The organism is Oceanobacillus senegalensis (genome assembly GCF_900176885.1).
Classification (GTDB): domain Bacteria; phylum Bacillota; class Bacilli; order Bacillales; family Amphibacillaceae; genus Oceanobacillus; species Oceanobacillus senegalensis.
Map to the genome: position 1 here is coordinate 1,610,484 of NZ_LT839648.1, position 57,671 is coordinate 1,668,154.

General features: G+C 37.1%; 48 protein-coding genes, 1 pseudogene, 2 riboswitches and 1 other annotated feature (2 of these 52 cut by a window edge). Of the genes and pseudogenes, 14 read left to right on the forward strand and 35 right to left on the reverse strand.

What is annotated here, in order from left to right; genetic code table 11:
- Nucleotides 1–530: the start of a beta-glucuronidase gene (gene uidA, locus CAO17_RS07710; protein WP_085992253.1), read on the reverse strand. Its footprint begins 1,282 nt before the window's first position; the window shows 530 of its 1,812 coding nt (coding positions 1–530); it begins with the start codon at nt 528–530; its stop codon lies beyond the left edge, outside the window.
- 245 nt (nt 531–775) lie between these two features.
- Between uidA and CAO17_RS07715 the strand changes: the two genes are divergently transcribed.
- From CAO17_RS07715 to CAO17_RS07730, 4 genes are all read left to right on the forward strand, one after another.
- On the forward strand, nt 776–1,993 hold the full coding sequence (locus CAO17_RS07715) for a helix-turn-helix transcriptional regulator (RefSeq protein ID WP_085992254.1): 1,218 nt from the start codon (nt 776–778) through the stop codon (nt 1,991–1,993).
- A gap of 176 nt (nt 1,994–2,169) precedes the next feature.
- Nucleotides 2,170–2,919 carry a methionine ABC transporter ATP-binding protein gene (locus tag CAO17_RS07720; RefSeq protein WP_085992255.1) on the forward strand — a complete coding sequence of 250 codons (750 nt, stop codon included), beginning with the start codon at nt 2,170–2,172 and terminating at the stop codon, nt 2,917–2,919.
- The gene (locus tag CAO17_RS07725) at nt 2,912–3,574 is read left to right on the forward strand and encodes a methionine ABC transporter permease (protein WP_085994434.1); all 663 of its coding nucleotides are present in this window, start codon (nt 2,912–2,914) and stop codon (nt 3,572–3,574) included. The genes CAO17_RS07720 and CAO17_RS07725 overlap by 8 nt, the downstream gene beginning before the upstream one ends.
- Before the next feature lie 13 nt (nt 3,575–3,587).
- The gene (locus CAO17_RS07730; protein WP_085992256.1) at nt 3,588–4,430 is read left to right on the forward strand and encodes a MetQ/NlpA family ABC transporter substrate-binding protein; all 843 of its coding nucleotides are present in this window, start codon (nt 3,588–3,590) and stop codon (nt 4,428–4,430) included.
- Between the two features lie 312 nt (nt 4,431–4,742).
- On the opposite strand, the gene brnQ is transcribed toward CAO17_RS07730, so the two are convergent.
- From brnQ to CAO17_RS07745, 3 genes are all read right to left on the reverse strand, one after another.
- On the reverse strand, nt 4,743–6,065 hold the full coding sequence (gene brnQ / locus CAO17_RS07735) for a branched-chain amino acid transport system II carrier protein (RefSeq protein ID WP_085992257.1): 1,323 nt from the start codon (nt 6,063–6,065) through the stop codon (nt 4,743–4,745).
- A gap of 139 nt (nt 6,066–6,204) precedes the next feature.
- Nucleotides 6,205–6,446: a binding site (T-box leader), on the reverse strand.
- Nucleotides 6,447–6,642: 196 nt separating this feature from the next.
- Nucleotides 6,643–7,626: a fumarylacetoacetate hydrolase family protein gene (locus CAO17_RS07740; RefSeq protein WP_085992258.1), complete on the reverse strand. Its 984-nt coding sequence runs from the start codon at nt 7,624–7,626 to the stop codon at nt 6,643–6,645.
- A gap of 20 nt (nt 7,627–7,646) precedes the next feature.
- Complete coding sequence (locus tag CAO17_RS07745) at nt 7,647–8,375, reverse strand: FadR/GntR family transcriptional regulator (RefSeq protein WP_085992259.1); 729 nt, start codon at nt 8,373–8,375, stop codon at nt 7,647–7,649.
- Between the two features lie 406 nt (nt 8,376–8,781).
- On the opposite strand from CAO17_RS07745, the gene CAO17_RS07750 reads away from it, so the two are divergent.
- Nucleotides 8,782–10,023: a DUF438 domain-containing protein gene (locus tag CAO17_RS07750; protein ID WP_085992260.1), complete on the forward strand. Its 1,242-nt coding sequence runs from the start codon at nt 8,782–8,784 to the stop codon at nt 10,021–10,023.
- Between the two features lie 298 nt (nt 10,024–10,321).
- On the opposite strand, the gene CAO17_RS07755 is transcribed toward CAO17_RS07750, so the two are convergent.
- Both CAO17_RS07755 and CAO17_RS07760 read right to left on the reverse strand, forming a co-directional pair.
- Nucleotides 10,322–12,250 (reverse strand): FUSC family protein, encoded by a 1,929-nt coding sequence (locus CAO17_RS07755; protein ID WP_085992261.1) that lies wholly within the window; start codon nt 12,248–12,250, stop codon nt 10,322–10,324.
- 441 nt (nt 12,251–12,691) lie between these two features.
- The gene (locus tag CAO17_RS07760; RefSeq protein ID WP_085992262.1) at nt 12,692–13,126 is read right to left on the reverse strand and encodes an Ohr family peroxiredoxin; all 435 of its coding nucleotides are present in this window, start codon (nt 13,124–13,126) and stop codon (nt 12,692–12,694) included.
- Nucleotides 13,127–13,408: 282 nt separating this feature from the next.
- Here CAO17_RS07760 and CAO17_RS07765 point away from each other — a divergent pair, with 282 nt between their 5' ends.
- Nucleotides 13,409–13,612 (forward strand): hypothetical protein, encoded by a 204-nt coding sequence (locus tag CAO17_RS07765; RefSeq protein ID WP_085992263.1) that lies wholly within the window; start codon nt 13,409–13,411, stop codon nt 13,610–13,612.
- A gap of 275 nt (nt 13,613–13,887) precedes the next feature.
- Here CAO17_RS07765 and CAO17_RS21365 read toward each other — a convergent pair whose 3' ends face one another.
- Nucleotides 13,888–14,058, reverse strand: coding sequence for a hypothetical protein (locus tag CAO17_RS21365; protein ID WP_218775545.1), 171 nt, complete (start codon nt 14,056–14,058; stop codon nt 13,888–13,890).
- A gap of 181 nt (nt 14,059–14,239) precedes the next feature.
- Nucleotides 14,240–14,425 (reverse strand): type Z 30S ribosomal protein S14, encoded by a 186-nt coding sequence (locus CAO17_RS07770; protein ID WP_085992264.1) that lies wholly within the window; start codon nt 14,423–14,425, stop codon nt 14,240–14,242.
- Between the two features lie 169 nt (nt 14,426–14,594).
- Here CAO17_RS07770 and CAO17_RS07775 point away from each other — a divergent pair, with 169 nt between their 5' ends.
- Nucleotides 14,595–15,026 carry a YndM family protein gene (locus CAO17_RS07775; protein ID WP_085992265.1) on the forward strand — a complete coding sequence of 144 codons (432 nt, stop codon included), beginning with the start codon at nt 14,595–14,597 and terminating at the stop codon, nt 15,024–15,026.
- A gap of 273 nt (nt 15,027–15,299) precedes the next feature.
- On the opposite strand, the gene CAO17_RS07780 is transcribed toward CAO17_RS07775, so the two are convergent.
- The 4 genes from CAO17_RS07780 to CAO17_RS07795 are packed head-to-tail and all read right to left on the reverse strand — an operon-like array spanning nt 15,300 to nt 23,376.
- Nucleotides 15,300–16,613 (reverse strand): TIGR02679 family protein, encoded by a 1,314-nt coding sequence (locus CAO17_RS07780; RefSeq protein ID WP_085992266.1) that lies wholly within the window; start codon nt 16,611–16,613, stop codon nt 15,300–15,302.
- On the reverse strand, nt 16,597–20,730 hold the full coding sequence (locus tag CAO17_RS07785; RefSeq protein ID WP_085992267.1) for a TIGR02680 family protein: 4,134 nt from the start codon (nt 20,728–20,730) through the stop codon (nt 16,597–16,599). Before CAO17_RS07785 ends, CAO17_RS07780 begins: the two co-directional genes overlap by 17 nt.
- Entirely contained in the window at nt 20,723–21,892 is a 1,170-nt protein-coding gene (locus CAO17_RS07790) for a TIGR02678 family protein (RefSeq protein ID WP_085992268.1), read from the reverse strand. Before CAO17_RS07790 ends, CAO17_RS07785 begins: the two co-directional genes overlap by 8 nt.
- Before the next feature lie 17 nt (nt 21,893–21,909).
- On the reverse strand, nt 21,910–23,376 hold the full coding sequence (locus CAO17_RS07795; RefSeq protein ID WP_085992269.1) for a TIGR02677 family protein: 1,467 nt from the start codon (nt 23,374–23,376) through the stop codon (nt 21,910–21,912).
- A 492-nt stretch (nt 23,377–23,868) separates the two neighbouring features.
- Here CAO17_RS07795 and CAO17_RS07800 point away from each other — a divergent pair, with 492 nt between their 5' ends.
- Nucleotides 23,869–25,149 carry a Na+/H+ antiporter NhaC family protein gene (locus CAO17_RS07800; protein ID WP_085992270.1) on the forward strand — a complete coding sequence of 427 codons (1,281 nt, stop codon included), beginning with the start codon at nt 23,869–23,871 and terminating at the stop codon, nt 25,147–25,149.
- A 169-nt stretch (nt 25,150–25,318) separates the two neighbouring features.
- Here CAO17_RS07800 and CAO17_RS07805 read toward each other — a convergent pair whose 3' ends face one another.
- The 10 genes from CAO17_RS07805 to CAO17_RS07850 form a co-directional block, all read right to left on the reverse strand.
- Entirely contained in the window at nt 25,319–26,578 is a 1,260-nt protein-coding gene (locus CAO17_RS07805; RefSeq protein WP_085992271.1) for a cation:dicarboxylate symporter family transporter, read from the reverse strand.
- A 141-nt stretch (nt 26,579–26,719) separates the two neighbouring features.
- A riboswitch (cyclic di-AMP (ydaO/yuaA leader) is annotated at nt 26,720–26,868 on the reverse strand.
- Nucleotides 26,869–27,328: 460 nt separating this feature from the next.
- On the reverse strand, nt 27,329–27,760 hold the full coding sequence (locus tag CAO17_RS07810) for a hypothetical protein (protein WP_085992272.1): 432 nt from the start codon (nt 27,758–27,760) through the stop codon (nt 27,329–27,331).
- A gap of 223 nt (nt 27,761–27,983) precedes the next feature.
- Nucleotides 27,984–28,358, reverse strand: coding sequence for a MaoC/PaaZ C-terminal domain-containing protein (locus CAO17_RS07815; protein WP_085992273.1), 375 nt, complete (start codon nt 28,356–28,358; stop codon nt 27,984–27,986).
- Entirely contained in the window at nt 28,325–28,666 is a 342-nt protein-coding gene (locus tag CAO17_RS07820) for a hypothetical protein (protein WP_085992274.1), read from the reverse strand. Before CAO17_RS07820 ends, CAO17_RS07815 begins: the two co-directional genes overlap by 34 nt.
- Nucleotides 28,663–29,757, reverse strand: a complete 1,095-nt coding sequence (locus tag CAO17_RS07825; RefSeq protein WP_085992275.1) for an acetyl-CoA C-acyltransferase — start codon at nt 29,755–29,757, stop codon at nt 28,663–28,665. Before CAO17_RS07825 ends, CAO17_RS07820 begins: the two co-directional genes overlap by 4 nt.
- Entirely contained in the window at nt 29,754–31,205 is a 1,452-nt protein-coding gene (locus CAO17_RS07830; protein ID WP_085992276.1) for an AMP-binding protein, read from the reverse strand. The genes CAO17_RS07825 and CAO17_RS07830 overlap by 4 nt, the downstream gene beginning before the upstream one ends.
- Nucleotides 31,202–31,768, reverse strand: a complete 567-nt coding sequence (locus CAO17_RS07835; protein ID WP_085992277.1) for a biotin transporter BioY — start codon at nt 31,766–31,768, stop codon at nt 31,202–31,204. The genes CAO17_RS07830 and CAO17_RS07835 overlap by 4 nt, the downstream gene beginning before the upstream one ends.
- 202 nt (nt 31,769–31,970) lie before the next feature.
- A complete protein-coding gene (locus CAO17_RS07840) occupies nt 31,971–33,323 on the reverse strand; it encodes an FAD-binding oxidoreductase (RefSeq protein WP_085992278.1) in 1,353 nt (450 codons plus the stop codon).
- Nucleotides 33,324–33,371: 48 nt separating this feature from the next.
- Nucleotides 33,372–34,754, reverse strand: a complete 1,383-nt coding sequence (locus CAO17_RS07845) for a YjiH family protein (protein ID WP_342744194.1) — start codon at nt 34,752–34,754, stop codon at nt 33,372–33,374.
- A 62-nt stretch (nt 34,755–34,816) separates the two neighbouring features.
- On the reverse strand, nt 34,817–36,124 hold the full coding sequence (locus CAO17_RS07850; protein ID WP_085992279.1) for an aspartate aminotransferase family protein: 1,308 nt from the start codon (nt 36,122–36,124) through the stop codon (nt 34,817–34,819).
- A gap of 256 nt (nt 36,125–36,380) precedes the next feature.
- On the opposite strand from CAO17_RS07850, the pseudogene CAO17_RS07855 reads away from it, so the two are divergent.
- Nucleotides 36,381–36,820 (forward strand): annotated as a pseudogene (locus CAO17_RS07855) (cell wall hydrolase).
- 323 nt (nt 36,821–37,143) lie between these two features.
- Here CAO17_RS07855 and CAO17_RS07860 read toward each other — a convergent pair.
- From CAO17_RS07860 to CAO17_RS07875, 4 genes are all read right to left on the reverse strand, one after another.
- Nucleotides 37,144–37,602 carry an SRPBCC family protein gene (locus tag CAO17_RS07860; RefSeq protein WP_085992280.1) on the reverse strand — a complete coding sequence of 153 codons (459 nt, stop codon included), beginning with the start codon at nt 37,600–37,602 and terminating at the stop codon, nt 37,144–37,146.
- A gap of 273 nt (nt 37,603–37,875) precedes the next feature.
- Nucleotides 37,876–39,303 carry an aldehyde dehydrogenase family protein gene (locus CAO17_RS07865; RefSeq protein WP_085992281.1) on the reverse strand — a complete coding sequence of 476 codons (1,428 nt, stop codon included), beginning with the start codon at nt 39,301–39,303 and terminating at the stop codon, nt 37,876–37,878.
- Nucleotides 39,304–39,714: 411 nt separating this feature from the next.
- Nucleotides 39,715–40,695 (reverse strand): NADPH:quinone oxidoreductase family protein, encoded by a 981-nt coding sequence (locus tag CAO17_RS07870; RefSeq protein ID WP_085992282.1) that lies wholly within the window; start codon nt 40,693–40,695, stop codon nt 39,715–39,717.
- A 9-nt stretch (nt 40,696–40,704) separates the two neighbouring features.
- Nucleotides 40,705–41,937, reverse strand: coding sequence for an acyl-CoA dehydrogenase family protein (locus CAO17_RS07875; RefSeq protein WP_085992283.1), 1,233 nt, complete (start codon nt 41,935–41,937; stop codon nt 40,705–40,707).
- A gap of 332 nt (nt 41,938–42,269) precedes the next feature.
- Between CAO17_RS07875 and CAO17_RS07880 the strand changes: the two genes are divergently transcribed.
- Nucleotides 42,270–43,247, forward strand: coding sequence for an NAD(P)H-quinone oxidoreductase (locus CAO17_RS07880; RefSeq protein WP_085992284.1), 978 nt, complete (start codon nt 42,270–42,272; stop codon nt 43,245–43,247).
- Between the two features lie 162 nt (nt 43,248–43,409).
- Here the strand turns inward: CAO17_RS07880 and CAO17_RS07885 are convergent, their stop codons facing one another.
- Nucleotides 43,410–44,192: a DUF4097 family beta strand repeat-containing protein gene (locus tag CAO17_RS07885; RefSeq protein ID WP_179151918.1), complete on the reverse strand. Its 783-nt coding sequence runs from the start codon at nt 44,190–44,192 to the stop codon at nt 43,410–43,412.
- Between the two features lie 298 nt (nt 44,193–44,490).
- On the opposite strand from CAO17_RS07885, the gene CAO17_RS21875 reads away from it, so the two are divergent.
- The gene (locus CAO17_RS21875) at nt 44,491–44,622 is read left to right on the forward strand and encodes a hypothetical protein (RefSeq protein WP_281252930.1); all 132 of its coding nucleotides are present in this window, start codon (nt 44,491–44,493) and stop codon (nt 44,620–44,622) included.
- A gap of 237 nt (nt 44,623–44,859) precedes the next feature.
- On the opposite strand, the gene CAO17_RS07890 is transcribed toward CAO17_RS21875, so the two are convergent.
- Both CAO17_RS07890 and CAO17_RS07895 read right to left on the reverse strand, forming a co-directional pair.
- On the reverse strand, nt 44,860–49,194 hold the full coding sequence (locus CAO17_RS07890) for an AAA domain-containing protein (protein WP_218775546.1): 4,335 nt from the start codon (nt 49,192–49,194) through the stop codon (nt 44,860–44,862).
- Nucleotides 49,195–49,598: 404 nt separating this feature from the next.
- Complete coding sequence (locus CAO17_RS07895; RefSeq protein WP_085992287.1) at nt 49,599–49,844, reverse strand: hypothetical protein; 246 nt, start codon at nt 49,842–49,844, stop codon at nt 49,599–49,601.
- 542 nt (nt 49,845–50,386) lie between these two features.
- Here CAO17_RS07895 and CAO17_RS07900 point away from each other — a divergent pair.
- On the forward strand, nt 50,387–50,818 hold the full coding sequence (locus CAO17_RS07900; RefSeq protein WP_085992288.1) for a hypothetical protein: 432 nt from the start codon (nt 50,387–50,389) through the stop codon (nt 50,816–50,818).
- A 179-nt stretch (nt 50,819–50,997) separates the two neighbouring features.
- Here the strand turns inward: CAO17_RS07900 and CAO17_RS07905 are convergent, their stop codons facing one another.
- Nucleotides 50,998–52,422: an MFS transporter gene (locus CAO17_RS07905; RefSeq protein WP_085992289.1), complete on the reverse strand. Its 1,425-nt coding sequence runs from the start codon at nt 52,420–52,422 to the stop codon at nt 50,998–51,000.
- Between the two features lie 203 nt (nt 52,423–52,625).
- Nucleotides 52,626–52,725, reverse strand: a riboswitch (glycine riboswitch).
- Nucleotides 52,726–52,930: 205 nt separating this feature from the next.
- On the opposite strand from CAO17_RS07905, the gene CAO17_RS21035 reads away from it, so the two are divergent.
- The gene (locus CAO17_RS21035; RefSeq protein ID WP_179151919.1) at nt 52,931–53,086 is read left to right on the forward strand and encodes a hypothetical protein; all 156 of its coding nucleotides are present in this window, start codon (nt 52,931–52,933) and stop codon (nt 53,084–53,086) included.
- Here the strand turns inward: CAO17_RS21035 and CAO17_RS07910 are convergent, their stop codons facing one another.
- From CAO17_RS07910 to CAO17_RS07920, 3 genes are all read right to left on the reverse strand, one after another.
- Nucleotides 53,087–53,278 carry a hypothetical protein gene (locus CAO17_RS07910; RefSeq protein WP_085992290.1) on the reverse strand — a complete coding sequence of 64 codons (192 nt, stop codon included), beginning with the start codon at nt 53,276–53,278 and terminating at the stop codon, nt 53,087–53,089. It abuts the gene before it with no gap.
- On the reverse strand, nt 53,256–54,359 hold the full coding sequence (locus CAO17_RS07915) for a hypothetical protein (RefSeq protein ID WP_085992291.1): 1,104 nt from the start codon (nt 54,357–54,359) through the stop codon (nt 53,256–53,258). The genes CAO17_RS07910 and CAO17_RS07915 overlap by 23 nt, the downstream gene beginning before the upstream one ends.
- 324 nt (nt 54,360–54,683) lie before the next feature.
- Nucleotides 54,684–55,928 carry an aminopeptidase gene (locus CAO17_RS07920; RefSeq protein ID WP_085992292.1) on the reverse strand — a complete coding sequence of 415 codons (1,245 nt, stop codon included), beginning with the start codon at nt 55,926–55,928 and terminating at the stop codon, nt 54,684–54,686.
- A gap of 289 nt (nt 55,929–56,217) precedes the next feature.
- Between CAO17_RS07920 and CAO17_RS07925 the strand changes: the two genes are divergently transcribed.
- Nucleotides 56,218–56,736 carry a gamma carbonic anhydrase family protein gene (locus tag CAO17_RS07925; protein WP_085992293.1) on the forward strand — a complete coding sequence of 173 codons (519 nt, stop codon included), beginning with the start codon at nt 56,218–56,220 and terminating at the stop codon, nt 56,734–56,736.
- A gap of 51 nt (nt 56,737–56,787) precedes the next feature.
- Here CAO17_RS07925 and CAO17_RS07930 read toward each other — a convergent pair whose 3' ends face one another.
- Both CAO17_RS07930 and CAO17_RS07935 read right to left on the reverse strand, forming a co-directional pair.
- Entirely contained in the window at nt 56,788–57,234 is a 447-nt protein-coding gene (locus tag CAO17_RS07930) for a hotdog fold thioesterase (RefSeq protein ID WP_085992294.1), read from the reverse strand.
- 43 nt (nt 57,235–57,277) lie between these two features.
- A protein-coding gene (locus CAO17_RS07935; protein WP_085992295.1) for an NAD(P)H-dependent flavin oxidoreductase crosses the window boundary here: on the reverse strand, nt 57,278–57,671 show its end. It continues 557 nt past the right edge of the window; 394 of the gene's 951 nt are visible here — the last part of the coding sequence; its start codon lies beyond the right edge, outside the window — the gene reads right to left on this strand; its stop codon occupies nt 57,278–57,280.

Here is a 57,671-nt window from a genome sequence, read left to right on the forward strand (position 1 = left end):
TAGATTTTTACCGGACGATGTAAACCAGCATAGTTAAAGAAGTCAAAGTTCTCATCAACTTTACGTACTAGTTTTCCGTTTTCATCCGTTGTTTCACTATAATTACCAACTGGCAATGTCGTATAATCTAAAATATTACTCAATTTTACGGTTAAGCGGTTCGTACCCTGTACTAAATAATCATTAATTTCTGCTTCAAATGGCATAAATCCACCTTTATGATGAACGACAAACTCTCCATTAACATAAACCCATGCCTCGTGTGTAGCAGAACCAAAACGTAATACTAGTCTTTCATTTTGTAAAGCTTTCGCAATTGTAAATTCCTTTTCATAATAGAAAAAACCACTATGTTCACGAACTTCTTGTCTAACTGCTTGATCATTAAACGAAGCAGGAACCGCCATCGATTCACTTGTTGGTAGCGGCTGAGTCACATCCACTTCCTTTACTTCGTCATCTATCATAAAATTCCAAACTCCGCTTAAATCCATTACGACACGGCTATTTGTAGCTACTGGATATAACATAATTTTTCCTCCATTCATGTATCATACAAAGTTGCAAATGAATCCTAATCTTTTTATTGAATGAGAATCCATTCATAATCGTATCCAAATTCATGAAATAGATACTTTCTTTTTAAGCTTGTTTGTGTTTACATTTTGTATTATAGTAAATTTCGCGATATAATCATCGTATCATTTTTACTATTATAGTAATTTTATTGCTGTTTTTCATTTTTCTAGTCAAATTTAGTAGAAAGGTAGATTTTATGGAGGAAAAATTAGAAAGAATATCCCAAATGATACACTCTATCACAAAAATTGATATCCGTTGGTATGATTATGATGGAAATATGATATACCCATTAATCAATCATTCCATCCCTAGCGTTTTAAACCAACCAGATAATGAGTGTTTCCATATAAATGAGGTCCTAAGAAAGAACCAACGCAATCATTACTACCATTATATCAATACATACGGACTTGAATACATTACAGTAGGTATCTGGAGAAGTAATTCATTTCATGGTAGTATCGTCATCGGTCCAATCATTACAAGTATTTCCGTAATGGATCTGATAAGTGATATTATTTCTAAAAACAATCTCCCTATCGGTAAGCGGAAGCAATTGGAAGAATTTTATCAGTCGTTACCAGTTTTAAGTCAGACGGAATGTAAACATATCGGAGAACTGCTTGTAAATATGAGTCATCATGATTTTATGAATGCTCAGAAAATATCATCTCCTACCCTGAAACCAGCACCTAACCAACATATCAGAAAGATGGATATGGAAGGAGATAAACAGATTATCGAAAATAGATATGAATATCAGAATAAGCTAATGAATGCTATAACAAAAGGAAATAAAGTAGAAGTAAATCACTTACTCCATTCCATGTCCGAACTCGTGGCGTTTTCGGATCGAGTTCCGGGAAAACCTATTCGGTCTTTTAAAAATATTGCATTTGTCATGAACACATTGTCTCGTGTCGCTGCAGAAAGAAGTGGCGTCCACCCCATTTATCTGCATAATATTTCGGAAAGATTTGCGATTTTGATTGAACGTACTACGAATATTCCAAAATTAAAAAAACTAATGGTTCTTATGGCGAATGATTACTGTGATCTTGTAATAACTTTCTCTTCGGGACATTATAGCCCAATGATAAAAAAGGCTGTGGATTATATCCAACTAAATTTAGGAGAGGAATCACTAAGTCTTCATTATATAGCGAAACAAATACACGTTAATCCTTCCCATCTTTCACGAAAATTTAAAGAAGATACCGGAATGACCTTAACAGAATTTATTCAACGAAAAAGAGTAGACGAAGCAAAATTATATTTACAAAAAGGCAATTTATCGGTTACAGATATTGCTTATATGGTAGGTTTTAATGACCTCAATTACTTTAGCAAAGTATTTAAAAAATTAAACAACCAAACGCCATCACAGTATGCGAAAGAGAGAAAGATGTAGGTTACGTTTGGATTGGAAGGGTTAGGTAAAAAAGTGCAACTAGCTAATATTTCATTGGTTGTGCCTTAATCTAATGACCCTTATCGTCAAAATCTGACAATGAATGACAACGACGTGAGGATAAGGTATAATAAATATGTTTTGAATCACCTTTCATTTGAGGAAGGGGTTTTTTTATGATTACCTTACATAATGTCAGCAAACGGTTCGGTTCATTTGAAGCCATTCAGTCGGTATCATTACGTATAAAGTCAGGCGAAATTCATGGGGTTATTGGCGCGAGTGGTGCAGGGAAATCAACATTGCTGCGTATGATGAACTTCATCGAACAGCCTGACGAAGGAGAAGTGATCATCGATGGAGATACACTAAACCATTTAAAAGGGAAGCGAATTCGTCAGATACGTCAATCGTTGGCTATGATTTTCCAAGGGTACCATTTGGTCGGAAATAAAACGGTTTTCGATAATGTCGTTGTACCATTAGAATTAGCTAAAGTTCCGAAAAAAAGACGGACAGAACAAGTAATGGAGAGTTTGCGGTTTGTTGGCCTCGAGAGGTTAAAAGATCAGTATCCGGGGCAGCTTAGTGGAGGTCAAAAACAACGTGTCGCTATTGCACGAGCAATTGTCAACCAACCTAAGGTGCTGTTATGTGATGAACCCACGTCATCACTCGACCCGAATACGACGGCAGAAGTGCTCGAAGTGTTAGAGCGGATCAATCAAGAATTTGGTGTCACCATTGTCATCGTTAGTCACGAAATGGAAGTAATTAAAAGCATCTGTGAACGAGTGACGGTTATGGCAGATGGCCGAGTTTATGAAGAAATGGAGATTAATCCTACCGGTGTACATAAAATGGAACACAGCGCTGAAGGGTTTATCAAACGATTGAAATCAAGTGGTGACGATAATGATGCCTGATATATTAGTTGAATATCAAACGGAGATTTGGGTGTCGATTGGTGAAACATTTATTATGGTTGGTTTTTCCATACTAGCAGCATTGTTAGTCGGGCTTCCAGTTGGGACCTTCCTATTCTTGTGTCGAAAAGGGCAATTACTTGAAAATAAATTTGTTTTTTCATCATTGAACTTAATTGTAAATATTATTCGTTCGTTTCCATTCTTGTTACTCGTTATCTTTTTGATTCCGTTCACCCGTTTTATTATTGGAACAGCGATTGGTACAGCAGCAGCAACGGTTCCTATGACGGTTATCGCAATCGCACACTACTCTCGTCTTGTAGAGCAATCCCTTCTCGATGTCCCTAAAGGCGTGATGGAAGCGGCTGTTTCGATGGGCGCGTCGGTTAAAGATATTATTTTTAAATTTTTGTACGTGGAAGCACGCTCAGCGCTCGTCTTAAGTATGACGACATCCACGATTAGTTTTATTTCCTACTCGACGATCATGGGTGTCGTCGGCGGTGGGGGTATCGGTGATTTCGCCATCCGTTATGGTTACCAACAATTTCGAACCGATTTGATGATTTATATTATCATTATTATGGTAATATTTGTTCAACTCATTCAATTTGCCGGCATTACATTAGCAAGAAAAATAGACAAACGATAAGGAGAGATCATGGATGAAAAAATGGCTCATGACCATGATGGTGGTCCTAGCATCTGTGCTAGTCGCGTGTAGCGGCAGCAACGACAGTGAGAATACTGAAAAGTCAAGTGAAGACAATACTAATGACGAAAATAAAGAGCAAACCATAAGAGTTGCAGTCGTTGAATCCCCTATGTTAGACATTGTTGAAATTGCAAAGGAAAATCTCGCTGAAGAAAATATTGAAGTAGAGATCGTTGAAATGGGTGACTATATTCAACCAAATGCAGCGTTAGCAAACAAAGAGGTTGATGCAAACTTCTCACAACATGTCCCATTCATGGAGCAGTTCAACGAAAACTCAGATGCTAGTTTAACAGAGGTTCAGCCTATTTATTATGCTAATTTCGGGCTTTATGCACAAGAATACGATAGCGTGGAAGAGTTTCCTGAAGATGCAACCATTGGTATTGCAAATGACCCATCCAACGTCGATCGTTCCCTACGCCTGTTAGCTTCACATCATTTAATAGAATTGAACGAAATTGATGACGGACAGTACGGATTAGATGATATTAAAGAAGGCTCACACAACTTTAGTTTTGAGCAAGCGGGTATTACTGCATTAACTCGTTTATATGAGGATTTTGATGGCATTATCGTTAACCCTACCCACGCGGATAACTTAGGTTTAACTCCGGCTGACGATGCCCTCATTACGGAAAAAGAAGATAATAAATTCGCGATTACATTAGTTGCACGTGAAGATAATGCTGATTCAGAATTGATCCAACAATTAGCGGACGCGATGACGAGCGAAGACGTTCGCGAGTTTTTAAATTCCCGTGAAGGAAAAGCATCTATTCCTGCCTTCTAAAATTAAATCGTCCATCATTTCTCTGACATATTAGTATAAGCGTCAGAGCTAGTATTTCTGTCAAGTAGATCAAAAAGGCTAAAGATCCATTACGCATTAATTTTTTGCTTATATTAAGTTGGTGCTAGTGATCTTTAGCCTTTTTTATGTTTGTGTACATCCATATATCTACCAGTTGATAGACATCTTTTATGGTACAGGGTTTCTGGGGAACGATACTAAAAAGGCTACCCCCTTGATGGAAGAGAGTGCCCTTTTATTTTGGATGTTCTTCCTTTTAGAGAACAGCCTTAATAATATAGTTTTAAAAATCTATTTTAATGTAATAGCCTCTTGACCGCGCCCGTGTAACACAAACCGATCAATCACGTACCCCGAAGTTGCACCGACTACCGCAGGAACAATCCATCCTAATCCTAAATCAAAGAATGGGACAAAACCAATCACTTGTGCAAAACCATCTACATTAACTCCAAGATTTGCTAACACATCATAGAGCGCATAAACAAAGGTCAAGGCAATCGACGCACGATACATTGTTTTTCCTTTTCCAATAAAAGGAGTTAGTAGGGATAGCATCATCAGGACAATCGCAATCGGATAGATAAATACTAAGATGGGAACAGCAATATCTAAGATTGCATTTAGTCCAAGACTAGAAATCGCAAATCCGACGAAAGTTAGAACTCTAACATATGTTTTATAACTAAATTTCGGATATAAACCTTGGAAAAAGCTTGCACTTGCATTGATGAGACCTACACATGTCGTTAAACACGCAAGGATAACAATGATACTAAACAGCAAACTACCCGTATTTCCAAACAATAACTGAGAAGCTGTCGTTAAGATTTCCGCACCATTCGTGAATTGTCCTGCTTGTGGCAAAACAGCTCCAATCCATCCTAAACAAATGTAAACCGCTGCAAGTCCCAATACGGCAACAATACCGGCACCGACACTTCCTTTAATCTTTTCATTTTTCGATTGGATCCCATAGTCTTTAAACGCATTGATGACAACAATTCCAAAGGCCAGCGCTGCCACTGCATCCATCGTGAAATACCCTTCAATGAACCCCGTGACAAACGGATTGGCCTCATATTTTGCGGTTACTGGACCTGTTACATTTTGTAATAAATAAAAAGCACGGATGAACAGGATTGCAAGCGCAATAAGTAGAATTGGTGTAAGCCATTGGCCTATACGTTCCACTAATTTTTGTGGATTTAGACAAATATAATATGCCGCAGCGAAAAATAAAACGGTAAAAAGAATAAGTGGTCCTCCCCCATTATTATCAAAATACGGCTGGAAACCTAATTCGAAAGCCACGTTTGCCGCACGTGGGATGGCATAAAATGCACCGATGGAAAGATAAATGATTACAGCAAACACCACACCGAATACTTTATGGACACGACTACCGATTGTAACTAATCCTCCATCAACCGTAACAACAGCAAGTACCGCAATAAAGGGAAGCAATACACCAGTTGCAAGGAAACCAGCCATTGCTGGTGTAAAATTACCGCCTGACTCTAAGCCCAATAGTGGCGGAAAAATTAAATTTCCAGCACCAAAGAATAACGAAAATAGCATTAAACCTGTAAATAACACTTGCTTATTACTCATTTTTTCCACTCCTAATCCTGTTGAAAGTAAATTTCTCAGATGATTGGAACAGAGAGTAACTAGTAACCTTAAGCAGTTTAAACCTAGTTACCGGCGCCTGGAAACTAGTATTTTAAAAGACAAAAAACTCGCCCCTATAAAAAGGGACGAGTTTGTGCTCGCGTTACCACCCATATTTCATATGCGTTAATTTGCATACGACTCTCTGCCACGTACAATCATACATGCTCCCAGTAACGGGGGATACCGTCAATACTTACTTTGTTCAGCATTGCACCTCAGGGATGATTTTCAGAAATAAGTTGTTCATCGACTCCCACCAAACGCCGACTCTCTGAAGAACAAGGGTTATAACCTACTCTTTCCCATCATTGATTTTGAATGTTTGAAAATAGTTTAACTAAATAATTACTTTTCGTCAATAGGTTTTTTGAATAAAAATAAATTAGAATGTTCAAACGTTTAAGGGAACAGGTTAAGAACCAACCATTTGACTTTAGCTCTTAGACGATGAAGCGAAATTGTAAACGCATATTTCTTGCAATAAAAATAGGTGCTTTAAGAAGCACCACGAAAATTATTCTGCTGTCACTAAGGAGTGAGAAATAACAACATTTCTTTGTTCTCCTAAATTGATTTTACCATCCTTACTCTTGATTGAAGCACGAACGACATCGCCCTCTTTTAGGTATTTGTTACCGTTTTTCAGCTGATTTTCTACTAATGTTTTTCGTTTACTCTCCACAGACTGAGTGGGGTCTGACACTTGTTTTAATAAATCAGGAGTTAAATTCATCGCAACTCCACCCGTCGTTCCAGATAGAACCATATCTCCTTTCGATAAATCCATGACTTGAGACACATCTGTCAAAGTTTCTGCCGGTTTATAGAGTAACTGATTCGTACTTGCAGATTGACGTAACTCATCATTGACCCAAAGATTTAATTCAAGATCATGGATGCGAGGGACCTCCTCTTTGTCTAGTAAGTATAGAATTGGCCCTGTAGGACAAAACGTACGATAGCTTTTTCCTCTAAGCCACTGACCTTGAACGAACTGTACGTCACGTGCTGAAACATCATTTGTTAAAACAATCCCAGCTAAATATTCATGCAAGTTATCATCTGTTACTTCTATAGCTTCATTAATATTCGAACCGATAACCAACCCTAATTCAATCTCATAATCTAGCAATTCAACATTAGAAGGACGAATTATTTCGGAATACGCACCACTAAGAGAGCTATCTGCTTTACTAAATAGCAAATTAAATGGTGGACGATTCGCTTCCATACCAGACTCTGTACGATGACTAGAATAATTAGCCCCCTGGCAAATAATCCTTGCCGGTTTCGTCACGGGACTTAATAAGGTAACATCATCAAATGAAACGCTCTCAGCACTTGTATCCTCTAATATTCTTTGTGCTTCCTCCTGTCCTTTCTCTAAAAAGTCTGCTAGAGTTGGATAATTCCCTTTTACTAGTTTGATTCGATTTTCTTCCACTACTCCCCATTTCTCTGTGTGATTTTTTTCAAATCGAACAACTTGCATCCCCATCATGCCTCTCCTCCTACTTTTTACTTGTTTTGATCTAGTAGCGTTTTTTCAAATAATAATTGAACCCTTAAAATCATATCGGTCATAACCGTTTTAGCTCTCTCTTCATCACCGGACATAATAGCATCGTATAAATCATGATGCCTATTTAATACCTCTAAGGTTGGTTTTTTCTGTTGTAATTCAGGATGTTCATGTAGAGCTTCCATACTTTTTTCTCTGCTGATAATGAGCCCTTTATGTAATAATTTAAGCAAGCTGATCATCAAGGAATTATGCGAGGCTTCGATAATTCGTAAATGAAAGTTATAATCTGCTTTAGCCCATTTTTTCGTATCGTTTATCGTATCTTTTAGTTGTTGAAAGCAGATAGTGATTCCTTCTTTATCCTCTTCTGAAGCGTTTCTTGCTGCTAACCTAGCCGCTACTGGCTCAATCCCCAGGCGTATATTGGTCAAATCAAGAAAGAACGCTCCATCTCCTCCTTGGTTGTCACCAATCCATGTCATGACATCCAAATCCCACCATTGCCAATCACTCGTTGGCAGGACTACTGTTCCTGAACGTTTAGTGGATCGAACCATTTTCCGAGTGGATAATCCTTGAAGGGCTTCTCGTACCACCGTCCGACTTACCCCATAATCCTCACTTAAATCTTCTACTTTTGGTAGTTTTTCACCTGGTTTTATTGCACCATTAACTATTTTTCTACCAATTATGCTTACAATCTCATCGCTTCTATTTCTCATTCATCCATCTCCTTTTCGATTAGGAAAAATCCCCCCCTTATACCTGTTTTCCTAATAAATAATATTTATCAATATTTTCAGATAAATATTATTTGTTCACATCTTACTTGCATCCTTGTTATTTGTCAATTATTTTTTTCAGAAAAATATTTAAGTTTAGAACGTAAGGACATCGCTTTAATCTCAAATATTTTCTTACCAACTAATACAGAAAAGTAAAAGTCCGGGGATCAGTGACTCATATCACAGAGTTATCCCGTAATGATGCGATATAATAAATATGGTTCCATCTATAAGTGTTGAAGACATAATAGGAATCGTGTTTTTTAAAGGCAGTTACTAAGAAATTGTTCCCTATTGCTCCGCTTAACAGCCCTTAAAAAGAGCATCATATGGAGGCTAAAAAATGGTTCAAGCACACTTAGATATCAAACAAATAAATAAGGTAAAAGATTTATTACTCCGATTACTTCATGGGGAGTCCGAAAAGAACGTTCAAGAGGATGTTGATCAGCATATTCAGTACTCAGATACTGTAGACATTTTATTGATTTTGCAAGAATTAAAAGCTGCAGATAATGGCATTACAATGAAAGAGATTAAGAAGTTTTTTGACATCTATCATTCCCTATACGGTCAATCGTTACAAAACATCCTTGTTACAAAATCGCAACATCCAAGTCATCCTATTCAAATCTTTAATGAGGAAAACCGGGTATTTGAGCGTCTATTAACACGAATAAATTGCCTACTCAAAGCTATTGAAAAAGATTCACAACACCCGACAGATCCACTTATTGATGACATGAACCAATTAGGGCAAATGTACAGTCATTACAATCGTAAAGAAAAACTCTTTTTCCCTATACTAGAGCGTTATCGTATTTATACCCCGACTCGTACGATGTGGGCTGATGATGATCGCATTCGCACGTTATATAAAGGGGCCAAAAGAATAATGGAGAAAATTCCGCACATCGATTTTCCATACGTCAAACAAGCTTATCAAGATTTAGAAAAGGCATGTCATGACATGATTCAGCAAGAAGAATACTTCTTATTACCTATCGCCCAGTCCATTTTTAAAGAAGCTGACTGGAGTGCCATCGCAAAGGAAAGTAAAGCATTTGGATTTGCCATTAATGAACCTGATGAAGATTGGATCCCTGAAAACAAGTTATCTACGGATGATCAAGTAAAGACAACGAACACAACGAATAAAGAACATTTGCGATTTGGTGGGGGTTACTTAACCCTTAAAGAAGCCAACCATATTCTGAACAACCTGCCACTTGAAATAACGTTCGTGGATAAAAATGGGATCTTCAAATATTTCAATGAAATCGTGGAATCATCAAAGATGATGTTTATACGTACACCCATTTCGATTGGCCGAAATGTCGCAAATTGTCATCCTCCTAAGAGTTTGCAGAAAGTTATGCAAGTCATCCGTGACCTTAAGACAAAGAAGCGGTCATCAGAAACGATGTGGTTTAAAAAGAAAGATCAATATATTCATGTTACGTATAAAGGTGTGTTCGATGAAGACGGAGAGTACTTAGGAATCTTAGAATATGTACAAGATATTCAACCATTTCTGGACTTACCCTGTGAGGTTAAAAGAGGATTAAGCGTGGACAAACAATGAAGGTCAAAGGCAGCAACAACTAGTTCCACGGATTGGCGCATTGAAATCAGTTGAATACTCAGTTTCCTAGTCTACTTACGCGGGTTTTTAATAAGTAATTACGGATAAATGTAGCAATTACATAAAGTGGATACCCTTGTTAGAAAGAATATCCACTTTATGTTTACAATGAAACTATAACGCTTCTACAACTAAATGGCCTATATTTTCTGTTAACGAATCTTTCTCAAAATGTCTCTTGTTGCTTTATAACATTTAAACAGAGTCGTTGAACTGGACGACGATTCGCTTTTGTACATTACATACGCGATTTCCCAAGTTCTTTTTGAAGAGATTGAATTTCCTTCTGTATACTAGGATAGTCGTCTATTTCTGGTATTACTCGCTGCTTTGATGTAACATTTCGTGTTGTAGCATTTGCCATTGTTTCAAATGCAAATAAGAGTTGTGCTAATTTTTCATCGGAAAGGGTCGGCCTATTCGATTCCTTTGAGCATTTTTCTAATAAATATCCTAATTGAACCACCCGAAATAACACAGGCCAGTAATAATCTAGTACCTTACGATTAGCCGGAATTTCTCCAGAGGCAGTATTATATAAGGTTTGTAAATTATTTAAATTTGTCCTCATCTTAATTCTCTCTTGACTTTTCCTTGCATTAAACCCTTCTCCCTGATCTGAAAAAAGCACCATGAGAAACTGGGCTTGGCTTCGTAGTGTTTTGCTCAGTAAATGCGGAACCCTACTAGAAGCAGATTTTCTTCCAACCACATAAACCCCTAATAAACCAATCGCACTTCCGATTACGATGTCAATGAAGCGTGCTTGTGCAAAATAAGAGAAACTAAACACACCCTGGCTTGTACTTTCAGCCATTAACAATGCATTTGGCGTAAAGAAAAGTGCTGCCAAACCATAATTTTTCACAATGAACAACTCGGTTATAAAGGTCAAAAGTAAAATAAACAACGCAATTACAAAACCAGATGGATTTAATAACAGAATGAAGCTCGCAATAACTATACCAATGATTGTACCTAAAAACCGTTGAATCGCGCGATGAAATGTTGCCACAATCGTCGCCCCCGACATCACCGCTACACAGGATAACGGTACCCAATAGGAACGAGCAAATTCAAATTGATAGGCAATAATCGCAGCAATAATCGTGACCACTCCAAAGCGTATGGAGGAAATAAGCACAATTGAATTTTTATCAAATGCTCCCATGAAGATGGTCTTTAGGGAAACCTTATCAAATTGAATGGAATTTTTCACTTTACTAATTGGTTCATTAAGGATGGCATCTGCATGGTAGATGGTGGAAAACAGCTTACTTACCCGGCTATCCATCGCTTCAGGCTGTAATATTCTTGTCCCTTCCCGCTTATCACGGTTGCTTAAGGAATTTGCAAGCTTTCGAGTAGTCTCTCCTAATTCTTTCGGCAGTGTAGCATCTTCATATGAAAAGTTTTCTACAATCATCACAAACAACTCATTTGCATACATATTCAATCGATATAATCGATTGAACGTGTCGGTTGTTCGCCACGAAATATATCCCGCTGAAAGAGTCTCTTCTGATTCATTTAAAACTTCCATCACTTTATGCTTGGCTTCCGTGAATCGATTGGTCCCAACAGAATCCAGTAGTTCTGCTAATTGCAAATAAACTCTTGTCACAACACCAGTTTCTGGACCATGTGGATCAAAAAACCACCCAATCATGGAAATGACCCATGATAAACAACCACTAAGAAATACTAATCCTGCTCTTAAAAAGGCTTCATCCGGATTGATTGGCATTCCTGTTGACATGGAAAAAACCAATACAAAAAAGATGGCAGAAGGACCGGCTATTTTTAAAGCTCCGAAAACAAAAACGACTACTGCTCCTATAATTCCCATCAAAATGGCAACAGCTAGTGGATATGGTGCACTAATCGTTCCCAAATAGGTAACTAAGGTTAGTCCAAGAACGACAGAAAATATTTTCTTTGCCCGCTGCGCATACGGGATATTAAAAACATATAAATAGGTAAAGCCTCCTAATGCTGCTATTAAACCATATTGTAAATGACCAAAAGCTAATCCAATCAAAACAGGCAGTGCGGCTGCTACCCCCGCACTAAATGCTTTTAACCAAGGAAATGGTTTCTTATTTACTTGTACTGCTTGCTTAATAATAGAGGGAAGCAACCCCATTGATTGTTGTTTGTCATACATTCTATTCCTTCTTTACTATTATTTTCTCTCATTATTATCTATATAATACCAGAATTTATCAGCATCTGTATTTACTATTAATAGATAAAAAAGACTGCAATGTTCTGCAGTCTTTTGTTTCGAAAAATGAAACATTCCTGTTTATCCAAATAAAACCAACGAATGCAGTACAACCATCTATCTCCCATTTAATATGATAGAAATTTTATTCTAAAAGTGGACAAACGCTATATACTAGGATAACAGTGAGTCGCGGAGACAGGCAACTCGGGACACTGCTAAGATGGGATAAATCGGTGAAACTTACCCTTCTTGTCCTACATAAAAACGGTCCAATCATGAATGAAACGAGAAATTTAGGATGTGACCCCTGTTTCAGATGATTCGCTGTGATCGACTCATATTCGATGAACGAACTTTTTTCGCCGACCTCTTATATCATTAGGATGGTTCACTCTTCCCTACTCTAGGTTTTAAAACCACTTCTATATTTTCTCTTGTCGCTTTGGAATACGGACAAAGTTGATGGGCTTCTTCTGCTAATTCCTCCGCCTCTTCTGGGCTTACTCCTTCGATTTTGATAGTTAGCGCAACTCCAATTTTAAAACCATCATCAAACTCATCTTTTAGGAAGCTTACTTCAGCAGTTGTTTCCGAAATAATTGGTGTCATTTTCTCTTTAGCTATATAATTTAAGGCACCATCATAGCAAGCTGCATAGCCAGCAGCAAATAATTGCTCTGGATTCGAACCTGCTCCTGTTTCATTTCCAGCTGGATGAACTAGATTTAGATTGATTATTCCATCATCTGATTTCACATGACCATCTCGTCCATTCTTTGCTGTTGCAGCGGAAGTAAAAAGTATATTACTCATCTAAATCCTCCTGTTCCTGATTGTATTTTACTTTCCTGCATTGCTTAAAGATTTTTAATTTATCGTTACTAGTAATCTATTCCCGCTACTGTCTTGAATAAACATAAGGGAATAAAGAATCGTTGACGTGGATATATATGGGGCATTCCTTAGTAAATTGTTACAATTCCAAAACATATATATGAATAATTTGTAAAAAATCCCAGTAAGGTATTTTCAAACGATGAAATAGCGTTATACTGTAATTGAATTTAAAATATCTTCCAAGGAAGGTGCGAGCTAATGACAGGCACAGCATTATTAATCAACAGGGATTACTCTGTTACAGTATTGGAAAACGTGGAGCATCGCGTGTATGAAGAGTTAGTTGGTCAGGAAGATTCGAAGCATAAACAATGTACTATTAATGGCAAAAATGTTAACTTTGAACCCATTAGTAAGGTCGTTTGGTATGATAATACGATTGACTGGGACTATGGGTATTAAAATATAAAGTGAATCTTCAATTAGTGGGAGTTTTTTCTTCCATCCTCCACTGATTGTTAGATGAACGAATCAGGTGTTTACTGGCTGCCCGACCCCCACTTATAATTCTGAGATATCGCGAATTTTTCTCGTAAGGGTCTTACAGCCAGTTATCACGTGATAATAAGTTGCATTTTAAGCGTTTAACCCCTTGTCCTTACTATCCGCAAATAACATTCCTTATATTTGAATTTGTGCAAAAAACACTTCCGAAACTGAATTAATATTTTGTTGTTTTAATTGTTGTCTAATCTAATTTTTATCAATTTTTCCAAGTTCATACTGAGAATATTCCCATCGGATATAACTTCTGTTGGTATCGGGAAGACCTTTGGCTTATCACAACCACTATTCTTAGAATTACCTCTGATAAATCCATTTAGCTGACCACCCTTTGTCTTTAACATTATAGATTATTTTTATAAAAATAACCATTTTGGTGAGATTTAGTTTGATTAATGCAAGTAGACAATAATAACTCTCGATACAATCTAAATAAGAATCACTAAAAAGCCTTGAATAAAATTCAAGGCTTTTTAGAATATTTTTAGATAACTCCCATTTAAGGAAAAATAGAATAAACTCAGTTTACCAACTTGCTTTTTTCAGTCCAGGTATTTGACCTTTGTATGCAAAATCGCGAAGGCAGATTCGGCATAATTGAAATTTCTTCAATACACTATGTGGTCTGCCGCAATGATTACAACGGCTATATTCGCGAACAGCGAATTTTTGTGGCTTTTGCTGTTTTACAACTAATGATTTTTTTGCCATGCGGCATCCTCCTTCTATTAATATATAGAAAGATATCATAACATGAATTTAATTATTTCCAACCAGCCAATTTGTGGGGAGAATCCCAATAAATTCCAAAACAGGTATCTATATAAACGAATATTTCATTGTAAGCTATAAACAATATGATTATAAAGGAGGTTAACACATGAAACATGTTAAAGCTTTACTTATTAAGTTTATAGGGTCTCTAGCTCTTCTATATATAATTCTCGGTGTAATGTATGAGATGACCTTCGGCGAGGTTCTAATTTTATCCGCTGTCTTGGGAGTAGTAGCTTATGTTATCGGAGACATGCTTATATTACCAAGAACAAATAACGCGGTAGCAACAACTGCTGACTTTGGATTAGCTTGGATACTTATTTATTGGTTTTTAAATGGGATGACTTTTGATGTTAACGCATTTACTGCTTCTTTGCCTGCAGCATTAGGTGTAAGTTTGTTTGAATTATTCTTTCATCGCTATTTAGCAAACAATATCTTACTTAACGAAGAGAGAAATCCAAGATCCAGAAATCTTCAATATCAAACAGAGATATCAGAGGAATTAGGAAAAAGACGCTCAAAACGAAAATAATTTTTAGAGGGGCGATTCTTTTGCATCAACGCATCTGAACCGTCCCATTTGTATTGCACTGTTTTCCAATCCTCTCGTTTTACTTTCCATCCTTCTTGTTGTTTTCTTTCTTTGATTACTTCATGGATGTGCGTGAATACCTACCCAACAGGGAAGAAAAGACTTCATACATATATGGCTGAATTCCTCTTCCGTATCAATAAATTGGGAATAACACCATCCTTAAAAATACTTCCTGTAACGGTTTATTTAACCTGTCTTTTCGTAATCCAGCTAACTGCTTTTTATTTTTCTTTCTAATTCGAGTACCATCTCATCAACTAATGCTTCCTGATAACCTGCTCTTTTTCTCTTTTTCAATTCCTGGGCCACCCCTACTAATCCTGGTGCTTCGACAGCATCCAATTTATTTAATCTCCCAGCAGATACCTCTATCTGTGATTCACATTTATGGTAGGAGGAAACATCCATATGCCAAAGTTGAACATGTTCCGGGTGTCTCCTTAATAATCTATCTGCCATACCGATTCCCTCTGGATCAAGGTCACCAGCATAATAGAGCGTACAGCCATCCTTTACCAACAAATCAATCAATAACAGGGATGCTAACTTAAATTGCCCATGTGTACAAATTAAAGGAACTTCTGGTAGTTTGTCTAAGATACTGGAATAAACGCCCGAATTCTCCACAATCCAAACAGATTTATGTTTATTTAATGGATAGATTCTTTCTAGTGGGATTAGTTCCCTTAGTGGGGTGTTCATGACACTGTGTGTTTCTGCTGCGGATTCCCACATAGAGTGTATTCCCTTTTCTGTCTCTGCTACCAAATTCACACAAGTCACATAATTGGTTATGTCATCACGTAAAATTCGATAAGCTAGTAATAAATCATTAATCCCTTCACTATCCGTTGGAACAATAACTGATTTACTATTGTAATAATTGACAGCAAGTAAATGAACCCATAATCTTCCTGTATTCGTATTTAGATCAAATGCGTGAGGGTCTCGGGTAATACGCTGGCTAAATAACGGTAATCGTTCGAATTGGATTGGTAAATGATTATAAGCCTGTTCCAGATGACGTACTTTCTTGAGAAATTGATCAAAAGACTCCTCCATCATGCGATAAATCCAATAGGTATCTGGTGTTTTTCTCCGTATATAATTGATCCAAAAAGCAAGAGCTGGATAATCACTCTCCATCTTATCCAACCATTGTTTTTGCTGACTAGCTTTTAACTGCTTCTTTTCCATTTTAGAGTAGAGTGGCTCGTTAAAATATGCCTCTAGTAATGTCTTTAGATTGACTCCAACAAATTTAGTAGATTGTAATTGTTTGTCAAAGCCCTCCAAAGAGATTTTTCCTTTTTGTCGCAACTCTGTGACCGTTAATCCAAAAAAGCGTGCGATAGCCACTAACTCCTCCACCGTAAAATGATCAACTTTCACTGTACCACCTATCCGGCCAAGGGATTCGTATTTCTTCTTGAAGAGAGAAAATAGACGATGATAACTTGTATCATCGCTAAAATATGCTAATGCTTCCTTTATCATTGTTTCACCTTCATACCAATGTTTCATCTTCGTCTTTTTCTACTGGAACTTCCAGATTCATTTGATTGCCATCCCAATGGTAACTGATGACACTGACAAAATCTGCATTTTTGGGTCGGACTAGTTCACTAATGGATAATTCGTTGATCGTGTCATAATCCCCCCAAAGTACTTGAGAGTTCATAATGTAATTAAACCCTAATTGTTCCACTATCTCAAACATTTCTCGAATATTATTTTCATCGACACCAGCAAAGGCTTCATCTAATGAAATAATATAAGGTGCTTCTGGGTCAGCTTCTAAATAACGAGAATAGCATGCAGTAAATAGTGGGATATACATCGCCATCGCTTTCTCGCCACCACTAAATTTATAGAATTGATTATTATTCAGCTCTCGTTTCTTTTCTCCTTCTCTTTGGAAGTACAGAACAAAGGAAAACCATTTACGGTAATCAAGAACTTCTTTTAAGACTTGAAGTAGGGTTTGTAATTCACTACTTTCCCCAATCATTTCCTTCGCCCTCGCAATTTTAGAACGGAAGTGAACGGTAATTTTCTCTAAATCCTCTTCCTTAAGCAATTTAGGGTCTTGTCGTAACAAATGAACCAAATCAACGGTATCCATTTCCGTTTCCGAATCAGCTGTACGGGGTTTCCATTTGATGGAGAACGTTAGACCTGATGATGTATTTCGCGTCTCCATTAAATGTTTCATTTTAGTCACCCACTGTTCCGCTCTCCGAATTCTAGCACGTAGTTTTTGCCCAACGGAATTAAATAAAATCTCTTCATACAAGGCCTGATCCTGTTCATTCAAGAAGCTTTCCTGTTGCGCGTGCTGCAGTTCAATCTGCTGCCCAACTGTATAAGGATTTACCTGCTTCCCTAGATAGTTTAGCTCAATGAGTTGACGGCGCATCTTTTGTTTCCATTGTTCGATATGTGGAGTCTGTTCCTCCTCCACAACCTCTTTTATCCATTCTGGCGTTTGAAATGGGGCATCATATAGATTAGGTCGATGCTCCATTAAATCACCTATTTGTTTAAAGAAGGTCTGTGATAGCTGGGATGCGAGTTTACCTCGGTCGGTTTCTTTGAGTAAATGGCCAAGATCCTTCATAACATCTCCGGCAATTGTATCCGTACTTTGCTCCATATCATAATCAATAAATCCTCGATTGAGCTCTTGTTTGAACGAATATTCCCATGTTTCCTTCATGTTCGTCCAAAAGCCAACTAGCTTCCTTTTTGTTTCGATATGTTCTTCCACATGCTCCATCTTAGTCTCTTTACTTGGTAGAGTCCTATTTTTTTCAGTTAGCGCGTGATCAATTTCAACGATATTTTGCTGTAAGTCAACTATTTGTTTACGGATATCTGCAACACCTTGCTGGTCCAATTGCTGTTTAACTTGCTCTATATTTTGTTTTAAACCTTTCATCAGGTCTTCGGTACTATTGAGTTCCCCTTGCATTTCGATTATTTCTTGCTCCAATTCTTTCAATCGAGCCTGTATATCCTTTCTACGTTGTAACTCATTCACATATTGAATATGTCGTTTCTCCAAATTGGATAGGTCTTTTTCATATCGTTTCATGACAGAAATGGCTGTTTGATAGGATGTAAAAGTTAGTTCTAAATTATAATTTCTCGCTTTTTCATCAATCCGATGCTTTACTGTTGTGTATTCACGATAGATATTCTTTAATTCCCTCGATAATTTGTTTATCTGCTCTTTGTAATGCTCTATTTTTAGTCGGGCATCTTTAATCTGACGAAAACTCTCCTGTAAATCTTTATCATTTGGAAACTGCTCTAAGCGATTCATTGCCTGAGCAATCGTTGCTTCGACATCTTCTATTTGACTAACTAGCAATTGTTTATCTTCATTTAAGGCATTGATCTCATGTTGAATACGTTGAATTTGTTCTTCTCTAAATCGCTTCCTCGCATTACGACCGATATATCGAACATCCGTTACTGGTATTGCATGTCCTTTTAATAGACCAATTTGGTACATACCTTGTTCACTTACAGAAGCTGTAGAATCACCATCCCCCTCTATCGTAATACTTCTTAATACCTCATCTATTAAGCTTTCCGGTAGATTACTGTCTGCATCTAGATCGGGTTTTAGATAATCTGCTAACGTATGGGCCATCATATTCGGATTAGGGCATAAAATTCGATCATGCTCGATGTTCCAATCCTTCTCTGTAATTAAAGCATCCAATATTCTACTATCCATTAAGGCTGCTTCCAACCGTTTTCGAACTTCTTGATCCACATGGTCCTGAAATTCCACGGCTGCATAGAAAGGTATATGTGCAATTCCGTTTGCTTTTAGCTTTTGTCTGGTCTCTTTTGTTAACGGATCTGTCTCTGGTTCAGGATCCTTTTTCTCTCTCCAAACCTTCAAGTCATTTTCTTTTTCCTCTAACTTTTCCTTTAACTGCTTAAGATTAAAGTTTAATCGGTTTAATTGTTCCCCTTGTGTTTGTTTATATTGGAAAATAGCCTGTCTAAATGGGGATACTACGTTATCAAAAGGAATAGGCTCATACAATGAATGAATAGAGCGTGAGGTTTCTTGCAGCACCTCATCCCCCACTTTTAGCCACGAGTTATCTCCAAGCCACGTATAGATTTCATTCAATTTTTGCTCTTTATCTTCTTCAAATAAGCGTGTCCATTCCTGTTCTTGGTACGTCCATTCATCTAGCTTTTTATTTTCATCTGCTAGTTCCTTATCTTTTACTTGATATTTTTCTTTTATGTTCTCATAGTCTCTCAAGTCTTCTTCTATTTCTTCCAAATCGGATAAATGCTTACTCGTTTCCTTCATCCAGACACTGAAATTAAAAGTATCCCTTTGTTGGCGCTCAAAGTCTTGTTTATTTATATTATGAGATTCAAGAAAAGATGATTCCTCCGCATCATTGGCCATATCAATAAAGATATCTTCTATCTCTACTTCTCGTTTTCCGATTTCTTCTTCCAGTTGGTTCATATCTTGCATTAAACTGGTTTCTTTACGCTTCCGATCCTGTAATTGCTTATCTTTACGCTGATATACTTGAGTATCGTTCTGAAGTTTTATTTCCTCTTCACGTAATTCTTTTTCTAAATTCCAAACCCTATGAGCTTTTAACCGTTCCTCTTGCTTTCTATTCGTCACTTGTTTTAATTCTAAATTTTTAATGTCATTGCTTAATTGCGTAATTTCCTCTTTCAGTCGAGCAATTTCTTCCGTCTTCTCCTTATATGCACGTTGTTCTTTGGCCAAACGTTTACTTGAGGCAAGAAATTCACTGGCTTGGTCCACTAAAATTCGTTGATTATAGGTATGATAGACTTTATTTAGATTTTGTAATGCTTCTGATTCCCTTTGTAACTGCTCTATCTGTTGCTTGGTCTGATCCATTTGTTCAATCGTATCAGAAAGATGTCGAAGATCCTCATCAGATAAAGGGGGCAGGGCAGCTTCTAAGATTTCATAGATGACTGTTGGTCGAAAATCCTTTGATAGTTTGGGACTTCTTAGCTGGATTAGTAACTTAATTAAATCTTCATAAGCTTCAATGGTTTCAAATCCAAATAAATACTTATTTACTAACTTCATATACTCTGATTTTGTCTGAACGACATGACCACCTTCACCAATTAAATTCTCAAGCTCCACTCTTGACAAAGGGATTTTCTGTTTTATACCGGCATTATTTTCAGATTTATAGAGTTCGAGGTCCATCCCTATTCTCCGATTATCTGTAAAGACAAAACCCCAAAACTTCATTTGCTTATTGCGCTTTGCTTGCAATCCGATACCAATCGTCATATATTGTTCCGTTCCTTGCCGTTTAAATTCCATGAATAAATAACCTGTCCGCTCATCCCGATTAACAATATCCTTTTCGCCCAATAAATAGTCTTCCATCCTTCTTGCTTTCGAGCCAAATGGATCTAATCTATCAGGAGACGTTTTACCATCAAGTAAAACCGGTAAAAAACTTTGCATTGTTACAGATTTTCCTGAACCATTACTTCCTCGGAGTAATAGCTTACCATCTGCAAATGAAAAAATTTCCTCATCATAGTACCAAAAGTTTAATAGCCCTGCCCGATTCATTTTCCATTTATTCATGCTTTCCACTCACCTCCACTACATAATCTTCTGGATAATATCCAATCATACGAGCAATAGCTGATTTTAAATTATACATACCCGTATCCTTCTCAATACCGACCATTTCCCATTCTAAGTATAATTGTAGCAGTTCTTCTGCAACATTCATGTGTGACATATCACGATATTTTTTACTCCATCCATGCCCATACAACCGCTTTATCGTTTCTACTAATTGTACAAATTCTGCTGAAGTTAGTTTTATTTCGCCCATTGAATTAATAGAAAATTGTTCGATATGCTCTCGAATGTAGGCTTGAAAATGGAGTGCAATATTCATAATGGCCTTCTGGTCAGGGAATAAGGTATACCGTTGTTTTCTTTCTGGTAGTACAAGGAAAGCAGCATTTTTAAATACCTCTAATTTGAATGGTGTATGTCCTTCCAAATCATCACGCAGCCGGTTACGATAATTTCGAATATATGCAAAATCATCATCCTCTTCATTCTCCCGGTACACGACTGGAGAAAACATCAGTTTTCGATAAACTCTTTTTCTCCTTGTATCCGCCTGGTGCCTCTCCCACTCACTATCGAGAATTTCCCTTGCTGTTTGATATCGGAACAAGTCATCCGGATAAGACCGCATGAAATACCGCGCATATACGGTAACTTCATACAATACCTCTTGTTCCTCATTACTAGCAAACATGTCAATGTCTCCATCTACCGCTTTAATAATATGTAGATCAACCATTTTCTTTAATACTCGAACGAGAGACTTCCGATGCTGATAGTTTGTCCAATCTAATGGAAATTCTCCCGGATACATATCTTCTATGTCCTCCGTAATATCAGACAGAAGAAATTGTTCATCCACTGATCGACGTTCCGTAAAGGCTAATCCACAACAAAAAATGGCATAATCCCTAGGAGTCGTAAAATCCTGAATCCCCATCCATGGCTTGGGGTCAACTGGGATTTTTTCCAGTTTAATAAAATGTTGATGGATAATTAGATCAAACCCAAACTTTTCCGAAACATAGCTCTTTAAGCCTTTTTCCCGTTCTCGAATCAATTGATATGCCACGGGTTCTTCTGCACGTAGTATCCAGAACTGTTCAAATAAAAGACCTAAGGCTTCCTGCGTTTTCTCATCAAAGCCTGTTTGCTCGCTCATATGATTACCTCCTCTTCTTAACTTGCGACAAACTGAAAAACAGCTTTCGGCATTTCTAAGCTACCATCCTCTGATCTTAGAGTTACTATCTCCTCATGCAGAATAACCCGCACCTTTGTCCCAAACTCTGTTTTAATCGTTCGATCCTTCCTAGCCATCGCTTTCCCTATCCAAGAGAGCAATATTTTCCGTACATGAGCTTCTACCACTGGCAAATCTTCTACCCTTATTTCATTCCCATGAACATATTTTTCCATAAGCTTCTTTTCGCGTTGCCTTTCCTCTAAATAAAACTGCTTCATTTCTTCTTTTCTTTTTTGGTTGCTAGTTATAGCCCCAGGTCTTGTTTTTTCCCGATAATTCCTCGTTATCGGCTTCGTTTCATGCTCCATTGGTTGTTCGTCCCATACATCCACATAAATATCCTCAGTTGGAAAATGGTCGATGTATAAGTGACGAGTATGGAACACACCAAATGCTGCGGATGAAAGTTCATGTGCATCTTCAATCGATTCCATTGAGTCAAACCACTTAGCAAGATGAAGATAGTCCTTCTTCCTACTATGAAAATGTAGATGTCTCTCGCCCAATCGCTGAACTACTCTAGTAATACGCCGTATCGATTCATTTGTTCGTTGTTGCAGCATCTCATACTCACTCCCACCATGCTTATCACCTAAAAACCATGCTTTTATACTGAACCATTTTTCATGATATTCCTCATACAGATTAGCATCTTCCTTATCTTCTAAACGGAATATTTGTTCACTACGAGCAATCACTCTTTTAAAAAATCCGTGTAGATTCTCTTGAGTGATCCCTAATAATAAATCCTGAATTTGCAACGCTGTCCCTTGTAAAGCAATAATAAAATCTCTTAAATAAGCGGTAAATTGATCTTTATAAACTAGAAATGCTTCGGTTTGCATCCTATCCTCAACTTCCTCACTATTTATATAAGCAATGTAGTCAGATGTATTCCTTGTTATTTGTCGAAAATAGTTGAGTACATCATCCCATAATTGTGCGCATTCTTCATCATCTTCTATTTCTATTCCTAACATAATCCGTTCCATCTTGAGGAGAGATTGATATAAACGTTCAAACTGCGACCGCTCTAGAGACCCCCCAAATGTTTCCCCCATATTTTCCATTTGCACCATCATACGTTCAAATTCAACCGTATAAGGAGTACATTGGTAACGAAATCGTTTCTTCTTAAACTCTTCCACAGTTCTTGATTTACCTATCTCCTGCCTTGCAATCAGGTTACCCCATTTAACTAGTGTATCTAAATCTATATGTAATGCCTCCATCGTATAATCTTTAAATTCACTAAATTGAGTTAAATGGGCATAAATTTCTTCCGGGAACAGGAATTCTTTCATTCTCTCATGTTGAATATAAAAATAGCGTAAAATAGCACGATAACTCCAAGCTTTTTCAGCGGTTAAATACGTAGCCTCTTTGACACGCTTATACATAATCTCACCAGCCTAGCCGTAATAAAAAATAGTTTTCTTTACTATTAGTTTAACGTTTATAGGAACAATAGTCTATTTAGGGATTAGTAGTTCTGTTTGTAAAATGTGGAAGCTGGGATTATTTCTGATACTTCTTTAACCAATTAACGGAAAAGGTGAAAAAATAAAGTAAATTTTCAATCAATCAAGGTTCCTTCATCCCCCCTCCTTAAATGATTCGTTTTCCTCCATTTTTGAGTTGAGATGCTGCCCCTTAACCTGGATAAAAATTTTGTTGATAACGTTGATAACGGAATAAAAATCATGTACTCTATATTAATGTGACAAAAACTAGATTTTAGCTTCTTATAAGAAAGATAGAGGTTCAATTGAGATTTTGACAAAGATATTTAGTGATTAAAGTCCTTTGCCAAATTTAACGAGCAAAGACTTATTCGTTTTATATATCTAGATAGAAAAAAACGTGTCTCGTTTTATTTATGGAGGTAAACAATGAGGAAAGGAAATCCATGGGCACTGATCCCATTTGTAGTTTTTTTGATTTTATTTATTGGTTCAGGGGTTATTACAGGTGATTTTTATGCCTTTCCCGTCATTGTAGCCATTGCCATTTCGGGTGCTGTGGCTTTGGCAATGAATCGAAAAGAAACATTTGCACGAAAGGTCGATATTTTTTGCCACGGCGCCGGAAATGTAAATGTCATGCTGATGGTTGTTATTTTTCTCTTAGCTGGGGCCTTCTCAGCAGTTGCAAAAGGGATGGGTGCGGTGGACTCTACTGTTAACTTTGCATTATCGGTCGTTCCGCCAAATCTGCTTGTCGTTGGCTTGTTCATTATTGCCTGCTTTATCTCCCTATCCATGGGTACTTCCGTGGGAACGATTGTTGCACTGGCACCTGTTGGAGTTGGAATAAGCGAGCAAACCGAGCTTTCGATGGCTTTTGTAATGGCAGCAATTATTGGCGGTTCCATGTTTGGTGATAATCTATCCTTTATTTCCGATACAACTATTACCGCGACCCGTTCACAAGGCGCCCAAATGAAAGATAAATTTAAGGTGAATTTTTGGATTGTGTTACCGGCAGCTATTGTAACATGCATTCTTTTAGGGACTATGACAATAGGGGAAACGGCACAAGTTGAGTATGTAAACTATAATTGGATAAAAATCATTCCCTATATTTTGGTTATTATATTTGCGTTAGTAGGTATAAATGTTTTCCTTGTTCTAGCATTAGGGATTGTTCTTTCCGGAGCTGTTGGCTTAGCGGATGGTAGCTATCATGTCATGAGCTTTTTGCAAAAAATTGGCGAAGGAATGGCAGGCATGTATGAAATCGCCTTTCTTGCCATATTAATAGCTGGAATGGTAGAGGTTATTAAATTTAATGGCGGGGTTGACTTTCTACTTCATCTTGTGACAGGAAGGATAAGATCGAGTAAAGGGGCTGAATTTAGCATTGCTGGTCTTGTAGGCTTAACTAATTTATCTACTGCTAATAATACGATTGCTATTTTAATCGCCGGCCCGCTTGCCAAAAACATAGCGAATCAGTATGAGATTGAACCACGGAAGTCTGCAAGTATATTAGATATTTTCGCATGTACTGTTCAAGGCCTACTACCATACGGGGCACAATTTTTGGCAGCCGCAAGTGTAGCGGAAATATCGCCAGTAAGCATTATGCAATATGCCTTCTATCCTCTTCTCATAGGTATCTGTGGAATCATCGCTATACTCATCAGATATCCGAAAAAAAGGAAAACCTAAAGGGACGTTGATCTCCACCTCGTATAAGCTTATCCCCTAATCTAGGGGGTATTGTGATTATCAAGGTTCGAGATAACGTCATCCAAAAAATGAGATGCTATTTCCAAAAAAACACTCCCGAACATTGGCTTTCCAACATTTGAGAGTGTTTCATCGAAATAGCTTATTTTTATGATGCTTGTTGCACTTCTTCAACAGGGGAATTAAATTGTCCCTCCCATTTAGCTACCACAATAGACGCTAAGGAGTTACCAACAACGTTAACTGCCGTACGCCCCATATCAAGTATACGGTCGATTCCTGCAATAAATGCTAAGCCTGCAGCTGGTAAACCAATTGTGCTGAACGTAGCTAAAAGTACGACAAATGATACCCCCGGTACTCCTGCCATTCCTTTTGAGGTAACCATAAGGAGTAACATTAGCGTAATTTGTTGCCCAATGCTTAGCTCAATACCGTACATTTGTGCTACAAATAAAGCAGCAATCGCTTGATATAAAACAGAGCCATCTAAATTAAAAGAATAACCTGTTGGAATAACAAAACTCACAATATGTTTTGGGCTACCCGCTTTTTCCATTTTATCCATAATCCTTGGAAGTACGGTTTCTGAACTAGAAGTGGAGAATGCCAATAGTAATTCTTCCTTAATCATCTTTATTAATTTAAAGATATTAAATCCAACTATTTTGGCCATGATCCCTAATATGACGATTACAAAGAAAATCATTGTTCCATAAACCGTTATAGCTAACTTTCCTAAAGGGATGAGTGACTCAAAGCCATATTTAGAAATAGTTACTCCAATTAATGCGAAGACACCGATTGGTGCATATTTCATAAATAAGTTGGTTACGTAGAACATTGCATGAGCCATACCTTCGAAGAATTTTAGAACAGGTTTCCCTTTATCACCAATCGCCGCAATCCCTATACCGAATACGACAGCAAAGAAAATAATAGCTAGCATATCCCCTTCAACCATCGCCTGAATCGGGTTGGTCGGAACAATGTGAAGAATTGTATCCGCTATGGATTTACCTTCTTGCTCTTCTGATGAATTAACATAACTTGAAATGTCACTTTGCTGTAACTCGTCCATATTTAATCCTGTACCAGGCTGGAAGATATTAGCTGAAATTAAACCGATTGCAATCGCAACCAATGTCATACCGATAAAATAAGTTAAGGATTTAACCCCCAGCTTACCAACTGACTTGATATCGCCCACACCTGCAATGGCAACAATAATACTCGATAAAACAATGGGAACTACAATTAATTTAATTAATCGAATAAATAAATCACCAAATGGTTGTAAAACATTTTGGGCTGTTTCATTTCCATAAAAAATTCCACCGACAACAATACCCAATATAAGACCGATTAAAATTTGACTTGCTAAACTTAATTTGAATTTTCTTCTCATACGTACCCTACCTTCTTGTTGAATTTATAAAGAATATGCATAGGCAAGGGAAACAAGATGATTCTGATAAAATGTTTAATAATTAAAAAAGATACACGTCGGACCTATCCGTTGTGTAATCTTTCAATCTAGATATCTCACTTTGCTTCCTCTTAACGCTTGCGAGGTTAGCTTTCGGGTTAGGACTAAGAGAAATGAGAAGCCCCTCCTATTAAAGGATTCACCCACACGGATATGTCCGTAATTAATTGGGTCCCCCGCTCTTCATTTAGATTAAGCGATTGTAATAGCTACTCTAGTATAATACCTTAAATAACCCATATTTGTAAATAGTATAGTTATCCACAAAAATAAAAATCCTACCAAAGTCACAATTACTATTGCAGCTTAAATTGGTGTTGTTAATAGCTTACATAGTGGGTTGTTGTTTTTGATATTTGCTATTTTCTTATCAGCATTTCTACTGATATTAAGGACTTTACCATATCAACCTCGCGATAAAGAAAAATGGTATCCTTGCGTTCTATCAATTATTGTTTGGGCGACTAAAGTTATCGAAGGTTAACGGTTAGAAAACCCCCACTGATTGAAAATTCACTTTATGTTAGACTTTTAACTCTAATCTTCATTAATGCGTATCAGTGTAGTAGTAGTGAGTATTAATTCACACTTATATTTTAAACATTTCGAAAAGTCGCTTATTAGAATGGAGAGTATAATAGGACCATACGTAAATTTACTTTTACCTTATTAGCTCATAACTCCCTTTTTACGCATCTTTTCGAATTCACGTATTTTATCATAGGACTGTACTAATGATTCAGGTACTAATGTCCTTCCGTATTCCCAAGCATTTGCTTCTATTTCCAGTTGAAGCTCCTCTATTTCATCATCTTCGCCATACTTTAATATCTTTAAATCACGTTTGTTTTTCTTAAAATCCAAATAATAACCAAGTACACGATAAAGGATTAGTTTAACTATGTTTTCATCCGACTCTTTTAGTTTAAATAATTCACCAATATAACCATTTACTTTAAGATAATTAAATTTTATCGTCTTAGTTGATACATTATAACTCATGGGGACAGTTAAATCATTGTTAGACTCATAGTTAATGTCAAAGTTAAGTTCCTTTAATGTTGCTTTTACAATCCGTTCAATATTCCAAATATAAAGCATTTTTTCCCATCACTTTCCTTATAAAATACCTATTTTAAGTTTGCATCTTAAAATTATTCTGACATGATTAAGAAATGCCGTCAATGGGAATGCTTAATGTTTGCTTTCTATTTTAGAAAGATTTGCTATGTACTTGCCATGAAATCACTTTTTTATATCTTATTTTTTTATGGTACTATTCAATCAAATTATTATCGTCACGTTATAATTTGAAATAACAGCTTTACAATAACCGTAACTTCCTCCTGTATCTCGCCCTCCCTTTTACCACTTTTTCTCCATTGGCTATTCCTCTAATTTCAATCCAATTGGAATCGTTTCTATCTTCCGCAATCAACTGAACCGAATCATTGACAAAAACAGGTCTCAGGAAATTCATTTCATACTCCGAAACAGAACAATGCTCCCCAGCCAGTGCTGTAACAAGCTCCGCTCCGAATCCCATTACAAGCATGCCATGTGCAATTGGTCTCTGAAACATATATTTTTGTGCTTCTTGTGAATCCTGATGAATCGGGTTATCATCGCCTGATAAGAATGCGTATTTCCTCACTATCTCCTCTGTTAGTCTAACTGTACGATCAACTCGGACACACATCGAAAACACACCTCCCCTATTTCATCATATCCAACTAGACTTTGCGTATAAAACGTATGTTTATCTCTTCCTACTTTTCTAACAAGTTCCACTTCACAATAATAGGTTTCCCCAACCTTGAGGTCTTTTTTCCGATAACATTTTTGCTTTCGATGAATGGGAGCTCCTCCATATTCCCATGGCACCTTAATAAACTGGTAAAATAGCATAGGAAAGGACAGTGGTAGAGATTTCTGTTTCCCAAAAATGTTTTCATAATGATCCAATATCTCCTGCGTGAGTGTCACTGCTACACTTTCTGACTTCATGAAATCCTCTCCCATAATATAGCTATACCTAGCCCGCCCCCAATACCTATCGCAGACAGCATAAGGTCAGGAAAATATCTCTTCACTTCATGAAACAATCGCGTCACAAGAATGGCACCGGAAGCACCATATGGATGTCCCAATGCAATCGCACCACCTTCTGGATTTATTTTGTCATACGAAATGGAAAAGGTACGGGAAAATAGTGCAACCTTCACAGCAAAAGCTTCATTTATCTCGATTAGATCGATATCCTCCACGGAAAGGTTATTTTTAGCCAAAATGTTAGAAACAGCTGGAATTGGTCCGGTAGCAGGAAAATTTGGGTCTGTTCCAATCACCGTGCTATCAACAAAACGAAGAACCGGTTTTACGTTTAACTCTCTCGCCTTTTCCTCCGACATGACTAACACTGCTGCTGCTCCATCATTAATCCCACATGAATTCCCCGCCGTCACGGTTCCATTCTTCTTAAAAGATGGAGGTACCCGTTTCAACATACGTTCATAATTCAAATTGGGTTTTAATCCTTCATCTCTCATTGGAATGCCTTCTATTTGCACCAACTCATCAGAAAAATAGCCTTTGCTTAAAGATGCATAAGCTCTCATATAGCTTAAGCGCGCAAATTCATCCTGCATTTCACGAGTAATTCCATATTTTTCGGCAACGTTTTCTGCTGCAATCCCCATATCTGGATCACCAATATGTTCTGGGGAGAAACGCGCACGACACTTAAATGGTGACGTACTAGTACTTTCTACCCCACCGGCAATAAAGATATCACCCGCACCACCTTGGATGAGATGACAAGCAAGCCGGATTGCTTCTAATCCTGAACCACATTGTCTGTCAATCGTTATCCCTGGTGTTTGATAAGGTTGACCACTTTCTAAAGCAGAAAGCCTTGCAATATTCCCGCCAGGACCAACCGCATTTCCGAATACAATATCATCAACCGGTTCATCTATATCTTTTACGAGATTACGAATGACATAGGATGCTAGCTTTTCTGGTGGATAATCTCTTAACATACCATTCTTCTTTCCAATCACCGTTCGCTTCGCATTTACAATTACTGCTTTCTTCATAGAACACTTCCTACCTGGACCATTTCTTTCAATTGTTGCCTAGAAATTTTTCCTCCCGTAGTTTTTGGGAAGAAATCCAGCTTTCTCCAAATTCTAGGAATCTTATACGTTGACAAATGTTGAAGACAATAAGATTTTAAGGAACGCAAAGAGACATCTCCTTTTACAAAAACAGCCACCTTTTCTCCCCAGTATTTATCGGGAATTCCTACAACAGCAACCTCTTCCACCCCACCAAAACTACTCATTACATGCTCTATTTCCTGAGGGTAAATGTTGTAGGCACCATATAAAATCATGTCATTTTTTCGGCCAAGAATATAAATATAACCGTTTTCATCTATTTTTGCGATATCATGAACCGTTGCCCATTCGCCCATTTTCACCTTGTTCGTTTCAAGCTGGTTATTAATATAACCGTCAAACACCATCCTGCTTTTTACATATAACGTCCCTTCTTCACCTATTTTTGCTTCCGATCCATCTTCCTTCCGAATCAAAATCTCAACATTGTGAAAGGGTCTACCAACAGATGAATCATAGTTTGGGTTGTCATCATTCTTAAGAAAAGAAATATAACTAAGCTCTGAAGAACCATAAAATTCGTGAATCAATGCGTTTGAAAATCGTTTTCGAAAGGTTTCCTTAACACTTGGCAAAAGTTTAGCCCCAGTAGAAATAAACGTCACTTGCTTTTCACTTGCGGATCCTTCGCTTATTAACGCCTGAATCATTGTTGGTACCACATACACAACAGATATTGGATATTCCTCTATATATTCCAAGACTTTTCTAGCAGAAAATTTCTTTAGTAAATAGATGGTTCCACCATAAAAAAGTGTGCTCAATGCACCATACACAAATGTGGAGCTGACAAAAGATCCTGGAATCAACACATGCTCATCCCGATTCAAGCCAAGGTCAACCTCATTACATGGAAAGGATTCAATCCAAGATGCATGGGATCGTACAAAGGCTTTCGGAGTTCCTGTAGATCCCGAAGTAAAGCCCATATAAAATGGCACATCTCCCTTTGTTTTTTTTATCTCCATGGCCTCCTCCGTTATCCAACTATCCAATTCATCTGAAAAAAGAACAGGATAAGAGATATCCCGAAAGTCCATTCTCATCTTTTGATCAGCGATAATTATATCAGGAGAGGTCTGCTCCATTCGATCGATTATTTCTGCTTGTTTCCACCTCATATCTCCAACAATAACCGCCCATCCGGCTTCATTGGCACCAGCAAATAGTTGTAAGAATAAAGCATCATTCGGCAGAAAAATAGCAACTCTCTTTTTCTTTTCCGGCTGCTTTAAAAAGGCAGTAGCTGTTCGATGTACTAAAATGTACCATTCTCGATATGTAAGACTTTCGTCAGCAGTTACTATTGCCAACCTTTCTGGATGGAAGTGTTTATGTTTTGCATAAGTACTCGTCACCTTCATGCAGCTTTGACCTCCTCCTTTAAAAGTGGGATTGCTTTTTGAAGTTTAATCGCTAGCAGGGAACCAATCATCACTTTTGTAAAATCACCAGGCAAAAATGCAAGGTTGACGATAAATGCTTCCCAAATGGATATATTCATCATCATTGCCTGAAATGGGATTCCAAACAAATAAACTACTGCCATCCCACCTACTACATTGGCCAGAAGCAACTTAAACAGATTCGCTTCTTTCATGTTGTAACATAGATAACCAATGACATACGCACCAGCAATATAGCTAATTAAATAGCCTCCAGACGGTGATAAAAACACTCCTAGACCACCACGTCCACCGGATAATAATGGCAAACCTGCTGCTACTAATAATAGAAATAGCATTTGACTATACGCAGCATATTTGGGACCTATCCGGGCGCCAAGCACACTTCCAGCAAGAATAACCCCTAGTGTTTGCGTTGTAATGGGTACAGGGGTAAACCCTAATGGAATCGCAGGTAACAGTCCAAGTACCCCCATTAGTGCTGCAAATAATGAAACATAAGTAAGCTTTTGAATTTCCATTGTCAACCACCTTTCGATTATAGTTGACATTATTTTAGTATAAAGAGGAGTTTTTGTAAATAAATAATTATAATAATACTTCGTTTAATTAGAAAAACTCTATTAATTCCTAGTAAAAACTCGAGACGATTTGTGTTTACAAAAAAAGAAGTAATTGCCCTACACTATAAACACAGTTTAGGAAAATCACTTCTTTTATCGTTTAAAATATCTTCCCAGGATTTAAAATACCAGTCGGGTCTAAAAGTTGTTTTATCCCCTTCATTATTCTAACTGCTGGTCCGTGTTCTATTTCCTGGTATTTGATTTTCCCCAGACCAACCCCGTGTTCTCCTGTACATGTTCCACCAACTTCTATGGCTCGTTTAGCAAGTGCTTCATTGGTTGATTCGGCAAGTTCTTTCTCACCTTTGATTCTTGTATCAAAAAGAACAAGGGTATGAAAATTCCCATCACCAACATGCCCCCAGACGCCACCCCTTAGACCTGTTTCTTGAATGAGCTGGCGTGCATAGGTTAATAGTTCTGGGAGCCTAGAAATTGGAACACACACATCGGCACCAACTTCATCCATTCCTTCTTCCTGAACAAATGCCAAAGAAAGCTCTTTGCGCGCTCGCCAAATTTCTTGCTGCTCTGATGGATCTCTAGATACCACCCAATCTTCACAACCGAGTTCATGAAGTAGTTTTTTTACAAGTTCTACATCATGTATAATCGCATTTTTCGTACCAGCAAATTCCAAAAATAGGGAATGTTTTTCAGGAAAATGATAGTCATTTTGTCGGTTCATTTCTACGATACTTTCTTTGTCCATTAATTCCAAGCGTAAAATGGGTATCCCTTTTAGAGATATGATTTGGGAAGCCTTTGCACAGACTTCCAACGTATCTAAGGTACATCTAGCCATCACCGTTTCTTCTGGGATTCCGTAAAGCTTCATGGTAATTTCTGTAAAAATCCCTAATGTTCCTTCCGAGCCAACAAAAAGATTCGTAAATAAATATCCTGAGGAAGACTTTTTCGCCTTTGTCCCTGTATGTATGACGGTTCCATCGGATAAAACGATTTCTAAATCAAGTATCTGATCTTTCATTGCACCGTAACGAAGCCCAGTTGTTCCGCTAGCATTGGTTGCTACCATCCCACCAATCGATGCATCTATATTGGGGTCAATCGGAAACATTAGACCGTATTCTTTCAAAAATTGGTTTAACTGAACTCGAGTGATGCCAGGTTGCACCGTAACGGTCATATCTTCAGGGGAAAAATCGATGATCTGATTCATTTTATTAAAATTTATGGAAATACCATGATGGACTGGAATGGCTGCACCTTCCAGTCCACTACCTATTCCATAAGGAGTTACCGGTACCTTGTATGTTCTAGCAATTTCCAGAATGGTTTTAATATCCTGGCGATTTTCTGGAAAACAAACAACATCAGGGTCTATCGCTTCATGTGGTGACTCATCATGACTATGCTGTTTCAGATCTTTTTCTTCTAGACTAACTTTCTCTGAACCTAATTTATTCTTTAATTGTTCTATATACATGAAGTACATCCTCTCAATTATTGGACAGTGGACTATCCCCTCATACCATTAGTAAATCATATGAGCAATCAACACTATAATTGGTAGAGATATTGCTGTACGCTCAAGAAAGATGAGAAGTAAGTGCCATAGTTTAATTGGAATTTTAGAAATTAGTAAAAGGGTACCCATTTCTGTTAAGTATATAATTTGTACGAGTGATAATGCACCAATCACAAATCTAGTAATCTCAGCTTCTATTCCAGACGCTAATACAGCTGGTAGGAACATGTCAATAAATCCAACAATTGTTGCTGGGGCTGCTTCAGCTGCTTCAGGAAGCTGCATGAGTTCTAGAATTGGGATAATTGGTTTCGATATCATTTGGAAAAACGGTGTAAACTCAGCAATCAATAAAGCAACCGTACCTATAGCCATAACTTGTGGCAGTAATACAAATGCAATTCCGAGGAAAATGTCATTTCCCTGTTTCACTTGATTCTTAAACGTTCCGGCATTTTTTGCACGATTTACCGCTTGTTCTAGTGCCCAGCGAAATTTAGATACATTTTCAGGCACATCCTCCTGATAAGTATTGTTAGAATAATAGGTGTCAGGTAACTTAGAAATCGGCGGAATTCTTGGAACAATGACGGCACTTACGACACCCGCAATGACAATAGCTAAATAAAATAATGGAAACATATGGTCTACGTCAAGCATTCCTGCGATAACTAAGCAAAACGGTAGCGATACTGTTGAGAAACAGGTAGCAATTGCTGCAGCTTCTCGTCCTGTATAAAAACCAGTTTCATATTGCTCTCTCGTAATGACCACACCAACATTAACATTTCCTATCCACGAAGCTAGTAAATCAATCGCGGAACGTCCTGGTAACGTAAATAGTGGTTTAATAACTCTTCGTAGCAATGTTCCGAAAAACTCCATAATACCGAAATTGATTAAATAAGGCATTAAAAAAGATGCTACGAAAAACCAAACAATTAAGGTTGTCAATAAATCAAACATAACCTGCCCGGTGACGTCAGAATAAATAAACGACCAACCCGAACCAATAAACGTCATCACTGCAAAAATACTTCCCAGAATTCGTGTAACAGTCCAGAAGTAAGATACATCAAATAAAGATGTCAAAATCTCACTTTTCTGAATAAATGCGGGCTTAAATAAAGCCGAGATGACACTCATTATCGTTGAAACGACAATAATCGTTGTTACGATTGCTGGAAGAAAGGCGGACAGTGCTTCAATTAAATATTCCGTAATAATTCCTAATGGGATATTAAATGTGTTGCCATCAAAAATCGGGAATAGAAAAATGAAGATTCCGAATAGTGACGGTATTATAAATTTCATAAGTCCTTTTCGATTTAACGAATCATACACTTCTTGTTCTTCTATCTCTTCCATTTGTTTCAGACTTTCATTCAATGGTAAAACCTCCATTATTTATGAGGCGATAGGGGAAAAGTTATCTCCTATCGCTAAATCCTTTATAATTCTCCTAGTGCTTCATCTAGTAATTGGATGCCTTGATCAATTTGTTCCTTTGTAACTGTTAATGGAGGTAGCATTCGGATAACTTCACCTGAATTTCCACATAGATAGTAGAGAACCCCTTTTTCCAAGCAACTATTTAACACATCCATTACAGCATCTCCATCCGGTTCTCCGGTTTCAACATGTTGAAGTTCGATACCAAGCATTAATCCAACACCACGTACGTCTTTAATGACATCATACTTATTCTTCAAATCTAGTAATTTGGAAAATGCATATTTACCCATTGCCTTTGTATTATCCAATAACTGTTCCTCTTTTATCACGGATAACGATGCACGGGCTGCCGCACAAGCGATTGGATTCCCTCCAAATGTTGTGCCGTGTGAACCAAGTGGCCATTTTTGCATGAGCTCCTTCGATGCAACCGTCGCGCTTAATGGAAGTCCAGCCGCAATCCCTTTAGCAATTGCCATGATATCCGGAGTAACTCCAAACGTTTGAGCCGCAAACCATTCTCCCGTACGTCCAAAACCTGTTTGCACTTCATCGAAGATAAGCAAAATTCCATAGCGATCACAGATTTCACGTACTTTTTTCATCCATGATTTTGGTGGGATGATATATCCACCTTCTCCCATCACGGGTTCTAAAATCATACATGCCACTTCTTCCGGATCCACTTGATGTTGAAATAATGACTTCACATCCTGTTCCAGTTTCTCTGGGAAAAATGCCTCTGGATTTTCCCCCTCTGGTACATATTCTGGGAATGCATATGGTAATTGATAGGTTAACCAAGAGGGTTGTTGATATTTCCTGTATTTACTCTTGGAAGTGGAAACACTTAGTGCACCAATAGATCTTCCATGAAAATTACCTGTAAACGAAACGACATATGGACGCTTGGTCACATGTTTCGCTAATTTAATACAACCTTCAATTGCTTCCGTTCCACTATTTGCAAAGAAAAAGTTATCTAGACCAGATGGTAGAATTTCCTGTAATTCTGCTGCTAGTTTTAAAATAGATTCATAGATAATCACGCCGGATGGACCATGAACCAAATGATCCGCACTGTCCTTAATTGCTTCTACGACTTTTGGATGTCGATGTCCAACATTTTCCACGGCGATTCCCGAAGTGAAATCTAAATATTTTTTGCCATCCGCACCATAATAATAACAGCCTTCTGCCTTTACAACGGGTAGGTTTGGATGATCCTTCGCCATACTTGGTGCCAAGAAGTTTCCAATGGATTCCACCATATGCTGCCATTCGTAACCTTCTGTTTTTTCCATGTGATAATTACTCCTTTTTCGTTGTTCATTATTTTGGCTATTACCATGTAACACCAATTTAGTGAAAATTCAACTTGCAAATTTATACATTTTTCTGCATGAATATCAATCATTATATATGAAAAAGAATACTTATACAATACTAAATTTATAGAATACAAAGAGAGTAAGCCATTGCTATCTACATTCTCTGTAACCAATGATTAATAAAAATCAATAGTCCAATATTTTCATACCATATCTTGGAGGTGGAAAAATGGCAAGAGTAGCTTACCGGAATGCAGATATCAATTTAATGGCTAGAATGATGAGAGCGGAAGCTGATGGTGAAGGCAAACAAGGAATGCTATATGTCGGAAATGTTATTGTAAATCATGCTGTGGCGAACTGTACGGACTTTAATGATCTAAGAACTATTGAACAAGTCATTTTTCATGTACAGGGAGGTAATTACTCTTTTGAAGCTGTTCAGAAAGGAAATATGTTTTACCAAAGAGCAAAAGAATCGGAACGAAGGTTAGCTAGAAAGAATTTGGAATATTGGAGGACAACCCTGCAAAATATGCCCTTTGGTACTTTAACCCATATGCGCCATGTCCTCCAACATGGTACGACCAGCCTTTTACAGGGCAATTTAAACAGCATTGTTTTTATGAACCTGCAGTTGGAACGTGTGATAGTGTTTATAGTGGATGATTGATTGTAACAAGTAAAAGTATGATTTATACTTTTTTAAGTAATAGAACCAATGATTTTCTTCCATGGTAAAAATAAAACCCGATTTGTTCGGGCCTAGAAAACGTATGTCTCAGGAGGGGTTATAACGGACGTTGCGTCTTCAGCCTTTGATTCAGTGAGAGCTAAAAGAACCCCCCATTGATTGAAGACACTTCAATGAAATAAATTCTTCTATTAGAATTCGAGTAAGTTCGGATTTTTTAATAAGCTTTCCATGTGGTTATATTCCTAGCCATCGCTTAAGATCAATCTCTTTTCTCCCTCATTACGCAGGGATAGAGTTACATATTATTCTCTAAATAATTCTTTAAAGCATCTAAATCTTTGGCGCAAGCTTTCTTAAAAGTCCCTGCCATCATTTTTCCGAATACTTTTGCCAAGCCTGTAAGCCCCTTTATCTCGCCTTTTAAAGTAACTTCTGTATGATTACCTGACGAAGTGATTAAGTACGTATACACATATTCTCCTTGACCTGTTGTCCCTTTTGTTCCATCACATCGAAGTACAATTTTATCAGGTTCATTCAGTTCAACGACCTCAAAGTGTTCCGAAGCTTCTTTTCCAAACACTTTTCTTGTTTCCTTCCACTCGCTTCCCACTTCCATCGGCCCCTCATCTAGACGTTCCATCCGTACTAAGCCTTGCATCCAATTCTTCGCAGTATCAAGGTCAAGTAGGGCGCGATATGCCTTTTCTTTTGATACAGGCATGGTTCTTATTACTTCAAAATGAATACTCAATTTTTACTACCTCCTTAAAACTATATTTTACAGAATGTACAATGCTTTTTCCGATATTTTAATAATAGTAGTACTAATTCGGTGCAGTAGCAAGGATTTTAAAAATAAACATCTTCTAGTCCAAAGGGGAATAAATAGTCATTATATATTTTAAGCCATTAGGATTAAAGTATGTCCACATAAAAAGCAGCGTTCGAACGGTTTCCAATCGTTCGAACGCTTTTAAAAAAGTTATCACTAACTTTTAGCAGCCCATTCAAATGGTTTCAATTTTTATGAAGGCATACCAACTACTGATTTAATTTCCAGGTATTCTTCTATACCGAATACCCCCCACTCACGACCGATTCCAGATTGTTTATAACCTCCAAATGAAGCAGCGAAATCAAAGGAAGCCCCATTAACATTTATAAGACCAGCACGAATAGAGGATGCAACTTTCTGTACTTTTTCTTTGTCTTCGCCAACAATATATCCAGCTAATCCATAAACCGTATCATTGGCAATTTCAATCGCTTCATCGAGGTCTTCATAAGTTAGAATTGACATCACCGGCCCAAAGATTTCTTCTTGGGCAATAACCATATCATTTTTCACATTTGTAAACACGGTTGGTTTTACAAAGTATCCTTTTTCCAATCCTTCTGGTTTTCCAGTACCGCCAGTCAGAAGCGTTGCACCCTCTTCTATTCCTTTCTCTATATACCCTTGTACACGATTATATTGTTTCTCAGATACGAGTGGTCCAAAGAATGTTGTAGCATCCTGTGGATTACCATAAGGAAAATTAGGTAAGACTTCCATGACAGCTTCAGTGAATTCATTCATTTTTGATTTTGGAACAATTGTCCGTGTTGCTGCTGAACACACTTGACCAGAGTTTAAAACAACATTAGCAACTGCAATTTTTGCTGCTTTTTTCATATCGAAGTCATCAAGTATAATAAGTGGGGATTTCCCTCCAAGTTCAAGAGCCACTTTTTTTATATTTTCTGCTGCATTTTTGCTTACCTTTTGCCCAACAGGTCCAGAACCGGTAAAGGACACAAAGTCAATATCAGGGTGAGAACTGATACCATTTCCAACTACTTCACCTGTTCCATTCACAAGGTTAAAAACACCTTTTGGTAAACCAGCAGCCTGAAAAATCTCAGCAAGAATGATGGCTGCAAATGGTGTAAGTTCTGACGGCTTTAATACCACCGTACTTCCAGCAGCAAAAGCACTTGCAAGCTTCGTGGATGGTTGGTTCGTTGGGAAGTTCCATGGGGTAATTAGTCCACTTACACCAATTGGTTCTTTACGAACTACCGTATTCCCGCGTCTTTCGGTGAATTCAAAGCTTTCCAGCTCTTTTGCTGCTTGTCGGAAATGAGCTAATCCCAAGACGTAGTGCGTATTTTCACTTATTGAAATTGGAGCACCCAATTCTTGTGTAATCACTTCAACAATATCACTTTTACGCTTCTCATATTCATCCGCAATCCGATTCAATAGGTGAATACGCTCTTCTTTTGTTGTCTGAGAAAAGGAAGGAAATGCTGTGCGGGCAGCTGCAACAGCTTTATCTAAATCTTCTTTTGTTCCATCACTAATTTGACCAATCACTTCCTCTGTAGCCGGGTTGATTACATCAAGTGTCTTTGAACCAGTGGATTCCACCCATTCCCCATTAATAAAATGTTTTAAGTAGTTACGCATGCTCCATACCCCTTTTCATAAAAATAATTTAAAACCCTGATTTGAAACGAATAATCAATTAAACATTAATCCTATTTTTAATTTCGTTTTAGTGTGTTTTTCTACCATCTAACTAACAAATATATAAAATTACTCAACCTCCTGTCTTATTTTAATTGACTACTATTTTAATAATAAAATAGTTTTATCGCAGGCTAGGGCGCAGTAATACCTCACTAATTAAAGATTCACTTTATATTGATCCACCACTTTACATAGTTAAATATGTATGTTAGAAAGTTTCCGATATGACAACTGCTATAAGTCATTTTATTCCAGCGGTTAAGGGACTATTCACAAGAAAAGTTACTCACCACCCGAATAAAGTGAACCTTCATTTGAACAAGTTCTCTCACCGACTAACTACCCTCCTTACAATTGAACTATTAACTTCCCATACGTTAATCTACTTTCTAACGCTTCTAGACCTTCTATCACTTCTTCAAACCTATATTTTTTATAGATTAATGGTTTGACATTACCCTGTACATATAAATCCATTAATTCTTCATGTAATTCCTGTACTTTTTCAGGGAATAAACTTTTGAAATATCCGAAATGTACACCAACAATGGAATAGTTTTTAATGAGCACATGATTCGCTGGAGCTTCTGGAATCTTCCCACCGGCAAAACCGATAACGAGTAATCTCCCATCGAATGCGATACATTTCCTTGATTTTTGGAAGGTATCTCCTCCGACAGGGTCGAAAATTATATCTGCCCCTTTTCCATTGGTAATTTCCTTCACTATAGGCACAAAATCTTCTTCACGATAATTTATCGTAAAATCTGCTCCAATTTCCGTACATTTCTGTAATTTATCTTTACTACCAGCAGTTGCAATAACGGTGGCACCAAATGCTTTTGCCAGTTGTACAGCTGCAGAGCCAATTCCACCAGAGGCCGCATGGACGAGTACCGTTTCACCGCTTTGAATAGTCCCTCGATATTTCAACCCATATAGAGCACTTTGATACGTAATATAGATTGCCGCAGCATCATCAGATGACATGGTTTCCGGAATTCTGTATACGTTTTTTTCATCGACGACTACTTCTTCCGCATATCCGCCATTTGGTAAAAGTGGTGTAGCCAATACTCTTTGACCTTTACGGAAGTTTGCATTCCAACCGACTTCTGTAATTACCCCAGATACTTCAGCACCTGGTGTAAAAGGAAGTTCGGGCTTTTCTTGATATTCACCACGACATTGTAGAATGTCAAAGAAGTTCATAGAAAACGCATCTACTTTTATCCTTACATGCTTTTCTAATATTTCCTTTTGAGAAAGATTTTGAACCTTTAATGCTTCCCTTGGCTCTCCAAGTTTAGTAATCTCCCAAGCCTGCAAATGAACCCCTCACTTTACATTTACTACTTCTCTATTTTTTCTTCTTTCGCGAATCTCTAACTTCGCAACATCTCGAATATGAACTTGATCAGGACCATCCACGATACGTAGTGTTCTTGCATGTGCATAATGTTCCGCTAGTGGGAAGTCTTGAGATACCCCGCCACCACCATGTACTTCAATGGCCCGGTCTATAACATTAAGTGCCACACGTGGAACGGCAATCTTAATCATTGCAATATCCTTACGAGCAGCTTTTGCGCCATGCTCGTCAATCTTATGAGCGGTACTCAAAGTTAATAACCTTGCTTGTTCAATTTCAACTCTACTTTCTGCAATTTGCGCGCGAAGAACATCCTTATCGATTAACTTCGTATCAAATGCTTCTCTTTCCTCAGCTCGGTCAATAAGTAAATCTAAGGCACGCTCAGCTTGACCAATCCCACGCATCGCATGGTGGATTCTTCCAGGTCCTAAACGGCCTTGTGCTATTTCAAAGCCTCGACCCTCTCCTAATAAAAGATTAGATACAGGGACGCGGACATTATTATAATGTACTTCCGCATGACCTGATGGAGCGTGATCATATCCGAATACTTTTAATGGACGCCTCACTTCCACACCAGGAGTGTCCATTGGTACTAAAATCATCGATTGTTGCCTATACGTTTCTGCAGTCGGATCTGTTTTACCCATTACAATTGCAATTTTGCACCTTGGATCAATGGCACCAGTTGACCACCATTTCATTCCGTTAATGACATATTCATCCCCATCACGAACAATCTCCGTTTGAATATTCGTCGCATCGGATGAAGCAACGTTAGGCTCGGTCATGGAGAAAATAGAGCGTATTTCTCCTTCCAATAAAGGGGTAAGCCACCTTTGTTTTTGTTCTTCATTTCCATATTTAATTAACACTTCCATATTTCCTGTATCAGGTGCATTACAATTGAAAATTTCCGGAGCAATTAGGGATTTACCCATGATTTCGCAAAGATGGGCATATTCATAATTGGTTAGTCCTTTCCCATGTTTATCATCTGCATAGAATAAATTCCAAAGTCCTTGACTTTTTGCTTTTTGTTTCAATTCTTCAATAATTGGTGGGATGGTCCAGCGGTTTTCCGCTTTTTCTAGATATTCCTCTACTTCCTTTTCCGCTGGATACACATTCTCCTCCATGAATTCTAGTAATTCCTCTCTCATTTTTTCTGCTCTACTTGAAATTTCTTTTAACATATATATTCCTCCTTTTTTATATCCATTCTATTCTTTAATTGTGCTCTACTTTTTTCACCTTCCTCCCCCACCTAAAACCTAAAATAAGCCTCTACCGAATTTGGGATTTATTTAATTATCTAATTAATTTAAATATTTATAAAATAATTCTAACATCGCCCAAATTTGAACACAAGTCAACTAATAACATTGTTCAAAATTTTATAATTACTCATTTTAATATATGGCACCTATACTTCACCTTCTAAAAAACAAAAAATCTATTCAAAATGATACACTTAATATACAGAAAAGGATGTATGGCTAAAAAGCTAATAAAAGGAGGACGCTACATGAAAGCAATCACAGTTAAACAACCAGGCGGTGCAGAACAATTACAGATTGTAGAGCACGCAAAACCAATCCCAAAGGAGGGAGAAATAGTAATCAAAGTACATGCTGCAGCCGTTAACCGAACAGATATCGTTAGTAGGGAAAGTAGTTCAGGATATTTGGACAATCCCATCTTAGGTGTCGAAGTCGCAGGAACTGTTGAAGAAATAGGTCCAGGTGCTAAAACGCGAATTGGTACGCGTGTTATGGGACTTGTAAATGGAGGTGGTTACGCGGAATACGTCGTGATGCCGGATGAGAGAGCAATGGTTATCCCGGAAAACCTTTCATTTGAAGAAGCTGCTGCTATTCCCGAAGTATTTTTAACTGCTTATCAAACGTTGTTTTGGATAGGTCGATTACGTGCAAATGAAAGTGTGTTGATTCATGCTGGTGGGAGTGGCGTTGGAACAGCTGCCATCCAGCTTGCCAAACTAATCGGACAGGCAAATGTGATTACTACAGCAGGATCTACAAAGAAATTAGATTTTTGTCAGTCAATAGGTGCAGATGTTTGTATAAACTATAAAGAACAGGATTTTGATAAGGAGGTAATGAATGCAACTAAAAATCAAGGTGTTGATTTAATTCTTGATTTCGTTGGTGCATCATATTGGAATAAGAATCTTGCCAGTATTAAAGTAGATGGTCGATGGGTATTGATAGGGATTTTAGGTGGTGCGGAAATAGAAAAAGTTAGTCTAATGGATATGATGGTAAAAAGAATCCAATTAACGGGAACGCTACTTACTCCTAGGAGCGACAAGTATAAGACAGCATTAACATCCGAATTTTCAGCTGAAACCATGGAGTTATTTCATACCAACAAACTTCGTCCAATTGTTGATTCTGTATTTCCATTTGATCAAATCCAATCCGCACATAAACATATGGAGGACAACCAAAATATCGGAAAAATTATTTTAAAAGTAATTTAACGGATAAGCGTAATTCCAATCTAGAATTAACTATACCCCGTGCTTGACGGCGGTGTTCTCATCCATCTCATGACGCCTAACTGATGTCCTTTTGCTCTTCGAAAGGAATGAGCACTAAAAATATAAAAAAAGAAGAGACCAAATCTTTATTGATTTGGTCAGCTAACTATTTCCCACAGTTATTTTTCCATTATCTGTGGTCAACTTAATTAAATTATCCCCGTCTCCTATGACTGTATCATAGACTGATTCATCAAAAATTTGAACCTTACCATTATCTACTTTAATATCAAAAGTAACGTTTGTAGGTTCCGTAGTTGTTAAGATGTGAATTGCCCCATTATCCGTTTTCATCTCAATTGGCCGGTCCAAAGAATCAGTCAATAGTGAAATTTGTCCATTGTCAGTCTTACTGGAAATTTCTCCTTCTACATCCTCCATTCGAATTTCACCATTATCTGCTTTAGCATCGATGTAGCTACTATATATATGCTTTAAAGCAATCTTCCCATTGTTCGTTTCAACCTTCATGTCAACCGTATCAAGTTTACTTGCATCAATCATTCCATTGTCTGTCGTAACTTCTAAGGATTCATACTGATGTTGAGGTAAGGAAACATGTAACATAGGTTGTGAAGAAATGGAAAAGAGATTAAAGGAAAACCACCTAAACCATCTATCATCCACCTCTATTTGTAGAGTATCCCCTTTTACATTTGCATCTAGTTTATATTTATTTTTATTGCCAGATAATTCTACAAAAGCTGCATCCCCGTTTACTGGTGAAATAATTACTTTAGCATTTTCAGTTTCAACATCCACTTTGCTAAAACGCTTATCAATCTCTAATTCATTTATACCACTTGAACCAAATGGAAAATAAGTAATCATACTCAACCCGACAACCACAATCAAGACAGTACTAATAAGGATGATGTTTTTCATACGCATCAACAACCCTTTCATATTCTTATGTATTAAGAATATACGATGAACATGCTTTCTCATAATGACCTTAGAATGTAGTTTTCAATAAGACTTAAGTTCTAGATCGGGTAATTTTCTGCCAATAAATTTCAAATCAATGATTATTTTCGTTAATAAAATTCCTCCTTATCACCAATTCTTTCATATTAAATCGACTCCACACTTCACTATTTTCCATTGGTCGATATCCTACTATATGAATAATTAAGTACCTTAAGGTGAAGATAATTGGTGAACAACATGGAATACAACCGTAATGGAGGGATTAGAATGGTTAAAGACAGTCACGCTCCCAAAAAGAAACAAAACAAAGCTAAAAGATCAGATGAACACAGAAGAGCAAAAGGAAAATCAAATGCTAGAAATACCAGATCATAAACCCGAATGATTAGAAACGGATTATTTTTCAGAGCAGGGTCAGGTTCTTTCTCCCACCATCATGAGATTTACCTGACCCTTCCATGTCCTCAGGTTAAGGGGAAGTAATACCCCACCTCAGGAAAAACGAGTTTTTTAGATGGGGGAGGGCCTTGTGTCATACCCTTGTGGTATAAACTCCCCCCATACCCTATTCCAAGGGTAGTAATCACGCTTTATAACCTTTTTTAATCCTGTTAATGTTCCATCAAGAAGGATGTTCCACAAAGTTACGCTCAATGCCTAATTCATCCAACTTCTTCCAAAGACTTGTCATTGTTTTTACTCTATCCAAATAAAACTCTCTACCTCGTACTCGCCAAAACTTCCAACCTGCGCGCTCTAGCGTTTCCTGTCGTTGCATATCCTCTTCAAATTTTTCAGGTCCATGCCATTTTTCACCATCACATTCAACAGCTAAGCGATCACGCATCCCTTCCACAACTAAATCAATCCTATACCTTCCAACCTTGACTTGAGGGGTTACCTTATATCCCTTTGCCAGAATCATTCGGAGAACATCTACCTCAAATGGAGATTCACATTTTTCTTCCAGATTTTCGACTTCTTCATTTAATCTAGTTGGATTTTTACAGTAACTTAGTAAACGGTAACGCAAGTCAATCGGATTTAAGTCTTCTAGGTCGACAGAATGATATAATCTCATTTGGTTTTTTGCACGGCTAGCAGCAACATTGAAGCGTTGTTTATCTGTTATTTTTGTTCTTGCCGTAATCTTACGATTAGGAGCAATGACCATGGATAAAAAAATTATATCCCTTTCATCCCCTTGTAGTGTATAAGCATCTCCACAAATTACCTTCCGTTTTACAAACTCTCTATCCCCAATTTCTTCACGTATTTTTGTTTCTAACAACCTATGTTGTTTAGAGCCTTGTAACGTAATTACACCAAATGTTTGATTGGCATATTTAGAATCATGAATGATCTTTACCATATCCGAAACAATTGCTTCAGCTTCCGGTACATTGACATCTTTATTTTTTGTATCATTATATCCTTCATGAACTTTAATCGCAGTAACTGGAGGTTCAATTTTCTCCTCTTCCGTTGGCAAGCGTAATGGAATCATTTCTCCTCCATAGCTAAGGTCATTCGAAAACTGAATAATCTCTGGTACACAACGAAAATGCTCCCGTAACATTAATTTTCCTTCTTTAGGAAATGTTTGCTCCGCTATTTCATACAGCGAAATATTACCATCAAATAAATTCGCGTTGGGAATGGTAGGAAGATATCTCCGTACAAGATCATGAACCTCATTCAACTTAACCCCTATCGATTGAGGACTTATTTGTTCTTCATCTCCCACTACAATGGACTTCCTTCCTCTCAACAGTACATTGACAGAAAATATATCACATTGACTACTTTCATCAAAAATTACCACATCAAACTTTTCGTTGGTAACGGGAAAATTTTCTAAGACTTGGTTAACTGGCATAATCCAAACAGGAATGGCGCTTTGTGCTTGCTTCATTGCCTCCCGTGCTCCCTTTAGATAAACAGAAGCATATTTACCTGTCCCTTTCCCGAAACGTTTTATATTGGACTTCCAAGCTGACAATGCTCGTTTTTGACTATCCGTAATGCGCTTTACTTGATTTTTCCAAGTTGATGCAGTGACAAGCTCCTGGATGAGTCGCTGCTGTTCTTTATGCTCTTCTTCTATTCGATTTCTTAACAAAGCAACATTCATATCTTTCGTTTCATCCATCCATGTTTGGAGTTTCCTAAGTTCAAATGCTTCTTTGTGTTTTTCTGGAATTTCCAATTCTTTACCTACTATCAGCTCAATGGACTTACTCGTTAACGGCAATGTTTCACCAAACTGCTGTAATAAAAAGTAAAAACGGTCCACACGTTTCTTTTTGTTTTGTAGGTCCTTTAATGAATGTAATAATTGAGACCAACGATTTTCATCTTTACTTTGATGAGCTGAAATAAAATCTTGTAATATTGGATGAAATCTTTTACTGTTTTTCTGTTCTATTAATGTGTGTAGCTCCATTTTATAGTTTTTTGTCCAATGTTCAGATTGAGTACATTTGATTGCTATTTCGAGTTCATTAGATAAATGTTTATTCTCCTCCATGTCGTATAGATCAATGTGACTCATATTGTAGGATTTCATGTTTTCTATAAAAGTTCCCACCTCTTCGACTGCATGTATAACTATTTTTAACCCCTTCATCTTATCCTCTAATCGATGTGGAAACCTTTTTTCCTTCTTGTTTATAGCTGGATGTCCTATTTCTTCCATGTTACTATTAAATATTCGTGCTGTTTTTTTCTTTAATTCCTCATTATCTAGAAACATTTCAAGCACTTTCACATCTTCTAACCCTTTAAGTGGTCGGCCATTGATCACTGGAGAATCAAATAAATATTTTGTTTGTTTTCCTTTAAACATAAAAAATAAGAAATTAGGCTTTTTCCCACTCTCTAAACGCTCTTTAGCAATTTGGAGATCTTCTTTTCGTTCGGATAACGATTTGTTAGGCAATTCAATTTGATGTGGGACAAGCTGATTATAAGAGTGGAACAATTCCTGCTTCACCTTTTCCATCTCCGTTACAAAGTTTTCCCAACGGGTAGCCCTAACACCTCCTGCCTTACAATCCTCTATAACATATTTATAATCCTCATTAGCTAATATAGCCACACGGTTTATATTTTCATTAACCATTTGTACCAATTGACTAAGCTGGATTTCATCTTTTGGTAGTGCATATTTTTCAATAATCTCATTTCCAGATTCAACATACTTTTCTAACTCTCTTCCTTTAACAAGTAATTGAGCAAACGAGTTATTGTTACGTATATGGATATCCACTTCTGGTAGTATGTGTTCATTTAGTAATAAATCCTCTTCTGTTAATTGTCCTCTTATCTGCCAAAGTTCTTGAAATTCAATATCAGTTAATGGAAATGTTGCATCTAGCGTTATATCATCTTGTAGCCATTTATATGGAAGCATGTTTTGAGAGAGGAGCTTAGCAATATCATATTTAAGCAGTTTTTTTCCTTTGTATTCCAGTACATTTCCCTCTTTTTTGGCATACTCCTTCAACCGATTTTTAAGCTGAGCTTCTTTTCTTTTGCTTGCATCTAGACTAGCCTTATTTCGTGTTATTTCAGTTTCTAATTTTTGTACATTTAATTCACCAAGTTTCTCTCCTATGGTACGTATCGACTCTTCAATTTCTTGTAAAGACTCTCTTCCTCCGCCTAATACAGGAACACATAAATCCCTAATATCTTCTGGAATTTTATTTTTTAAAACACGTAACGGGCTTTCCTTTTGACTAGTAATCAAAATCTTTTTTCCTTCCGATAAAAAATGGGACACTAAATTAGCTATTGTATGTGTTTTCCCTGTTCCTGGTGGCCCTTGAACGGTAACCCCAAACTGTCTTTCCACGCGATTGACAATTTCTTTTTGTTGCTCATTCGACTCTAAAGGAAAATATAGATTATTCTCTCCTAAACTACTGGTACGTTCATTCTGATCATCTTCTTCCATTAGATGTTCATCTGTTTTATCTCCAATCAAAGACTCAATCGTTTCCGGAAGGTCTACCGTTCCTAAAGGGATACCTGAAATAATTTGTTCTAAATCATCCCTTAAAACTCTTGTGTTTTTTAATCTAAGTGCGATAACCTCAAAGTCATAAATAACAGGATTATCCCCAACGGTTATCTTAGTAGAATTCTGAATGTATCGTCCATTTGCATCAATCAATCGAATAAACTGATTAAAGAAATCAGACAGGTCACCGGTGATTGGTTTATTTTGAACTTCACGGATTAATTCACGAACTTGATTTATATTTGGGATTCGAATATTCGTAAACATCTCACGTTCTACAGTTATTTCTTCATCCACCAGTTTTACTTCTATAATTCCTCGTTCTGCATCCAATTCTAGTTCGAGTTTACTAGTAAGAAGTGGATGACGAATAGTCTGAACATTTGAATCCGGATGTTTCCAACAAATTAATCCGGTTCCATAAATAAGTTCCAACGCTTCTCCTTCTTTTTCGAACCGAGCTATTAACTCAAAGAATTCCTCATATAACCTTAAACCCTTCTTTTTATCCTTTAAATTTTCCGCCCATTCTTTCCATTTAGAAGACCACACTTGATATACTTCTTTCCTTCTACTATCTTCTTCAAATGATACAAATATCTCATCGTTATTTTCATAAGAAGTTTTCTCTGTTATATAGGATGGCGAAAGATTCTCGTTATGAAAATCAAAATCTATCCAATCGACCAATAAATCATTCGGTTTAGGTGGCATTTTATCCTCTTCCATGATTATCGGTCTATGAATTTCTATTATATTGTCTTCTCCAAGGCATTCTTCTAAAACATTACATCCCTCAAAATTCCTTATTTCCTCTAAAGGCCAATTTTTTTCAAACTCTTTATAGTCTCTAGTTACTTTCCCAACCAGATTATTTAGCTGAAGCAAATATTGAAAGAAATTCTTAGCTTTTTCCGTTCTGACATTCATTACCACAAAAATTGCACCTCTTTTTATAAAAAGTTTAACTATAAATAAATATATATGTAGTCATTTCGTTATAGATTCATTGAACTATTGGTTTTAAGTATTGGATTATGATTTAGCCAGGTTAACATATAAAATATTTTCTTCAGTAAATTTTTTACGACGATATCATATCTATTATTTACAGTAAGAAGAAATTTTAGCCACTAACCATTTACAACAAAGCACTCAAGAAATACAAAACGCAAGAATGCTGGTTTAACAGCATTCTTGCGTTTTAATTTTGGAGATTTTTACTTTAATGTGGTCCTTTCCAACTCTTTGCCGATGTTTAGAAACTTCTTCTCATAATAAACTTGAATATAGGTGTAACTCCCTCTGACATAACGCTTTTAAATCACCACGCATTAGAGACTGATGTCATATTCCTCTTCCAACTTATTATAGATTTCTTTAAGTTTTGGTTTTTTAGCTATTATGGTTCGCGCACGCTCAGAGAATAGTAGCAATTCTTTATTTTGTTCACCTTCTGGTAATTCTTTTTCTGACAGATATGTCTCATAAAGTGTATTTTCTAGCAATTGTAAGATAGTATATTGTGTTTTTAGCGCTTGTAATAATAATGCTTCTTTTTCATTGTATTTATTGGACATACTTGGACTCCTTTTAAATGCGGATTGAATTCTTTCTTATCCGTAGCATACGTCACATGCTACAAACAAAACCTTCTTCTATTATACCTATATACTCTTTATTTCACAGTCACCCAAACAACTTCATAACATACTGTTACATATTATTTTATCAAAATTCTAGGCCGGCAATTTTAATAAGGTTATCGAACTTTTCATCCATCGTTACTATATTATATGATTAAGTTTTATTACCTTTTGACTGCTCCTTAACCCGCGATCAACTAAGGCTACATAAATCTTAGAAAACATCTCTTGTTGTCAACAAAATTCAACAACTTTAGTAGGATCTATTTAACAATCCATTTACAAAGTAATATAACGATTCTTGCGCTCCTTCTCTATATACTCCCTTCATTATAGTTTTTAAAGTTCCATTAACCCAGTACTAAATTACCTGTTTTTGCCATGAACTTGTAAATAGCATGTCATATCTATTCCACACATATGATACATTCCTTTGATATTCTTTAGTAGAAGTCAAATTTGAAAGGAGATAGAAAATGAATTACAAAAAAATCTTAATAGGTGTAGTTTCTATCGGTACTGCATTGACTTTAGCCGCTTGTGGTGAAGAAACGAACAACGAAGAGAACATTGAAACTCCAACTGAAACGCCAACTGAAACGCCTGATACGGAGGAAGTGGAACCAGAAAGTCCTGCATCCGGAACAGAGCCTGGATTAGATTCTGAAGAACCTGGTGCTGGTTCAGAGCCTGGTTCAGATTCTGAAGGACCTGACACTGGTTCAGAACCTGGATTAGATTCCGAAGAGCCTGGTGCTGGTTCAGAGCCTGGATTAGATTCCGAAGAACCTGATGCTGGTTCAGAGCCTGGATTAGATTCTGAAGGACCTGACACTGGCTCAGAACCTGGATTGGATTCTGAAGAACCTGATGCTGGTTCAGAGCCTGGATTAGATTCTGAAGAATAATATGTACTTAAGTCCCCCCTTTTATAGTATAGAAGACTGCCTTCAAGAGTGTTGGCAGTCTATTTTTTTCAAAAAATGTTAGTTCCTCACTTTTTTATAGCGATAAAATAGCGAGGGACTAACACCTTTTTTGCATTACTTTAGGAACACCTTCTTTTTTAAAAATGAGAAAAATTTATTTAAAGTGCTTTCCTCTCTTCCATTGGTTCCGTAATATCTGCTATCACTTGTTCGTTGGTCTTTTCTTTTGGAATCATGACTACTATAGCTAATAATGCTATTCCTGCAAAAATTGCATTTGTCATCAATCCTATACTTGCGGCTGCTTCCAAATTACCCGTCATTTCAACTGCACTATAGACAGCAACAGATATCGCTAGACCGAACGATCCACCAAGTGTACTAGACATTTTATAAATACCTGCCGCTTCTCCTGCCTTTGCTTCCGGAACATTGTCTACTGCTGTATCTGTAGATGGTGTCGCGTACATACCGAGTCCAATTCCATACACTGTAAATCCAATAATAACAAACATGGTATACATCGAATTTGGTAAGTTTGTAAAGCTCATTAATGTAAGTCCCATCATTACTAAAATACTAGCTAAGATCATCGGCTTTCTTGGACCACTTTTTTGTAGTATTTTTTCACCAACACGAATCATCGATAATACAGCTACCAAATATCCTATAGATAATAATCCAGATTGAAACGAACTGTAATCTCTAGCCACTTGGACATATGTATTTGCAACAATGAGTGCTCCAGTTACAGCATTTAATAAAAAATTTGACACAGTAGCACCAGTAAAATATTTATTTTTAAATAACGAAATATCAATAAATCCATTAGATTTTCCATTTACAACTTTAAAAAATGCCCATCCTCCTATGACAGTGACAGCCATTAACGTTAATGAAGTAGGACTTGTCCAACCGAAATCTGCCCCACGTGTAATGACAACATTTAATGCAACCATCACTAGGATAAAGATAAAAAATCCAGAGAAGTCAAATTTGGATGAACGGCTTTGTTTAGCTTTGCTCTCCGGTACATCTCTAATCAAAAACATGGATACCAAGGTTAAAATGATGGAAAAAATGAAAATCCAACGCCAGCCCAAATAAGTAGCAATTAAACCTCCAGCAAATGAACAAATTCCCGCGCCTCCCCAAGATCCAAAAGACCAATAGCTTAAGGCTCTTTGACGTTCAGAACCTTTAAAATAGGTCTTCACTAAAGCAATTGTTGCTGGCATAATACATGCTGCTGAGAAACCTTGAATCACACGCCCAATAATTAAAAGAACCTCTTCCCGTGCAATGACAAGACAAAGTGAACCAATAATATTTAATACTAATCCTGTCATCGTAACTTTCTTACGCCCCATTCGATCGGATAATCCTCCAGCTACTACAACAAGAATGCCTGAAAATAAACCGGTTAAACTTATGGCTGTATTCAGAATCCCTAGTGATATTCCCATATCTGATTGAACTACGGGCACCACGTTAACCAGTGCCTGTGAAAAAAGCCAATAAGTTAGAACCCCAAGTACAATTCCTGTTAACATTTTATTATTACCTTTATAGCTTGTTTCCATGTAAACCTCTCCCTTTTGTTAACTATCACATAAACATCTTTTTTCCTTCATAGAAGTTTGTCTAAGTTGGTAAACCTAAGATTTTAGGCATAACAAAAAGGACAGAAAAAGGCAGATTATTACACTCTGCCCCTTTCTGTCCTTGTACCTGAGAGTTTTGCTCCTTTGGTGACGTATCAATCCATACGCTCTCTCCAGAAATGTGTCCGGTTGTAGTTTCTTCTACCTGAGAGATTCACTCCAAGGGATTTTTTGGAGTTTGCTCCTTCGGCGGCATAATAAGCACTCTCCTACAACCGTCAACCACCCAAATTATCTATATATTTAGATTAATCTTAATTAACAGCAATGTCAAGAAAAATATTAAGCGTTTTCAAAGAAAAACATTATTTACAAGTACCATCCCGATCACCGTAAGAATAATTTTTTAGAGGCAAACCATAGGAATAAATATGGATTAATTATCATCTATTGTAGAAAGACTATATATTATAAGGAGGTGTGATAAATGAGTAAGGCGGAAAGAGAAATAATCCTTAGAAAAAACAGAATATCCATGTTTAAACATAATGTAGCAATACAAAACCTAAAAAAGGGAATCGAACAGAACGAGGAGGATGTAAAAATACTAAAAGAAAAAGCCAAACTTAGAGGTTGGCTTTGATTAATTAGCATTTTTTTGTCTATATTTCTTCTTGTATTCCTCGAATTCTTTCAAATAATCTGCGTTCGTAGACTTTTTGAGTTCTCCTAAAACTTTTTCGGATTCTTCTAAGCGGCGACGATACTGATTGAGTTTATCTCCTCTTCTACGGTTTTTCAGTTCCTTCATATCATGAACTTTTATCGTAGTCATGTCGTCTATCCCCTTTCGTTTCAATTTGTTCCATTATTTGCAGAAAGTTATACCATAATGAAATCTCATCCTCTACACCAATGATACCATATTCTTCGATGTTTTTCTCGTTCCATCCAGGTGAGGCATAAAGCGTAATAATCAATAACATACCATCGCTATCATGTGACGTAAAAATGACCTTTTTTTGATCAGATGTAACAATAAACTGTCCTTGCTTTAAATCAAGCGCCTTATCCATGAAGTTGTTTTCACCATTTTCATAATTCACCCGTAGATTATTTAATCTTGGATGTTGCCCATCCTTGAACAGGAACACGTTATTTTCATAATAATGGATGGTATAGTACCGAATAAAGCGCATATTCCCTATTTGTAAATTTCCCTGATTCAAATCGTTTAGTTTCAATAATATATTGTTTAATAATTCATTATATACTTCAAACTGAACGTTCATTTCTCTAAAAGCATGGCTTTGCCGTTGCATTTCCTCTAGAGCATCGCTCATTTTTTCACCTTGTTCCTCTAATTTCTCAATATAATAAAGAACTCTAGCTCTTTCATCTTCTTCAAGTTTTTGAACAATCTCCTTTATTCTATATGCTAATTGTTGAAATGAATATGGACGTATATTGTAAAAACTATAAAGTCGCTTATATTCGTTGTTTCGGTACTTTTCAAATGCTCCAATATGGAACGATTCATCATCTACATTTGTCACTTTAAGTATGGTTGTTCGGTCAATCCACCAAATGAGTAGAACTGCAAGGAAAACAATCGATGAAATGGATATAGTCAACCCAACAGGATTAGAAAGCCCATTTAATACCCATGTTCTAACACTTGGAATAAACATACCAACTACAGGAACTAACGTGATCACCCAACGAAGCACGAAGTTGATATTTTTAATAAAATGATAGAAAAGACGAATGCAGTATCTAATATGCTTTCGCTTCGTATAAGTATGATCTCTAGTTTTATTTGATTCATGTAATTTTTCATAAAGTTGATCATAACGCTTAGATAATTCTTCTAATTCTGATAGAACTTCCCTTGTATCCTTTTTTACATCCTCCATAAAAGCCTCCAAATGCCACGTTTAATTGATTGTCTCTATTAAAAATCATAACACTATTTTGATTGCAAATGTTCTGTTTTAAGATAATCAAGTCATATACTTTTTTCACATTTTGGTTGGAATTCCTTAATCGTAATCAACATACTGGTAGAAAACCCTTACCTAAACCACTAATCTGGAAGTTATAGTGTCATCAACCTTCTATTCTAGGTGTAAAAAAACACCCTTAGACGTGTATGTATCAACATCTAAGGGTGTCCTAACATTCCTAGAAGAAATTTTTCAACTAAAGACAGCATTATTAAAATCGATTAATACGTTTTGCTAAAAAGCCCAGTCTCCATTTCGGAAAATCGGTACAATTGTGCCATCTTCTTTGATACCATCAATGTCCATCGAACTTGAGCCAATCATAAAGTCAACATGGGTATCTGATACGTTCATGCCATGTTTTAACAGCTCTTCTTCACTCATTTTTGTTCCACCTTGAATAGTTGTCGGATAGGCTGCACCGATTGCTAAATGGTTAGACGCATTCTCATCAAATAGCGTTTCAAAAAAGGTGATGCCTGATTGCGAAATTGGAGACGGATCTGGAACGAGAGCAACTTCACCAAGGCCAGTAGCTCCCTCATTGTCTTTAACTAATCTTTTAATCGTTTCATCCCCTTTTTCGGCAGAAATGTCAACGATTTTACCATCTTCAAAATGGACTTCAATGCCTTCAATTAATGTCCCAGCATAGCTTAATGGTTTTGTACTCCGAACAACCCCCTCCATTCGACGTGTATCGGGAGCAGTGAATACTTCCTCCGTTGGCATATTGGCAATAAATTCTACTCCATTTGGATCATAACTCTCCGCACTTGCCCAAATATGATTCTTAGGTAATCCAAGCGTTAAATCCGTTCCAGGTGCCGTGTAATGAAGTGCATCAAACTGATAGTCATTTAATTTTGATGCTTTCTCCTTCAGCGTTTCCTTATGCTTATCCCAAACATCAATAGGGTCATCATGGTAGATACGACACGTTTTGAAAATTTGATCCCATAATGCATCCACTTGTTCTTCTGTTGTTTCCAAATCAGGAAACACGTGCTTAGCCCAGTCTGCACCCGCTGCAGCGGCAACTGTCCATTTTAGATCATCATTTTGTGTAGCATTACGTTGTGCCTTGAAGGCCTTTCCAGCTACTTTTTGGAAAGCTGCAACTTTATTTGGATCCACCTCATTTAATAAACCAGGGTCATTTGATAAAATGGAAAGTCTGCAGACATGATGATTCAACACATGGTCCTCGGATTCCTCAATTTCGTATTTCGGAATATTGGTTAACACTTCTTCTGGCTGATGTATGTAATGCTGCTTGGTGATTTCATCGTCAGACCATTTAATGATTACTTTTTCAGCACCAAAGGCATAGGATTCTTTCGTAATTAAACGGGCTAATGGGGCTTGATCAACAGCTATCGTTACCTTTACCCAATCACCTTGTTGCACATTTAACCCTTTTGCTACTAATAGTTTTGCATACTTTTGTAAATTTTCTTCAAAGTTAGGCAGTACCATTTTTTACCTCCCATATCAATTCCTTATAACGATACTAGTATAGTGAAGGCAAATTCTTAATGCAAATGATGAAGATTATTTTCAGCCACCATGTCAGTCCTTTATCGTCCTCTCTTAAAAGACTATTCAAGAGCTTGTCTATCTTTGAACGGATGTAATATTAGACCTCTGGGTTAGAAGGTTATAAATGAATGAACGGTTTTACACATCATAACAAAGGTTCACAATTATCCTAAAATAATGGTACAATTAAACTAAATATACAAACATTCTGAAAGGCGGAATAAATATGATAATTCCATACAGTGATAAACAGCCTATTATTCACAATACTGTTTTTATTGCACCAGGCGCCCATTTAATTGGAGATATTTCTATTGGGAAAGAATCTTCTATTTGGTTCAATTCTGTTTTACGTGGTGACGAGGATTCCATTACAATTGGGGAAAAGTGTAGTATTCAAGATAATTCAACCATTCATTTATATGAAGGTTGTCCCGTAGTTGTTGAAGATATGGTTACTGTTGGCCATAATGCTATCCTACATGGTTGCCACATTGGGAAACGATCCATAATTGGGATGGGGGCAACTATTCTGGACCATGCTGAAATTGGGGAAGAATGTATCATTGGGGCAAACACCCTTATTCCACAAGGAAAAAAGATACCACCTCGTTCACTAGTTGTTGGTTCTCCGGGTAAAATTGTTCGTGAATTAACAGATAAAGATTTGGATTTAATTAACCTTTCCATCGATACATACATCAAAAAAGGCAAGGATTTCAAGGAGATAATTCAAAATAACTAAGAGTAGCGATTAAAAATGCTGTGTCAATGTTCTATTGACACAGCATTTATCTTAATCTATCGAAATAAAATATTGACTTTTTCGATAGGCAATAGCCTCAATCGAGGCTATTACTTCATTCTCAGATTCAACAACAATACGATAAAAACCTGTTCTATGGTTTCGTTTTACCTCCATAGCCCTTGCGGTAATTATGTCACCGACTTCAGCACTTTTCATAAAGTGAGTGGTTGTAGAAAGTCCAACAGAGGTCTTCCCGTACGAATTACAAGCAAGTGCAAAGGCAAAATCAGCCAAAGTATAAAGAACACCGCCATGAACCGTTGCATGGGCATTCAACATGTGATCTTCTATCTTCAATTGGACAGTAGCCCCACCAGCACTAAAGTCAACAATTTCTATTCCTAAAAATTCTGCATACCGATCCTTTTTCAATTTATGAAGTATTTCTTTATGATGGTCTTGATGAATGGTTACTTCATCGTTTATTTTAATCACCAATGCCTCCTCCTAACCTATTTCATCTATTAAGTCTATTAATCTATAATTGTCTAACACTAATTTCCAACACTTCCTTGGCCTCTTTAACGATACTCTTCATTAAATCAGCGACAGAAGGACAATCATCAATAAGACCTGCAATCTGACCGCCATTTATAAACCCGTTTTTCATATTTCCCTTTTTCGCACCTATCTCATGATAGTCTTCATCTGTCTTCTCCATGAATTCTTCCAGGTTCATATCCCCATTTTCTAATTCTAAAAGTATGGCCGCATATTCACCTTTCATAACGCGCCGTATTTTCTGAAATCTACGCCCTATGATCATGGTTGCTTCATCTGACGCATCAAGGATTGCTTTTTTATAGGTTGGATGGAAGCCAGCTTCATTTGTCGCAACAAAGCGCGTTCCCATTTGGACTCCTTGCGCCCCT

What these genes read in the sequence shown, in the direction of transcription:
- CAO17_RS07715 (WP_085992254.1), top strand. Translation starts at nt 776, where the DNA reads ATGGAGGAAAAATTAGAAAGAATATCCCAAATGATACACTCTATCACA.
- CAO17_RS07720 (WP_085992255.1), top strand. Translation starts at nt 2,170, where the DNA reads ATGATTACCTTACATAATGTCAGCAAACGGTTCGGTTCATTTGAAGCC.
- CAO17_RS07725 (WP_085994434.1), top strand. Translation starts at nt 2,912, where the DNA reads ATGCCTGATATATTAGTTGAATATCAAACGGAGATTTGGGTGTCGATT.
- CAO17_RS07730 (WP_085992256.1), top strand. Translation starts at nt 3,588, where the DNA reads ATGAAAAAATGGCTCATGACCATGATGGTGGTCCTAGCATCTGTGCTA.
- brnQ (WP_085992257.1), bottom strand. Translation starts at nt 6,065, where the DNA reads ATGAGTAATAAGCAAGTGTTATTTACAGGTTTAATGCTATTTTCGTTA.
- CAO17_RS07740 (WP_085992258.1), bottom strand. Translation starts at nt 7,626, where the DNA reads ATGGGGATGCAAGTTGTTCGATTTGAAAAAAATCACACAGAGAAATGG.
- CAO17_RS07745 (WP_085992259.1), bottom strand. Translation starts at nt 8,375, where the DNA reads ATGAGAAATAGAAGCGATGAGATTGTAAGCATAATTGGTAGAAAAATA.
- CAO17_RS07750 (WP_085992260.1), top strand. Translation starts at nt 8,782, where the DNA reads ATGGTTCAAGCACACTTAGATATCAAACAAATAAATAAGGTAAAAGAT.
- CAO17_RS07755 (WP_085992261.1), bottom strand. Translation starts at nt 12,250, where the DNA reads ATGTATGACAAACAACAATCAATGGGGTTGCTTCCCTCTATTATTAAG.
- CAO17_RS07760 (WP_085992262.1), bottom strand. Translation starts at nt 13,126, where the DNA reads ATGAGTAATATACTTTTTACTTCCGCTGCAACAGCAAAGAATGGACGA.
- CAO17_RS07765 (WP_085992263.1), top strand. Translation starts at nt 13,409, where the DNA reads ATGACAGGCACAGCATTATTAATCAACAGGGATTACTCTGTTACAGTA.
- CAO17_RS21365 (WP_218775545.1), bottom strand. Translation starts at nt 14,058, where the DNA reads ATGTTAAAGACAAAGGGTGGTCAGCTAAATGGATTTATCAGAGGTAAT.
- CAO17_RS07770 (WP_085992264.1), bottom strand. Translation starts at nt 14,425, where the DNA reads ATGGCAAAAAAATCATTAGTTGTAAAACAGCAAAAGCCACAAAAATTC.
- CAO17_RS07775 (WP_085992265.1), top strand. Translation starts at nt 14,595, where the DNA reads ATGAAACATGTTAAAGCTTTACTTATTAAGTTTATAGGGTCTCTAGCT.
- CAO17_RS07780 (WP_085992266.1), bottom strand. Translation starts at nt 16,613, where the DNA reads ATGAAACATTGGTATGAAGGTGAAACAATGATAAAGGAAGCATTAGCA.
- CAO17_RS07785 (WP_085992267.1), bottom strand. Translation starts at nt 20,730, where the DNA reads ATGAATAAATGGAAAATGAATCGGGCAGGGCTATTAAACTTTTGGTAC.
- CAO17_RS07790 (WP_085992268.1), bottom strand. Translation starts at nt 21,892, where the DNA reads ATGAGCGAGCAAACAGGCTTTGATGAGAAAACGCAGGAAGCCTTAGGT.
- CAO17_RS07795 (WP_085992269.1), bottom strand. Translation starts at nt 23,376, where the DNA reads ATGTATAAGCGTGTCAAAGAGGCTACGTATTTAACCGCTGAAAAAGCT.
- CAO17_RS07800 (WP_085992270.1), top strand. Translation starts at nt 23,869, where the DNA reads ATGAGGAAAGGAAATCCATGGGCACTGATCCCATTTGTAGTTTTTTTG.
- CAO17_RS07805 (WP_085992271.1), bottom strand. Translation starts at nt 26,578, where the DNA reads ATGAGAAGAAAATTCAAATTAAGTTTAGCAAGTCAAATTTTAATCGGT.
- CAO17_RS07810 (WP_085992272.1), bottom strand. Translation starts at nt 27,760, where the DNA reads ATGCTTTATATTTGGAATATTGAACGGATTGTAAAAGCAACATTAAAG.
- CAO17_RS07815 (WP_085992273.1), bottom strand. Translation starts at nt 28,358, where the DNA reads ATGTGTGTCCGAGTTGATCGTACAGTTAGACTAACAGAGGAGATAGTG.
- CAO17_RS07820 (WP_085992274.1), bottom strand. Translation starts at nt 28,666, where the DNA reads ATGAAGTCAGAAAGTGTAGCAGTGACACTCACGCAGGAGATATTGGAT.
- CAO17_RS07825 (WP_085992275.1), bottom strand. Translation starts at nt 29,757, where the DNA reads ATGAAGAAAGCAGTAATTGTAAATGCGAAGCGAACGGTGATTGGAAAG.
- CAO17_RS07830 (WP_085992276.1), bottom strand. Translation starts at nt 31,205, where the DNA reads ATGAAGGTGACGAGTACTTATGCAAAACATAAACACTTCCATCCAGAA.
- CAO17_RS07835 (WP_085992277.1), bottom strand. Translation starts at nt 31,768, where the DNA reads ATGGAAATTCAAAAGCTTACTTATGTTTCATTATTTGCAGCACTAATG.
- CAO17_RS07840 (WP_085992278.1), bottom strand. Translation starts at nt 33,323, where the DNA reads ATGTATATAGAACAATTAAAGAATAAATTAGGTTCAGAGAAAGTTAGT.
- CAO17_RS07850 (WP_085992279.1), bottom strand. Translation starts at nt 36,124, where the DNA reads ATGGAAAAAACAGAAGGTTACGAATGGCAGCATATGGTGGAATCCATT.
- CAO17_RS07865 (WP_085992281.1), bottom strand. Translation starts at nt 39,303, where the DNA reads ATGCGTAACTACTTAAAACATTTTATTAATGGGGAATGGGTGGAATCC.
- CAO17_RS07875 (WP_085992283.1), bottom strand. Translation starts at nt 41,937, where the DNA reads ATGTTAAAAGAAATTTCAAGTAGAGCAGAAAAAATGAGAGAGGAATTA.
- CAO17_RS07880 (WP_085992284.1), top strand. Translation starts at nt 42,270, where the DNA reads ATGAAAGCAATCACAGTTAAACAACCAGGCGGTGCAGAACAATTACAG.
- CAO17_RS07885 (WP_179151918.1), bottom strand. Translation starts at nt 44,192, where the DNA reads ATGAAAAACATCATCCTTATTAGTACTGTCTTGATTGTGGTTGTCGGG.
- CAO17_RS21875 (WP_281252930.1), top strand. Translation starts at nt 44,491, where the DNA reads ATGGAGGGATTAGAATGGTTAAAGACAGTCACGCTCCCAAAAAGAAAC.
- CAO17_RS07890 (WP_218775546.1), bottom strand. Translation starts at nt 49,194, where the DNA reads ATGAATGTCAGAACGGAAAAAGCTAAGAATTTCTTTCAATATTTGCTT.
- CAO17_RS07895 (WP_085992287.1), bottom strand. Translation starts at nt 49,844, where the DNA reads ATGTCCAATAAATACAATGAAAAAGAAGCATTATTATTACAAGCGCTA.
- CAO17_RS07900 (WP_085992288.1), top strand. Translation starts at nt 50,387, where the DNA reads ATGAATTACAAAAAAATCTTAATAGGTGTAGTTTCTATCGGTACTGCA.
- CAO17_RS07905 (WP_085992289.1), bottom strand. Translation starts at nt 52,422, where the DNA reads ATGGAAACAAGCTATAAAGGTAATAATAAAATGTTAACAGGAATTGTA.
- CAO17_RS21035 (WP_179151919.1), top strand. Translation starts at nt 52,931, where the DNA reads ATGAGTAAGGCGGAAAGAGAAATAATCCTTAGAAAAAACAGAATATCC.
- CAO17_RS07910 (WP_085992290.1), bottom strand. Translation starts at nt 53,278, where the DNA reads ATGACTACGATAAAAGTTCATGATATGAAGGAACTGAAAAACCGTAGA.
- CAO17_RS07915 (WP_085992291.1), bottom strand. Translation starts at nt 54,359, where the DNA reads ATGGAGGATGTAAAAAAGGATACAAGGGAAGTTCTATCAGAATTAGAA.
- CAO17_RS07920 (WP_085992292.1), bottom strand. Translation starts at nt 55,928, where the DNA reads ATGGTACTGCCTAACTTTGAAGAAAATTTACAAAAGTATGCAAAACTA.
- CAO17_RS07925 (WP_085992293.1), top strand. Translation starts at nt 56,218, where the DNA reads ATGATAATTCCATACAGTGATAAACAGCCTATTATTCACAATACTGTT.